The organism is Buttiauxella gaviniae, from assembly GCF_040786275.1.
Taxonomy (GTDB): Bacteria; Pseudomonadota; Gammaproteobacteria; order Enterobacterales; family Enterobacteriaceae; genus Buttiauxella; species Buttiauxella gaviniae_A.
On sequence record NZ_JBFMVT010000002.1, the window covers coordinates 2820100 to 2877640 of the forward strand.

Annotated in this window: 56 protein-coding genes and 1 pseudogene (2 of these 57 running past the window's edge); 38 read left to right on the forward strand and 19 right to left on the reverse strand. The window is 50.0% G+C overall.

Going from position 1 to position 57541, the window contains the following annotated elements; all coding sequences use genetic code 11:
* The 3 genes in view from AB1E22_RS13700 to AB1E22_RS13710 are tightly spaced (at most 10 nt apart) and all read right to left on the reverse strand, a layout consistent with a single transcriptional unit that may run on beyond the window.
* Positions 1-410: the 5' end (the start) of an AtzE family amidohydrolase gene (locus tag AB1E22_RS13700; protein WP_367595799.1), read on the reverse strand. The gene continues 976 nt to the left of window position 1, outside the view; only the first 410 of its 1386 coding nucleotides appear in the window; it begins with the start codon at positions 408-410; its stop codon lies beyond the left edge, outside the window.
* Positions 407-595, reverse strand: coding sequence for an oxalurate catabolism protein HpxX (gene hpxX, locus AB1E22_RS13705; protein ID WP_367595800.1), 189 nt, complete (start codon positions 593-595; stop codon positions 407-409). The genes AB1E22_RS13700 and hpxX overlap by 4 nt, the downstream gene beginning before the upstream one ends.
* A gap of 10 nt (positions 596-605) precedes the next feature.
* Complete coding sequence (locus AB1E22_RS13710) at positions 606-2192, reverse strand: gamma-glutamyltransferase family protein (protein ID WP_367595801.1); 1587 nt, start codon at positions 2190-2192, stop codon at positions 606-608.
* Positions 2193-2307: 115 nt separating this feature from the next.
* Between AB1E22_RS13710 and AB1E22_RS13715 the strand changes: the two genes are divergently transcribed.
* From AB1E22_RS13715 to uraH, 5 genes and pseudogenes are all read left to right on the forward strand, one after another.
* Positions 2308-3147: a MurR/RpiR family transcriptional regulator gene (locus AB1E22_RS13715; protein WP_367595802.1), complete on the forward strand. Its 840-nt coding sequence runs from the start codon at positions 2308-2310 to the stop codon at positions 3145-3147.
* Between the two features lie 189 nt (positions 3148-3336).
* The gene (locus AB1E22_RS13720; RefSeq protein WP_367595803.1) at positions 3337-4578 is read left to right on the forward strand and encodes a pyridoxal-phosphate-dependent aminotransferase family protein; all 1242 of its coding nucleotides are present in this window, start codon (positions 3337-3339) and stop codon (positions 4576-4578) included.
* Positions 4578-5834: pseudogene (gene hpxK / locus AB1E22_RS13725) on the forward strand (allantoate amidohydrolase); the annotation flags it as partial. The gene AB1E22_RS13720 and the pseudogene hpxK, both read left to right, overlap by 1 nt.
* Complete coding sequence (gene uraD, locus AB1E22_RS13730) at positions 5814-6332, forward strand: 2-oxo-4-hydroxy-4-carboxy-5-ureidoimidazoline decarboxylase (protein WP_367597376.1); 519 nt, start codon at positions 5814-5816, stop codon at positions 6330-6332. The pseudogene hpxK and the gene uraD, both read left to right, overlap by 21 nt.
* Positions 6329-6664 (forward strand): hydroxyisourate hydrolase, encoded by a 336-nt coding sequence (gene uraH / locus AB1E22_RS13735; RefSeq protein ID WP_367595804.1) that lies wholly within the window; start codon positions 6329-6331, stop codon positions 6662-6664. The genes uraD and uraH overlap by 4 nt, the downstream gene beginning before the upstream one ends.
* Before the next feature lie 6 nt (positions 6665-6670).
* On the opposite strand, the gene AB1E22_RS13740 is transcribed toward uraH, so the two are convergent.
* Complete coding sequence (locus tag AB1E22_RS13740; protein WP_367595805.1) at positions 6671-7438, reverse strand: amidohydrolase; 768 nt, start codon at positions 7436-7438, stop codon at positions 6671-6673.
* 109 nt (positions 7439-7547) lie between these two features.
* Entirely contained in the window at positions 7548-9992 is a 2445-nt protein-coding gene (gene fadE, locus AB1E22_RS13745; RefSeq protein WP_367595807.1) for an acyl-CoA dehydrogenase FadE, read from the reverse strand.
* Between the two features lie 213 nt (positions 9993-10205).
* Between fadE and lpcA the strand changes: the two genes are divergently transcribed.
* Complete coding sequence (gene lpcA / locus AB1E22_RS13750; RefSeq protein WP_367595808.1) at positions 10206-10787, forward strand: D-sedoheptulose 7-phosphate isomerase; 582 nt, start codon at positions 10206-10208, stop codon at positions 10785-10787.
* A gap of 136 nt (positions 10788-10923) precedes the next feature.
* Positions 10924-11691: a class II glutamine amidotransferase gene (locus AB1E22_RS13755; RefSeq protein ID WP_367595809.1), complete on the forward strand. Its 768-nt coding sequence runs from the start codon at positions 10924-10926 to the stop codon at positions 11689-11691.
* Here AB1E22_RS13755 and dpaA read toward each other — a convergent pair.
* Positions 11662-12399 (reverse strand): peptidoglycan meso-diaminopimelic acid protein amidase, encoded by a 738-nt coding sequence (dpaA, locus tag AB1E22_RS13760; protein ID WP_367595810.1) that lies wholly within the window; start codon positions 12397-12399, stop codon positions 11662-11664. The two genes, AB1E22_RS13755 and dpaA, sit on opposite strands and share 30 nt — an antisense overlap.
* A 489-nt stretch (positions 12400-12888) precedes the next feature.
* On the opposite strand from dpaA, the gene AB1E22_RS13765 reads away from it, so the two are divergent.
* The 8 genes from AB1E22_RS13765 (at position 12889) to dinB (ending at position 20151) form a co-directional block, all read left to right on the forward strand.
* Complete coding sequence (locus AB1E22_RS13765; protein WP_367595811.1) at positions 12889-14232, forward strand: Na(+)-translocating NADH-quinone reductase subunit A; 1344 nt, start codon at positions 12889-12891, stop codon at positions 14230-14232.
* A gap of 3 nt (positions 14233-14235) precedes the next feature.
* Positions 14236-15474 (forward strand): NADH:ubiquinone reductase (Na(+)-transporting) subunit B, encoded by a 1239-nt coding sequence (locus AB1E22_RS13770; protein ID WP_367595812.1) that lies wholly within the window; start codon positions 14236-14238, stop codon positions 15472-15474.
* Positions 15467-16261, forward strand: a complete 795-nt coding sequence (locus tag AB1E22_RS13775) for a Na(+)-translocating NADH-quinone reductase subunit C (RefSeq protein WP_367595813.1) — start codon at positions 15467-15469, stop codon at positions 16259-16261. The genes AB1E22_RS13770 and AB1E22_RS13775 overlap by 8 nt, the downstream gene beginning before the upstream one ends.
* Positions 16254-16892, forward strand: a complete 639-nt coding sequence (locus AB1E22_RS13780; RefSeq protein WP_081908371.1) for an NADH:ubiquinone reductase (Na(+)-transporting) subunit D — start codon at positions 16254-16256, stop codon at positions 16890-16892. The genes AB1E22_RS13775 and AB1E22_RS13780 overlap by 8 nt, the downstream gene beginning before the upstream one ends.
* Before the next feature lie 6 nt (positions 16893-16898).
* Positions 16899-17495, forward strand: a complete 597-nt coding sequence (gene nqrE, locus AB1E22_RS13785) for an NADH:ubiquinone reductase (Na(+)-transporting) subunit E (RefSeq protein WP_367595814.1) — start codon at positions 16899-16901, stop codon at positions 17493-17495.
* A 12-nt stretch (positions 17496-17507) separates the two neighbouring features.
* On the forward strand, positions 17508-18731 hold the full coding sequence (gene nqrF / locus AB1E22_RS13790; protein WP_367595815.1) for an NADH:ubiquinone reductase (Na(+)-transporting) subunit F: 1224 nt from the start codon (positions 17508-17510) through the stop codon (positions 18729-18731).
* 11 nt (positions 18732-18742) lie between these two features.
* Positions 18743-18967 carry a (Na+)-NQR maturation NqrM gene (gene nqrM, locus AB1E22_RS13795; protein ID WP_367595816.1) on the forward strand — a complete coding sequence of 75 codons (225 nt, stop codon included), beginning with the start codon at positions 18743-18745 and terminating at the stop codon, positions 18965-18967.
* A gap of 128 nt (positions 18968-19095) precedes the next feature.
* Complete coding sequence (dinB, locus tag AB1E22_RS13800) at positions 19096-20151, forward strand: DNA polymerase IV (protein WP_367595817.1); 1056 nt, start codon at positions 19096-19098, stop codon at positions 20149-20151.
* A 60-nt stretch (positions 20152-20211) separates the two neighbouring features.
* On the opposite strand, the gene pepD is transcribed toward dinB, so the two are convergent.
* The gene (gene pepD, locus AB1E22_RS13805) at positions 20212-21669 is read right to left on the reverse strand and encodes a cytosol nonspecific dipeptidase (protein ID WP_367595818.1); all 1458 of its coding nucleotides are present in this window, start codon (positions 21667-21669) and stop codon (positions 20212-20214) included.
* Positions 21670-21934: 265 nt separating this feature from the next.
* On the opposite strand from pepD, the gene gpt reads away from it, so the two are divergent.
* The 3 genes from gpt to crl all read left to right on the forward strand — a co-directional run bounded on the left by gpt (position 21935) and on the right by crl (position 24300).
* Positions 21935-22393 (forward strand): xanthine phosphoribosyltransferase, encoded by a 459-nt coding sequence (gene gpt, locus AB1E22_RS13810; RefSeq protein WP_034457839.1) that lies wholly within the window; start codon positions 21935-21937, stop codon positions 22391-22393.
* Between the two features lie 200 nt (positions 22394-22593).
* Positions 22594-23841 (forward strand): esterase FrsA, encoded by a 1248-nt coding sequence (gene frsA, locus AB1E22_RS13815; protein ID WP_367595819.1) that lies wholly within the window; start codon positions 22594-22596, stop codon positions 23839-23841.
* 57 nt (positions 23842-23898) lie between these two features.
* Positions 23899-24300, forward strand: a complete 402-nt coding sequence (gene crl / locus AB1E22_RS13820; RefSeq protein ID WP_367595820.1) for a sigma factor-binding protein Crl — start codon at positions 23899-23901, stop codon at positions 24298-24300.
* 48 nt (positions 24301-24348) lie between these two features.
* Here crl and AB1E22_RS13825 read toward each other — a convergent pair whose 3' ends face one another.
* Positions 24349-25449, reverse strand: coding sequence for a porin (locus AB1E22_RS13825; RefSeq protein ID WP_367595821.1), 1101 nt, complete (start codon positions 25447-25449; stop codon positions 24349-24351).
* A gap of 295 nt (positions 25450-25744) precedes the next feature.
* Between AB1E22_RS13825 and proB the strand changes: the two genes are divergently transcribed.
* The 4 genes from proB (at position 25745) to AB1E22_RS13845 (ending at position 32227) form a co-directional block, all read left to right on the forward strand.
* Positions 25745-26848: a glutamate 5-kinase gene (gene proB, locus AB1E22_RS13830; RefSeq protein WP_367595822.1), complete on the forward strand. Its 1104-nt coding sequence runs from the start codon at positions 25745-25747 to the stop codon at positions 26846-26848.
* Positions 26849-26858: 10 nt separating this feature from the next.
* Complete coding sequence (gene proA / locus AB1E22_RS13835; protein ID WP_367595823.1) at positions 26859-28112, forward strand: glutamate-5-semialdehyde dehydrogenase; 1254 nt, start codon at positions 26859-26861, stop codon at positions 28110-28112.
* 502 nt (positions 28113-28614) lie between these two features.
* On the forward strand, positions 28615-31461 hold the full coding sequence (locus tag AB1E22_RS13840; RefSeq protein ID WP_367595824.1) for an autotransporter outer membrane beta-barrel domain-containing protein: 2847 nt from the start codon (positions 28615-28617) through the stop codon (positions 31459-31461).
* Positions 31462-31606: 145 nt separating this feature from the next.
* Entirely contained in the window at positions 31607-32227 is a 621-nt protein-coding gene (locus AB1E22_RS13845; RefSeq protein ID WP_367595825.1) for a helix-turn-helix domain-containing protein, read from the forward strand.
* Positions 32228-32261: 34 nt separating this feature from the next.
* Here the strand turns inward: AB1E22_RS13845 and ampH are convergent, their stop codons facing one another.
* Complete coding sequence (gene ampH / locus AB1E22_RS13850; RefSeq protein ID WP_367597377.1) at positions 32262-33413, reverse strand: D-alanyl-D-alanine-carboxypeptidase/endopeptidase AmpH; 1152 nt, start codon at positions 33411-33413, stop codon at positions 32262-32264.
* A gap of 177 nt (positions 33414-33590) precedes the next feature.
* Positions 33591-33881: a hypothetical protein gene (locus AB1E22_RS13855; RefSeq protein ID WP_367595826.1), complete on the reverse strand. Its 291-nt coding sequence runs from the start codon at positions 33879-33881 to the stop codon at positions 33591-33593.
* 432 nt (positions 33882-34313) lie between these two features.
* Between AB1E22_RS13855 and lpxP the strand changes: the two genes are divergently transcribed.
* From lpxP to sbmA, 3 genes are all read left to right on the forward strand, one after another.
* A complete protein-coding gene (gene lpxP, locus AB1E22_RS13860; protein WP_367595827.1) occupies positions 34314-35240 on the forward strand; it encodes a kdo(2)-lipid IV(A) palmitoleoyltransferase in 927 nt (308 codons plus the stop codon).
* Between the two features lie 59 nt (positions 35241-35299).
* Complete coding sequence (locus AB1E22_RS13865) at positions 35300-35821, forward strand: isochorismatase family protein (RefSeq protein ID WP_367595828.1); 522 nt, start codon at positions 35300-35302, stop codon at positions 35819-35821.
* Positions 35822-35930: 109 nt separating this feature from the next.
* A complete protein-coding gene (gene sbmA / locus AB1E22_RS13870; RefSeq protein ID WP_367595829.1) occupies positions 35931-37148 on the forward strand; it encodes a peptide antibiotic transporter SbmA in 1218 nt (405 codons plus the stop codon).
* A 36-nt stretch (positions 37149-37184) separates the two neighbouring features.
* On the opposite strand, the gene AB1E22_RS13875 is transcribed toward sbmA, so the two are convergent.
* From AB1E22_RS13875 to AB1E22_RS13885, 3 genes are read right to left on the reverse strand one after another with little or no spacing between them, the layout of a single operon-like run.
* Positions 37185-38720, reverse strand: a complete 1536-nt coding sequence (locus AB1E22_RS13875) for a DHA2 family efflux MFS transporter permease subunit (protein WP_367595830.1) — start codon at positions 38718-38720, stop codon at positions 37185-37187.
* 10 nt (positions 38721-38730) lie between these two features.
* Positions 38731-39909 (reverse strand): efflux RND transporter periplasmic adaptor subunit, encoded by a 1179-nt coding sequence (locus tag AB1E22_RS13880; protein ID WP_367595831.1) that lies wholly within the window; start codon positions 39907-39909, stop codon positions 38731-38733.
* Positions 39910-39929: 20 nt separating this feature from the next.
* Positions 39930-40385 (reverse strand): MarR family transcriptional regulator, encoded by a 456-nt coding sequence (locus tag AB1E22_RS13885; RefSeq protein WP_367595832.1) that lies wholly within the window; start codon positions 40383-40385, stop codon positions 39930-39932.
* A 197-nt stretch (positions 40386-40582) separates the two neighbouring features.
* Here AB1E22_RS13885 and AB1E22_RS13890 point away from each other — a divergent pair, with 197 nt between their 5' ends.
* Entirely contained in the window at positions 40583-41692 is a 1110-nt protein-coding gene (locus AB1E22_RS13890) for a DUF1615 domain-containing protein (protein WP_367595833.1), read from the forward strand.
* A gap of 6 nt (positions 41693-41698) precedes the next feature.
* On the opposite strand, the gene AB1E22_RS13895 is transcribed toward AB1E22_RS13890, so the two are convergent.
* Positions 41699-42022 carry a DUF2755 family protein gene (locus tag AB1E22_RS13895; RefSeq protein WP_367595834.1) on the reverse strand — a complete coding sequence of 108 codons (324 nt, stop codon included), beginning with the start codon at positions 42020-42022 and terminating at the stop codon, positions 41699-41701.
* Positions 42023-42306: 284 nt separating this feature from the next.
* Between AB1E22_RS13895 and AB1E22_RS13900 the strand changes: the two genes are divergently transcribed.
* Positions 42307-42537 carry a DUF2754 family protein gene (locus AB1E22_RS13900; protein WP_367595835.1) on the forward strand — a complete coding sequence of 77 codons (231 nt, stop codon included), beginning with the start codon at positions 42307-42309 and terminating at the stop codon, positions 42535-42537.
* Positions 42538-42541: 4 nt separating this feature from the next.
* Here AB1E22_RS13900 and ddlA read toward each other — a convergent pair whose 3' ends face one another.
* Positions 42542-43642: a D-alanine--D-alanine ligase gene (gene ddlA / locus AB1E22_RS13905; protein ID WP_367595836.1), complete on the reverse strand. Its 1101-nt coding sequence runs from the start codon at positions 43640-43642 to the stop codon at positions 42542-42544.
* Positions 43643-43775: 133 nt separating this feature from the next.
* Here ddlA and AB1E22_RS13910 point away from each other — a divergent pair, with 133 nt between their 5' ends.
* From AB1E22_RS13910 to adrA, 5 genes are all read left to right on the forward strand, one after another.
* On the forward strand, positions 43776-44474 hold the full coding sequence (locus AB1E22_RS13910; protein ID WP_367595837.1) for an extensin-like domain-containing protein: 699 nt from the start codon (positions 43776-43778) through the stop codon (positions 44472-44474).
* A 71-nt stretch (positions 44475-44545) separates the two neighbouring features.
* A complete protein-coding gene (locus AB1E22_RS13915) occupies positions 44546-45766 on the forward strand; it encodes a multidrug efflux MFS transporter (RefSeq protein WP_367595838.1) in 1221 nt (406 codons plus the stop codon).
* Between the two features lie 93 nt (positions 45767-45859).
* The gene (iraP, locus tag AB1E22_RS13920) at positions 45860-46120 is read left to right on the forward strand and encodes an anti-adapter protein IraP (protein WP_367595839.1); all 261 of its coding nucleotides are present in this window, start codon (positions 45860-45862) and stop codon (positions 46118-46120) included.
* Between the two features lie 144 nt (positions 46121-46264).
* Positions 46265-46582 (forward strand): PsiF family protein, encoded by a 318-nt coding sequence (locus tag AB1E22_RS13925; protein WP_367595840.1) that lies wholly within the window; start codon positions 46265-46267, stop codon positions 46580-46582.
* 90 nt (positions 46583-46672) lie between these two features.
* Positions 46673-47800, forward strand: a complete 1128-nt coding sequence (gene adrA, locus AB1E22_RS13930; protein WP_437178417.1) for a diguanylate cyclase AdrA — start codon at positions 46673-46675, stop codon at positions 47798-47800.
* A gap of 31 nt (positions 47801-47831) precedes the next feature.
* Here the strand turns inward: adrA and proC are convergent, their stop codons facing one another.
* On the reverse strand, positions 47832-48641 hold the full coding sequence (gene proC, locus AB1E22_RS13935) for a pyrroline-5-carboxylate reductase (RefSeq protein ID WP_367595842.1): 810 nt from the start codon (positions 48639-48641) through the stop codon (positions 47832-47834).
* A gap of 163 nt (positions 48642-48804) precedes the next feature.
* Between proC and AB1E22_RS13940 the strand changes: the two genes are divergently transcribed.
* The 5 genes from AB1E22_RS13940 (at position 48805) to ppnP (ending at position 51470) form a co-directional block, all read left to right on the forward strand.
* Complete coding sequence (locus AB1E22_RS13940; RefSeq protein ID WP_367595843.1) at positions 48805-49266, forward strand: YaiI/YqxD family protein; 462 nt, start codon at positions 48805-48807, stop codon at positions 49264-49266.
* 111 nt (positions 49267-49377) lie between these two features.
* Complete coding sequence (gene aroL, locus AB1E22_RS13945) at positions 49378-49902, forward strand: shikimate kinase AroL (protein WP_367595844.1); 525 nt, start codon at positions 49378-49380, stop codon at positions 49900-49902.
* 44 nt (positions 49903-49946) lie between these two features.
* On the forward strand, positions 49947-50138 hold the full coding sequence (locus tag AB1E22_RS13950) for a YaiA family protein (RefSeq protein ID WP_367595845.1): 192 nt from the start codon (positions 49947-49949) through the stop codon (positions 50136-50138).
* A gap of 281 nt (positions 50139-50419) precedes the next feature.
* Complete coding sequence (locus AB1E22_RS13955) at positions 50420-51097, forward strand: AroM family protein (protein ID WP_367595846.1); 678 nt, start codon at positions 50420-50422, stop codon at positions 51095-51097.
* Between the two features lie 79 nt (positions 51098-51176).
* The gene (ppnP, locus tag AB1E22_RS13960; protein ID WP_034457894.1) at positions 51177-51470 is read left to right on the forward strand and encodes a pyrimidine/purine nucleoside phosphorylase; all 294 of its coding nucleotides are present in this window, start codon (positions 51177-51179) and stop codon (positions 51468-51470) included.
* 136 nt (positions 51471-51606) lie between these two features.
* On the opposite strand, the gene rdgC is transcribed toward ppnP, so the two are convergent.
* Positions 51607-52518, reverse strand: coding sequence for a recombination-associated protein RdgC (gene rdgC, locus AB1E22_RS13965; RefSeq protein ID WP_367595847.1), 912 nt, complete (start codon positions 52516-52518; stop codon positions 51607-51609).
* Positions 52519-52643: 125 nt separating this feature from the next.
* Between rdgC and mak the strand changes: the two genes are divergently transcribed.
* Positions 52644-53555, forward strand: coding sequence for a fructokinase (gene mak, locus AB1E22_RS13970; RefSeq protein ID WP_367595848.1), 912 nt, complete (start codon positions 52644-52646; stop codon positions 53553-53555).
* Between the two features lie 45 nt (positions 53556-53600).
* Here mak and sbcC read toward each other — a convergent pair whose 3' ends face one another.
* Positions 53601-56756 (reverse strand): exonuclease subunit SbcC, encoded by a 3156-nt coding sequence (gene sbcC / locus AB1E22_RS13975; protein ID WP_367595849.1) that lies wholly within the window; start codon positions 56754-56756, stop codon positions 53601-53603.
* A protein-coding gene (gene sbcD / locus AB1E22_RS13980; RefSeq protein ID WP_367595850.1) for an exonuclease subunit SbcD crosses the window boundary here: on the reverse strand, positions 56753-57541 show its 3' portion. It continues 429 nt past the right edge of the window; the window shows 789 of its 1218 coding nt (coding positions 430-1218); the start codon falls outside the window, past its right edge; its stop codon occupies positions 56753-56755. Before sbcD ends, sbcC begins: the two co-directional genes overlap by 4 nt.

Sequence of the window (57541 nt, forward strand, 5' to 3'; positions counted from 1 at the left end):
TAATAGCTATTTTCCGTGGTAAAGCCGTAGGCGTAGGCATCCATATTCAGCGCACCTGAAAGCATTGCCCCGGCTTTGCTCAGTTGTTTAATAGCGAATGCATCATCGCTCGTGGCCGGCAGTGTGCTAAAAAGTTCCGCGCCCGCAAGCGTTATCACCTCTTTAATATCAAAGATATTCTTCACCGCATATGGCACGCCAGCTAATAAGGGAAGTGTTTCTCCACGTAAGCGCTGTTGGTCAATGGCGGCAGCTTCTTGCATCAGACGTTTCGCGGTGACTTCCGTAAAAGCATTAATCTCAGGGTGCGTTTTTTCTATTTTGGCAAGCGTAAGCCCGGCCAGTTCCTGCGCGGAAAACTCGCCGCTGGCTAATCCCTGCTGAATTTCACGAATGGAAGGCGTGCTCATAATTTATAGACTCCCGCCACTTCCTGGCGTTGTGGCAGGGGAAATTCCATCAGCGGCTCAGCGAGGGCTGCCATGCGAGTCAACTGGACTTCGAGTTCTTTTCGGCGCGAGTCATCCAGGGGAACGTTGAGCAGTTGTTCCATTAGCTGGATATAAACGGGCCAGTCGATAGGTTTTGCGGTCATTGTTTTATCCTCAAAATCCGGCGGCGCTGCCGTTGCTGCGCGGGTCGTATGCCCCTTCAAGCATGCCGTTGGTATGGCGCACAATGGCACCTGCATGGCCGACGGCTTCGCTAAAGTCTGGCAAGGTTTCTACTTCATGCCCCAGGTCACGAAGAGCGGTGAAAGTTTCCGGGCTGAATCTCGCTTCTAATTTCAGGCTGTCAGAGGCTTGCCCCCACGTTCTTCCCAATAGCCAGCGCGGGGCGCTTACCGCCTCTTGCAATGGCATTCCTTGAATGACATGGCGTGTAAAAATAGCCGCCTGAGTTTGCGGTTGCCCGTCCCCCCCCATCGATCCGTAAACCATCGTTCTGCCATCAGCGAGACGCGCTGCGGCTGGATTCAGGGTATGGAACGGCTGTTTGCCTGGCGCAAGGCTTAACAGGCTTTCTGGTTTGAGACTGAACGCCGCCCCTCGGTTTTGCCATAAAACACCCGTTTTGGGCAGCACCACGCCGCTGCCGAACTCATGATAAATGCTCTGGATAAACGAGACCGCTAAACCGCTGCTGTCAATGACGCCCATCCAGACCGTGTCGCCAGGCCCTTTGCCGGTTCCCCAGGCAGCGGCTTTTGTGTCGTCAATTTCTGCGGCAAGTGCGCTGAGCGGCGCAGGATCTAACAGGCTTTGAATCGAGGTGGTGATATGACGCGGATCGGTGATGTATTGATCGCGCAGCGCAAAGGCTTTTTTGGTCGCCTCAACGATGCGATGAACGGTTTGCGTTTCGTTTGCTTGCGCCATATCCAGATTATCGGTGATCCCCAGGATCGCCAGCGAAACCAGCCCCTGAGTCGGCGGCGTCATATTATAAATATCGCCATGCTGGTGGCTAAGATGCAGAGGAATACGGCGTTTTGCGCGCTGGGCTGCAAGATCCTGCCGATTTATAGGGATGCCTGAATCCGCGAGTTCTTCAGCGATTAGCACTGCTAAAGGGCCGCGATAAAAACTCTCCAGCCCTTCGACGGTCAGGCGCGTCAACGTTTCGGCAAGGCGTGGCTGAGTAAAACGGCTCCCGGCTGGTGGAATTTCACCGCGGTCTAAAAAAGTCTCAGCAAAACCGGAAACATTCACCAGCTCGTCATATTTGCTGCAAGTCGCCAGCGCCTGGGACTGTGTGACGGGAATACCATCTGCCGCATAACGAATGGCATCAGCCAGTAAACGAGAGAGGGGTAATTGCCCCCCACCAAGCTGTGCGGCGATTTTGAGGGCTTCGTCCCAGCCGCTTAGAGTACCGGGTACGGTCAACGCGGATTTTGGCCCGCGATGAGGAATGGATTGCTCGCCTGCGTAAAATTCCAGTGTTGCGAGCGAGCCCGCAGAGCCGCTGGCGTCAATCGCAATGGGCTCACCTTCTGGCGGTACAATCAGCCAGAAACCGTCGCCGCCAATGCCATTCATATGGGGATAGACCACGGCGATGGTTGCGGCGGCGGCAACCATCGCTTCAATAGCATCACCTCCGTGACGCAGCACCGATAACGCGGTTTCGCTGGCCAAATGGTGCGGGGTGACGGCCATGCCGGAAGGTGCCATATTGCTTTGCATCATTATTTACTCTCTCAGAACGGAAGCCCGGTGTTATCTCTAAGCAAGAGATGTTCCAGGTTGCGCAGTGAGTTTCACTGTGCCAGGCTCGGGTGAAACAAAAGTTACAGAGGTCGCAATGAAACAATTAGATGAGCGCTTGAGAGCGACATACGAGCAGCTTTCCCCGCAGGAACAAAAGGTTGCCGCATTTATTGTCGACCATTTTGATGACCTGATTAGCTACAACAGCGCAGAACTTGCTCGCCTTTCTGGCGTATCGAAGGCCACGGTAAGCCGTTTGTTTAAACGTCTGGGTTATGAGCGCTACAAAGATATGCGTGAGGAGCTGCGTACCCTGCGCCAGAGCGGAATGCCGCTTACGGAAAACCGCGATGCTGTGCAAGGTAACACGTTATTAGCACGTCACTACAAGCAAGAAATGGCGAATCTGACGCAGTGGGTCAATCTGCTGGATGCGCAGCAATTCGCAGAAGTTGTGGCGGCGATTAATCATTCAAAACGCATTTTTATCATTGGGTTACGGAACTCATGGCCGGTTGCTATGCACTTGCGCCAGCAGTTATTACAGATTCGGAGCGATGTCTGGTTATTGCCTCAACCCGGCCAGACGCTGGCGGAAGAGGTGGTGGATATCAGCGAGCAAGATTGCGTTATTGCCATCGCGTTTCGTCGCCGCCCACGCATTATCAAACCTTTGCTGGCGAATCTGCATAAACGTCAGGTGCCGCTGCTGGTTATGAGCGAAGCGCAGGGCTCAGGCCTTACGCCTTACTGCCGTTGGCATTTTGCCGCTCCACTCGATAGCGTTTCTGCTTTCGACTCCTACAGCAGCGCGATGAGCCTCGTGAATGTGTTAGCGAATGCCGTGCTGCATGAAGCGTTAACTACGGGCCGCCAGCGTATTCATCATATCGCTGAGCTGTATGCAAAATTTGATGAGCTAGAACAGCGTTAGCGCACTTTATTGGTGCATTTGCACACATCATGGGAGCCATTCTGGTTCAGCTTATGATTCCAGAAATCCTTATTTCACAAGAAATAGAGCTTATTGCTTAGTTTGTCATTCATGAATGCGGGTGGCACATTAGTTGCAGAATATTTTCATAAAGAATCTTTTGTTTCGTAACGAATGAAAGGAAATGCCATGTTCGATATTCAGCACTTCACGCAAATTAACCCGCCACACCGTTTGCTTATGGGGCCCGGACCAATCAATGCCGATCCACGCGTCTTGCGGGCAATGGCGAGCCAGTTAATTGGGCAATATGATCCGGTTATGACCGGTTATATGAATGAAGTGATGGTGCTGTATCGCGAGCTTTTCCGTACCCAAAACCGCTGGACAATGCTGGTGGATGGGACTTCCCGCTCCGGAATAGAAGCTATTTTACTCTCGGCTATTCGCCCCGGCGATAAAGTCCTGGTGCCGGTATTTGGGCGCTTCGGCCATCTGCTGTGTGAGATCGCACGTCGCTGCCGCGCAGAAGTTCATACTATCGAAGTGCCGTGGGGGGAAGTTTTCACCCCGGATCAAATCGAAGATGCGATTAAAACCGTTAAACCGCGTTTGCTGTTGACCGTTCAGGGCGACACATCCACCACCATGCTGCAACCGCTGGCTGAACTGGGCGAAATCTGCCGTCGCCATGGCGTGCTGTTTTATACCGATGCCACCGCATCTTTTGGCGGCAACGTGCTGGAAACAGATGCCTGGGGTTTAGACGCCGTTTCTGCGGGGTTGCAGAAATGTCTCGGCGGCCCCTCAGGCAGCTCACCGATTACCCTGAGTGCGCAAATGGAAGAAGTTATCCGCCGCCGTAAATGTGTGGAAGAGGGGATCCGCACCGCCGAGCACCAGGATGGCGATGACGAAATGATCTACTCGAACTACTTCGATCTTGGCATGGTGATGGACTACTGGGGGCCGGAGCGCCTGAACCACCACACCGAAGCCACCAGCATGTTATTCGCTGCCCGCGAATGCGCGCGAATTATTCTGGAAGAGGGGCTGGATGTTGGGATCGCTCGCCATGAGTTGCACGGACGTGCGCTGGTGGCAGGAATTCAGGGCATGGGGCTGGAAACATTCGGCACTCTGCAACACAAAATGAATAACGTTTTGGGCGTGGTGATCCCGTCTGCGGTTCACGGTGAAGAAGTACGCAAAATGCTGCTGGACGATTTCCATATCGAAATCGGTACGTCGTTTGGCCCGCTGCAAGGCAAAATCTGGCGCATCGGTACTATGGGTTACAACGCGCGAAAAGATTGCGTCCTGCAAACATTGACCGCCCTGGAAGCTGTGCTTAATCGCCTTGGTTTCAAAACGACGCAAGGCGCTGCGATGCAGGCCGCGTGGGATGTTTATTCGCAGGAAAATCGCTGATGATAAAACATGTCATGAATCCCGATGAGGCCAGCGCCGCTGCACGCCGCATCATGCAGCGCGCGGATGAACTGGCGCAAATCAGCGAAACGCCAGGCCAGCTCACGCGCGTCTATCTTTCGCCCGAACATCTGCGCGCAAATTATTTAGTCGCGGGCTGGATGGAACAGGCCGGTATGACGACCTGGCAGGATGCGGTTGGCAATATCTGCGGGCGTTATGAAGGCGAGCGAGAAGGGGCTCAGGCCATTTTGTTAGGGTCGCATCTTGATACGGTACGCAATGCCGGGCGCTATGACGGAATGCTGGGCGTGTTAACTGCCCTGGAGGTGGTTGAATATTTGTCTCGTCATAATCTCCAGCTTGCACAGGCGATTGAAATTGTGGGCTTTGGGGATGAAGAAGGCACCCGATTTGGCATCACCTTATTAGGCAGCAGAGGGTTGACCGGAACCTGGCCGGAAAGCTGGCTTGCGTGTGAAGACGCAGCGGGAATCAGCGTCGCACAAGCGTTAGTGAATGCCGGATTTGATCCGTCACGCATTCGCAGTGCTGAGCGCAGCCCGGAAGAGTTCAGCGCCTACCTTGAATTGCATATTGAGCAGGGGCCGGTGTTAGAGGAAGAAAATCTTGCTCTCGGTGTAGTGACCGCCATCAACGGTGCTCGCCGTTTGAAGTGCCGCTTTGTGGGAGAAGCTGGGCATGCGGGCACGGTGCCCATGACTATTCGCAAAGATGCGCTTGCGGCGGCGGCGGCCTGGATGATGTATGTCGAGAGCACAACGCGCGCCTTTAGCCCTGATATCGTTGCCACGGTTGGTTCGCTGCAATGCTTGCCCGGTGCCGCCAATGTGATTCCCGGTGAAGTTCAACTGACGCTGGATATTCGCAGCCCAAGTGATTGTGACCTTGAAGGACTACTCGAGAATTTGTTAAACGAGGCGAATCAGATCGCTGCCCTGCGAGATGTCACTTTCAGCGCTGAAACCTACTATTCGATTCCCGCCACGCCGTGCGATACCCAATTACAACAGCAGTTAAGTCTCGCCGTTGCTGCCGTGCAGGGGCGAAGTTTATCGCTGCCCAGCGGGGCGGGGCATGATGCTATCGCCATTGCCGAACGCTGGCCCGTCGGCATGCTGTTTGTGCGGTGCGATCGCGGAATAAGCCATCATCCGGCTGAATCAGTCATGGAAGAAGATGTGAAACTGGCGGTGCAGGCTTACACGCAAACGGTGATAGCGATCGCGGGAAAAAATCCGCTGGATGAGTTTAACGACGCCCTGGTGAATGATGCGCTTGAGCTTATAGCGCCTTGTGTCGCGATACCTGCCTGGGCCGAAAGTCTGGTTGCTGCGAGGCCTTATCCGACCGTCAATGCGCTACAGCATTATGCTTCGCAACTGACGTTGGATTGGGGACGCGCGGAACTGAACCTGGCGCTGGCAGCGCATCCACGCATTGGCGAAAAACCGCAAGGTTCCGGTAAAGAAGCGCTGCTTTCGAGAGGCGAACAATCCACGGTGGACACGCAAAATCGCGTGTTGAAAGAGGCGCTGGCACAGGGTAATACGGAGTATGAAGCACAGTTTGGTCGTGTATTTTTGATCCGTGCCAAAGGGCGCAGCGGTGAAGAAATGCTGAGCGAACTCCATAGGCGTTTGAATAACTCTCCTGCCGAAGAAGAAGCTGAAGCTCTCGAACAATTACGCCAAATCACCTTGTTACGTCTCGAAGGAGCCTTTGCCCAATGAGCCAACTGAGTACGCATATTCTTGATACCTCACTGGGGAAACCAGCGGTAAATGTGGCGATTCGGCTTGAGCTGCTGGTGGCGGAAAGCTGGAAGACAATTGCCCGGGGCGTAACGGATGTGGATGGGCGACTAAAAGATTTTACTGAGGAACCGCTGGCGGCGGGGCGTTATCGTCTGACGGCTGAAATCGGCGAGTACTTTGCTGCAACGCAGCGGGAAACGCTATATCCCTGCGCGCAAATTGATTTTGTTATCGCGCAAAGCGACGGGCATTATCATCTGCCGTTTCTTATCTCCCCCTGGTCGTGGTCGACGTATCGGGGGAGTTAGTTGAACTTATAAACTAAAAGGATCGGCGTCCTGCCACGCGGGGAATTTTTCGCGATATTCCTGCAACGCAATCAGGGATAAATCGGCATCCAGGCGCATTGCCTGATGGGCTTCGCCATTCGCCAGAATATCGCCCTGCGGACTAATGATTTTACTGTCGCCACGGTAATGATGCCCGTTGCCATCGGTGCCCACACGGTTGCAGCCTGCGACGTACGCCTGGTTTTCAATCGCGCGCGCAACCAGCAAACTTTGCCAGTGCAGAGAGCGTGGGGCGGGCCAGTTCGCAACATACAACGCCAGATCATAATCGTTGCGGTTGCGGGACCATACCGGGAAGCGCAAGTCATAGCAGACCTGCGGCAAAATACGCCAGCCGCGCCATTCCACCACCACGCGCTCTTCACCCGCCTGATAATGATGATGCTCATCCGCCATACGGAATAAATGACGTTTATCATAGAAATGGACTTTGCCGTCGGGCTGCACCAGCAGAAAACGATTCACAGGCCCGCGCTCGGTTTGCAGCGCAGCACTTCCGCCGATCATCGCCTGCGTTTGCTGAGCTTTAAACTGCATCCAGTCAATCACCTCTTCCTCAGCAAGCGATTGTGTTGCGGCTTCCATCGCAAAACCGGTGGTGAACATTTCTGGCAAGATAATTAAATCGCGGCCATGAATACCATCTAATAGCACGTCAAAATGGCGTAAATTTGCCGCGCCATCCATCCAGACCAGCGGTTGTTGCATAACGGTAATTTTCAGACCAGACACAATCGGAAGCCTCATGATAAACAGTGTTTCATTCACTGTAGCATGACTTAACTGGCTTTTGTTGGGTAATAAAAAACCCGCCGGAGCGGGTTTTTAAGCGTCTTGCAGGTTACGCAGCTTCAATTTTGCGATGCTTTTCCGGCACCTTTACCGGCATGGTTGCCAACTCCTCCGGCTCAAATTCGTCGACGTTAATACTGCGCAGGCGGCTTGCTTCGGCTTTGGTGAGAATCGCCGCTTCGTCCGCGTTGATTTTCCCTTCAGCCAGCCACTGTTTCGCTTGCTCATCAAGGCGAGTGAACGGCAGGTTACGCCCGGTTTCTTTGCAGATGCGTAAATGGATTGGCTCGGCGGCCATCACATCCATCAATGCTTCTTCCAACAGACCCGCCGGGTTGAACTCACTTGGCGTCAGATACTGACCGCGACCGATGCGTGAGCGGGTTGCGGATGGGATCTGCATGATCTTCGCGAGTTTATGATCCAGCTTATCTGATGGCGCCTCGTAGCGACGGCCCAGCGGGAAGATCACCACGCGCAGCATGCCAGCCACAAACGCGTTCGGGAAGTTACGCAGCAGATCGTCCATCGCCTGTTCGGCCTGATACAGCGCATCCTGCACGCCCCAGTGAACCAGCGGCAGATCCGCTTCGTTACGGCCTTCATCGTCATAACGTTTTAGCACTGAGGAAGCGAGGTATAGCTGGCTCAGAACATCACCCAGACGAGCTGAGATACGCTCGCGACGCTTGAGGCTACCACCCAGAACCGCCATGGATACATCTGACAGCAAGGCGAGGTTGGCACTCAGTCGGTTCATATATTGGTAGTAGCGTTTGGTGGAATCTTTGGTCGGCGTGGCGCTGGTCAGACCGTTAGTCAGGCCGAGCCACAGGCTGCGCATTTTGTTGCTACCAACGTGGCCGATATGTTTGAACAACAGTTTATCGAACGCGTTGACGTCATTGTTTTGCGCGGCGGTCATCTCTTCAAGCACATAGGGATGGCAACGAATCGCCCCCTGGCCGAAGATAATCATGCTGCGCGTCAGGATATTCGCGCCTTCTACAGTAATGGCGATCGGCGCGCCCTGGTAAGCACGTGCCACAAAGTTGGAGTTACCCAGCATAATGCCTTTCCCGCCGACAATATCCATGGCATCCAAAATGGCGCGCTGGCCGCGATGGGTGCAGTGGTATTTCACGATGGCAGACAGAACCGCAGGTTTTTCGCCGAGCATAATGCCGTAAGTGACCAGAGATGCAGCGGCGTCCATGACATACGCATTCCCCGCAATACGCGCCAGAGGCTCTTCAATTCCTTCCATTTTACCGATGGAGATTCTGAACTGGCGGCGGATGTGGGCATACGCACCCGTTGCCATCGCTACCGATTTCAAACCGCCAGTTGAGTTAGACGGCAGCGTGATGCCGCGACCAACGGACAGGCATTCCACCAGCATACGCCAGCCCTGACCGGCCATTTTCGGGCCGCCAATGATGTAATCGATGGGAACGAAAATATCTTTGCCGCGCGTTGGGCCGTTCTGGAACGGTACGTTGAGCGGGAAGTGGCGCTTACCGATTTCGACACCCGGCGTGTGTGTTGGGATCAACGCGCAGGTAATACCAAGATCTTCTTCGTTGCCCAGTAAACGATCGGGATCTGAGAGTTTGAATGCGAGCCCCAGAACGGTGGCGATTGGCGCAAGCGTAATATAGCGCTTATTCCATGTCAGACGCATACCGAGAACTTGCTGGCCCTGCCATTCGCCCATGCAGACGACACCGGTGTCAGGGATCGCACCTGCATCAGAGCCTGCTTCCGGGCTGGTCAGCGCAAAGCATGGGATCTCTTGCCCGCGAGCCAGGCGCGGCAGGTAGTGATCTTTCTGCTCTGTGGTTCCGTAATGTTGTAGCAATTCACCCGGGCCTAATGAGTTAGGCACGCCAACGGTGATGGCCAGAATACCGGAAACACCTGAGAGTTTTTGCAGCACGCGTGACTGCGCGTAAGCGGAAAATTCCAGACCGCCGTACTCTTTTTTGATGATCATCGCGAAGAAGCGATGCTCTTTTAAATAAGCCCACAGTTCCGGCGGCAAATCAGCCATTTCGTGCGTGATTTGGAAGTCGTTTGCCAGGCGGCAAGCTTCTTCTACCGGGCCGTCGATAAACGCTTGTTCTTCTTCGGTCAGTTTTGGCTGCGGGTAGTTGTGCAATTTTTCCCAGTCTGGCTTACCGCGGAACAGATCGCCTTCCCACCAGGTCGTACCGGCATCGATAGCCTCTTTTTCAGTACGTGACATGGGTGGCATGACTTTACGGAAGCTGCGGAAAACCGGCGCGGAAATCAGAGATTTACGAATCGGCGTAACGATAAGCGGCACCAGAATAATCGCCAGTGGAACCAATACCCAGAAGGACCAGATACCGGCGAAGCCAAGCGCCGCTGTCCACGCCAGTAAGAGAGCGCTACTGAGCAGTAAATTGACCTGGTGATAGAAAAGCACACCGAGGAGAACAACGGTTGCAACAATACTCAAAATCAACATAAAGGAAACTCCCTTGCTTGTAGGAGGTCTGACCACTTGGATGTATTGGTTTTAGTTCATGTGGTTTTTTTTAGCAATATCTTCACAAAATAATTACAACCTTGCTCACATTGTTACCGCACAGAACAGCAAAAGCAGGAGGATATGGCGCTTCTCGCGCTATCCGGTAAACTGCTGGGGTTAATCAATCGAAAAATACTGAAGGACATCCTCATGTACCAGGATCTTATTCGTAACGAGTTGAATGAAGCGGCTGAAACGCTGGCTAACTTCCTGAAAGATGACGCTAACATTCATGCCATTCAGCGCGCGGCAGTATTGCTGGCAGATAGCTTTAAAGCCGGTGGCAAAGTGCTGTCTTGCGGCAACGGTGGTTCACATTGCGATGCGATGCACTTCGCGGAAGAACTGACGGGGCGCTATCGCGAAAACCGTCCGGGCTATCCGGCGATTGCGATTTCTGATGTCAGCCACATCTCTTGTGTGGGGAACGATTTTGGCTATGACCACATCTTCTCTCGTTATGTTGAAGCGGTAGGGCGTGAAGGCGATGTGCTGCTGGGGATCTCCACTTCTGGTAATTCCGGCAACGTCATCAAAGCGATTGAAGCTGCGCGTGCGAAAGGCATGAAAGTCATCACCCTGACCGGGAAAGATGGTGGCAAAATGGCGGGTAGCGCGGATATTGAAATTCGTGTGCCGCACTTTGGTTATGCCGATCGCGTTCAGGAAGTTCATATTAAAGTGATTCATATCCTGATTCAGCTTATCGAAAAAGAGATGGTTAAAGCTTAACGTTAATCCTCTTTGTTTTTTGTAGGGCGCATAAGCCTGGGCCATTCGCCGCCGCCATAATGCAGGTGGTGGATGGCATTCGGTTTATTCACCCTACAAAATAGTGATGAGGAGAATACAGCAGTGGGAGAAGACTATGTGCGAACTGCTCGGGATGAGCGCCAACGTACCAACAGATATTTGCTTTAGTTTTACCGGTCTGGTGCAGCGAGGCGGTGGTACGGGGCCACATAAAGATGGCTGGGGCATTACTTTCTATGAAGGTAAGGGCTGTCGCACGTTCAAAGATCCGCAACCCAGCTTCAATTCGCCTATCGCTAAACTTGTGCAGGAATATCCTATTAAATCCTGTTCCGTTGTCGCACATATTCGCCAGGCGAACCGCGGCAAAGTCGCGCTGGAAAATACCCACCCTTTTACGCGCGAATTATGGGGCCGCAACTGGACCTATGCGCACAATGGGCAGCTCAAAGGTCATCGCTCGCTGGATACCGGCCCGTTCCGCCCGATTGGTGAAACCGACAGTGAACAAGCGTTTTGCTGGCTGCTTCATAAGCTCACTCAACGTTATCCACGCACCCCTGGCAATATGCAGGCTGTGTTCCGCTATATCACTGAACTTGCCGCGCAGTTACGTGAGAAAGGCGTGTTTAATATGCTGTTGTCGGATGGGCGTTACGTGATGGCGTTTTGCTCGACCAATTTATACTGGATAACCCGACGGGCACCGTTCGGTGTGGCAAAGCTGTTGGATCAGGATGTGGAAATCGACTTTCAGGAAGAGACCACACTTAATGATGTGGTCACCGTAATTGCGACTCAGCCCCTGACAGGGAATGAAACCTGGCACAAAATTGCACCAGGCGAATCGGAATTATTTTGCCTCGGGGAGCGCGTAGTTTGATGCCAACTGCGGTTGTGTCGTAGGCGCAACCGGTTTGCTAATCATGTAATTACCGTTGACCACCGAAACCACAGGTGGCTGGTGATTGGCGGTAAAGTAATCATAACCAGGCTTCAGTTGTTTCCAGAAGTTGATGTAATAAGAGTATTTATGGCGCTGCATATTGGCATCCGTCATGCGGAACGGATAGATGCTGACTTGCACATTCGGCTGACCGAAGACCAGTGCTGCCGTAACGAACTGGAAAATCTCATCAATGCCACTGTCAGTCATGGCATAGCAGCCAATTGATACGCAGGCTCCGTGAATCATCAGGTATTGACCCTGATACCCGTGCGAGCGATCAAATTCATTCGGGAAACCGATATTAATGGCTTTATAGAAGCGGCTATCAGGTTTTAGCTGGTTACGCGCTACGTGATAAAAACCTTCAGGACTTTTAAAATCACCCTGACGTTGTTTTGGACCTAATCCACCGGAATAGTTACAGATGCGATAGCTGTCGAGCAGTTGATACTGTTCGCCCATCTTCACATATAACTCTAGCGTGCGCTCTTCCTTAAATATCTGAATATAAACAGGAGAGCCCATAAGTTGTTGCTTGAATTCTTTACTGACTGGCGTAGCTGACGAATTGCTGCTTAATAAGCTTGCAAACGACATGAACGGCATCAGAAGCATCGCAATCATAAGTGCGATCTTACGCATACTGCTTTATTCCTTGATAAAACTTAAACCAAATGCCAGGACGGCAAAAGTGACCCGGAATCAGAATACTCTGGATTAGGAGCGCTCACATTAGCATCGTTCTGAATTTTCGCAAGCCTCAAACGGAACGATTACATACATAAATAGTATTGAGCAAACCATTTATAAAGACTATGAATTAGCTTTTTGCGTAATAGCTCGCATTGCTGCATATCTCTGCGGTGATTTCTGCACCTTCGAGTGCCTAATGATGCTAAAATCCGCCGCGAATGTTGACCTGCGGATAAGAACGGAAACTATCCATAAGTCAGTTGTCCCGGAAAAAGGATATCAGGGCGACTTATACCTCCCTCTCGTCATAGTGAATGGATGCGTTTCCTTATTTATCTGCCTTATATGTCGCATCGGTTGAACCGTGTTTCGACCCATCCGTTGTCGGCTACAGTTTTTTGTCGGTATGTTTAAGCCAATTTTAAACGTGATAACCTTATGATAAAAATCAAAAAAGGTCTGGATTTGCCTATTGCCGGTTTACCGGAACAGCAGATTCATGACGGCCCTGCGATACCTTTCGTGGCTTTACTCGGTGAAGAGTATGTCGGCATGCGTCCTTCCATGCTGGTGCAAGAAGGCGACAAAGTATTGAAAGGCCAGCCCCTCTTCGAAGATAAAAAGAACCCTGGTGTGTTCTTTACCGCTCCGGCGAGTGGAACGGTAACCGCGATTCATCGTGGTGAGCGCCGTGTTCTGCAATCTCTGGTTATTGAGGTTCACGGTGATGAGCAAGTTGTTTTCGAACGTTTTGCGCCAGAAAGCCTTGCCAAACTGCCGCGTGAAACCGTTCAGACTCAATTATTGGCATCTGGCCTGTGGACAGCGCTGCGTACGCGTCCCTTCAGTAAAACGCCGCAGCCTGCCAGCACTCCCGCTGCCATTTTTGTCACTGCGATGGATACCAATCCGTTGGCGGCTGACCCGCAACCCATTATCCGCGTCCATCGTGAAATGTTTGATGCCGGTTTAACGCTGCTGTCCAGGCTGACCGATGGCAAAGTCCATGTCTGTCAGGCTGGTGGCGGTAAGTTGGGTGGTCATCCAGCCGGGCAAGTCACTTTTAATGAATTTGCCGGGCCGCACCCCGCCGGGTTAGTGGGTACGCACATTCACTTCCTGGAGCCGGTAAGCCTGCAAAAAACGGTGTGGCATCTGAACTACCAGGATGTCATTGCTATCGGCAAATTGTTTGTTGAAGGTGAACTGTGGACCGAGCGCGTGATTGCGCTAGCCGGGCCGCAGGTTAAAAAACCGCGCCTGATTCGTACACGCCTTGGCGCTTCACTGGAGGTGCTGACTGCGGGTGAGTTGGCGGAAGGTGAAAACCGCATTGTCTCTGGCTCAGTTTTAAGTGGAACGCAGGCCGTCGGCCCTCGCGCCTGGCTTGGCCGCTTCCACCTACAAGTCACCGCTTTGAAAGAAGGGCGTGAGAAAGAGTTGTTTGGCTGGGTCATGCCGGGTGCGGATAAATATTCTATAACCCGCACCACACTTGGCCACTTCCTGAAGCGTAAATTATTTAACTTCTCAACGGACACTAATGGTGGAGAACGCGCCATGGTGCCAATCGGTAACTATGAGCGTGTTATGCCGTTGGATATTCTGCCAACGATGCTACTGCGCGATTTACTGGCAGGCGACACCGATAGCGCTCAGGCGTTGGGGTGTCTGGAGCTGGATGAAGAAGATTTGGCGCTTTGTACCTATGTTTGCCCTGGGAAATATGAGTATGGCCCGGTGCTACGCGAGGTCTTAACCCGCATCGAGCAGGAAGGATAAGTCATGGGCTTGAAGCATTTATTTGAAAAACTAGAGCCGCACTTCACGCAGGGCGGTAAGCTTGAAAAGTACTACCCACTGTTTGAAGCAACGGCGACGCTATTTTATACGCCAGGGATTGTTACGCCAGGCGCTTCCCACGTCCGGGACGCTATCGACCTGAAACGCATGATGATCCTGGTGTGGTTCGCGGTATTCCCGGCCATGTTCTGGGGAATGTATAACGTCGGGTTACAAACCATTCCTGCACTCAATAAAATGTACGGTGCGGAGCAGCTCCAGCAGGTGATTTCATCTGACTGGCATTATGTTGTGGCGCAGTGGCTCGGGGTGAGTTTTACGCCTGATGCTGGCTGGCTAAGTATGATGACCCTGGGCGCGGTTTTCTTCCTGCCAATTTACATCACCGTATTCTTGGTCGGTGGTTTCTGGGAAGTTTTATTCTCCATCATTCGCAAGCATGAAATTAACGAAGGCTTCTTTGTTACCTCCATTTTGTTTGCGCTGGTGGTGCCACCAACGCTGCCTCTGTGGCAAGCGGCGCTCGGTATTAGTTTTGGCGTCGTAATCGCGAAAGAGATTTTTGGTGGTACCGGGCGTAACTTCCTCAACCCAGCACTGGCGGGGCGCGCGTTCCTGTTCTTCGCTTATCCGGCACAAATTTCCGGTGACTTAGTGTGGACTGCGGCAGATGGTTTCTCCGGCGCAACACCGCTTTCCCAATGGGCCAACGGCGGCAGCGAAGGGCTGGTAAATGTTGCAACAGGCCAACCTGTCACATGGATGGATGCTTTCCTTGGCAATATTCCCGGGTCAATTGGTGAAGTTTCAACGCTGATGATCCTGATTGGCGGGGCGATTATTCTGTTTGGTCGCGTTGCCTCCTGGCGTATTGTTGCAGGCGTTATGCTTGGCATGATAGCGACCGCCACTCTCTTTAACTTCATTGGTTCTGCAACCAATCCTCTGTTCGCTATGCCGTGGTACTGGCACCTGGTGTTAGGTGGTTTTGCCTTTGGCATGATGTTTATGGCAACAGATCCGGTATCTGCCTCGTTTACCAATAAAGGTAAATGGTGGTACGGGGCACTCATTGGTGTGATGTGTGTGCTAATTCGTGTTGCCAATCCGGCCTATCCAGAAGGGATGATGCTGGCGATCCTGTTCGCCAACCTCTTTGCACCGCTGTTTGATTACCTGGTGGTGCAAGCCAATATTAAGCGGAGGAAGTCGCGTGGCTGAAGTAAAAAGTAACGATAGCATCGGCAGAACGCTGCTGGTGGTGCTGGTGCTTTGCCTGGTGTGCTCCGTCGTGGTGGCGGGTTCTGCTGTCGGGCTCAAAGCTCGCCAGCAAGAGCAAAAAGCGCTCGATAAGCAACGAAACATCCTTGATGTTGCGGGCCTGGCGACACCTAAAATGAGCGGTGAAGATGTCAAAGCCATCTACCAATCGCGCATTACGCCGCGTTTGTTAGATTTGAAAAGCGGTGAGTTGTTGGACAAAGACTCGTCTAAGTTTGACCAGGCTGCGGCACTCCGTGACCCAAATCAGAGCATGACGCTCTCTTCAAACGAAGACCGCGCGGGGATAAAACAGCGTAGCAATATTGTTGAAATTTACCTGGTGCGTGATGAGAAAAACAACGTGCAGGAAGTTGTTTTGCCGGTATACGGTAAAGGTTTGTGGTCAATGATGTACGCCTTTGTTTCATTGCAAACCGATGGCCGGACGGTGAAAGGCATCACTTACTACGATCAGGGCGAAACCCCTGGGCTTGGCGGTGAAGTTGAAAATCCAAACTGGCGTGCGCAGTGGATTGGCAAAAAACTCATTGATGAAAATGGGCAGCCTGCAATCCGCCTTGTAAAAGGGGGGGCGCGTCAGGGGGATGAGTACGGGGTCGATGGTTTATCCGGTGCGACTCTGACGGCAAACGGGGTACAACACACTTTTGATTTCTGGATGGGTGAGCTGGGTTTTGGCCCCTTCCTGAAGCAAGTTCGTGAAGGAGCGCTCAACAATGGCTGATATTTCAGACATGAAAGAGGTCAAACGGGTATTGGTTAGTCCACTGGTGGATAACAACCCTATTGCCTTGCAAATACTGGGTGTCTGTTCGGCACTGGCGGTAACGACCAAACTGGAAACCGCGTTTGTAATGACTATCGCGGTAACCGTGGTGACTGCGTTTTCCAGCATGTTCATTTCGATGATCCGCAACCTGATCCCAAACAGTGTACGCATCATCGTGCAGATGGCGATCATTGCCTCGTTAGTTATCGTTGTGGATCAGATTCTGCGTGCTTACGCCTATGAAATCTCCAAGCAATTATCGGTGTTCGTCGGCCTTATCATCACCAACTGTATCGTAATGGGGCGCGCCGAAGCCTACGCTATGAAGTCGCCCCCGCTGGCAAGTTTCATGGATGGGATCGGTAATGGCCTCGGTTACGGCGTGATTTTGCTGCTGGTAGGGTTCCTGCGTGAGCTTATAGGCAGCGGCAAATTATTTGGTATCACGGTGCTCGAAACGGTGCAGAACGGTGGCTGGTATCAGCCAAACGGGATGTTCCTGCTGGCACCGAGTGCGTTCTTTATTATTGGCCTGTTAATTTGGGCTTTGCGTACGCTCAAGCCTGCGCAGCAGGAAAAGGACTAACTGACTATGGAACATATGATTAGTCTGTTTGTGCGCGCTGTGTTTATTGAAAACATGGCGCTCGCGTTCTTCCTCGGCATGTGTACTTTCCTGGCCGTTTCCAAGAAGGTTTCCACTGCGTTTGGCCTGGGTGTTGCGGTGACCGTTGTGTTGGGGATTTCCGTTCCTGCCAATAACCTGGTTTATAACCTGGTATTACGAGACGGTGCATTAGTCGAAGGAGTTGATCTCAGCTTCCTCAACTTCATCACATTCATTGGCGTGATTGCAGCCCTGGTACAAATTCTTGAAATGATCCTCGATCGTTTCTTCCCGTCTCTGTACAACGCGTTGGGTATTTTCCTGCCGCTTATTACCGTTAACTGTGCCATTTTCGGCGGCGTGTCGTTTATGGTGCAACGTGATTATAACTTTGGTGAATCCGTTGTTTACGGCATCGGCTCCGGTGTGGGTTGGATGCTGGCAATAGTGGCGATGGCGGGTATTCGCGAGAAGATGAAATATGCCAATGTGCCCGCAGGATTGCGTGGCTTAGGGATTACCTTTATCACCACCGGATTGATGGCGCTGGGCTTCATGTCATTCTCCGGTGTGCAGCTGTAAGGGCGGAAACGTATGGAAATTATTCTTGGCGTGGTGATGTTCACGCTGATTGTTTTGGCTCTGGCGCTGCTGATTTTGTTCGCCAAGTCAAAACTGGTGAACTCAGGCGATGTGCTGATTGAAATTAACAACGAAGCAGATAAACAGTTTCATGCTCCGGCAGGTGACAAGCTGCTTAATACCCTATCGAACCAGGGTATTTTCATCTCCTCTGCATGCGGTGGCGGTGGGTCGTGCGGTCAGTGTCGTGTGAAAATTAAAGAAGGCGGCGGCGATATTCTTCCTACCGAACTTTCGCACATCACCAAGCGTGAAGCGAAAGAGGGCTGCCGTTTAGCCTGCCAGGTCGCCGTTAAGCAGGATATGAAAATTGAGCTGCCAGAAGAGATTTTTGGCGTTAAAAAATGGGAGTGCGAAGTTATCTCTAACGATAACAAAGCGACGTTCATTAAAGAGCTCAAGCTGCGTATTCCTGATGGTGAAGTGGTGCCGTTCCGGGCAGGTGGCTATATTCAGATTGAGAGCCCGCCTCATGAAGTTAACTACCAGGACTTTGATGTTCCTCAGGAATATCGAGGCGACTGGGATAAGTTTAATCTCTTCCGCTTTAAGTCCGTGGTTAAAGAGCCGTGTGTACGTGCTTACTCCATGGCGAACTATCCGGACGAGAAAGGCATTATCATGCTGAACGTGCGTATCGCAACACCGCCACCGAATGTGCCAGATGCACCGCCGGGGATTATGTCCTCCTACATCTGGTCGTTGAAAGCGGGCGATAAAGTAACGATTTCCGGGCCGTTTGGTGAATTCTTTGCCAAAGACACTGACGCAGAAATGGTATTCATTGGCGGTGGTGCAGGCATGGCGCCCATGCGTTCACACATTTTCGACCAGCTTAAACGCCTACATAGCACGCGCAAAATCAGCTTCTGGTATGGCGCTCGTTCGCTGCGTGAGATGTTCTACGAAGAAGAGTTTGAAAAACTGGCGCAAGAGAACCCGAACTTTACCTTCAATGTGGCACTTTCTGATCCACAGCCGGAAGATAACTGGACGGGCTACACGGGCTTCATCCACAACGTATTGCTGGAAAACTACCTTCGTAGTCACCCGGCACCAGAAGATTGTGAATTCTATATGTGTGGGCCGCCAATGATGAACGCAGCGGTGATCAAAATGCTCAAAGACTTGGGTGTTGAGGATGAAAATATCATGCTCGACGACTTTGGCGGCTGACGGGAACCCTTATGCTGACACTGTTTTTAGCCACTTTTGCTATTTTCCTGCTGGTGATATTTGGTATGTCATTGGGGGTGATTGTGAAGCGTAAAACGCTTCAGGGTAGCTGCGGTGGTATTTCTGCACTTGGCATGGAAAAAGTCTGCAACTGCCCGGAACCCTGCGATGCGCGTAAAAAACGCATCGCGAAGGCTGAGCGTCAGGAAAAACTCCAGCAAAACCGTATTTTGTGATCCCCCAAAACCTCCCGTCTATCGGGAGGTTTTCTAATAGTGACTCCCCCAGCGCTACACATCTTGAAAGATGACGCCCCTTTATTTTGACTGTATACTTATCCAGTAATTAACGGGTGTGAAAACGTATGCGTAAAATCATTCATGTTGATATGGACTGCTTTTTTGCGGCCGTAGAGATGCGTGATAATCCAGCTTTGCGGGATATTCCGCTCGCTATCGGTGGCAGCGCGCAGCGACGCGGGGTTATCAGCACAGCAAATTATCCTGCGCGGAAATTTGGTGTACACAGCGCGATGTCTACCGCCATGGCGCTAAAATTGTGCCCGCACCTGACGCTTTTGCCAGGGCGTTTTGACGCATACAAAGAAGCTTCAAACCATATTCGTGAAATATTTAGCCGCTACACAACGCTTATTGAACCGCTCTCTTTAGATGAGGCTTATCTGGATGTCACGGAGAGCCCGCATTGCCACGGCTCAGCTACATTAATAGCGAAAGAGATCCGCCAGTCTATTTCGGATGAACTTAATCTCACCGCGTCTGCGGGCATCGCTCCGGTAAAATTCCTCGCCAAAATCGCCTCGGATTTGAATAAGCCCAATGGCCAATACGTGATCACACCCGAGGATATTCCTGCTTTTCTGCAAACTTTACCGCTCGGCAAAATTCCTGGCGTGGGGAAAGTTACCGCAGGAAAACTGGAAAGTTTAGGGCTACGCACCTGTGCGGATGTGCAGAACACCGATTTAGGCTCATTACTCAAACGGTTTGGCAAGTTTGGCCGCGTAATTTGGGAGCGAAGCCAGGGAGTCGATGAGCGAGAGATCAACAATGAGCGTCAGCGTAAATCCGTTGGCGTCGAGAAAACCCTGGCTGAAGATATTCATGAATGGCCGGAGTGCGAGGCAATTATTGAACAACTTTATAGTGAGCTGGAGAGGCGTCTAAAGAAGGTCAAACCTGATTTACTCATTGCCCGCCAGGGGATCAAACTGAAGTTCAATGACTTTCAGCAGACCACTCAGGAACATGTTTGGCCGCAGTTAAATAAAGCCGATCTCATCGCCACGGCCAGGAAAACCTGGGACGAGCGCAGGGGAGAGCGGGGCGTAAGGCTTGTGGGGCTGCATGTGACATTGCTGGACCCGCAGATGGAACGGCAATTGGTGCTGGGGCTATAAAAAAAGCCCCCATCCTGGTGTTTCCCTATGATGAGGGCCAGGGTGAGGGCATTTGAGATCTTACTTAGCTGGAATCGCTTTTAGCAATTCAGTCAGCAAGATCCAGTATTGGCCTACGCTTTCGATATGAACTTGTTCATCCGGGGAGTGTGGACCCGTGATGGTTGGCCCAATAGAAACCATATCCATATCCGGGTAAGGTTTTTTGAACAGACCACATTCCAGACCCGCATGGATAACCATGATGTTTGGCGTTTTGTTGAAAAGCTTCTGGTAAGTTTCACGAACCAAATGCATGACCGGTGAGTTTGCATCCGGCTGCCAGCCAGGGTAGCTGCCTTTAGCAACGGTTTGTGCGCCAGCAAGCTGACCCAAAGCGTTGAGCATACCAACCACATAATCTTTGCCGCTATCAATCAACGAACGAATCAGGCAGATGATTTCTGCGCTTTCATCACTCATTGTTACCACGCCTACGTTCAGTGAGGTTTCAACAACACCTTTCACTGCGTCGGAATTGCGGATAACGCCGTTTGGCATGGCATTCAACAGGCCCAGGAAAGTGTCACGGCTTTTTGCCGCTAGCGCTTTCTTGTCAGTTGTTGCAGGCTCAACCAGAACGGTGATGTTTTTCTCAACCGCGGCCAGTTCATTTTTCAGAATTGACAGGAACTCGTCAGCAAAAGATTTCAATTGTGCAGCTTTGTCTGCTGGAACGACCAGCGTTGCAAAGCCTTCACGTGGGATAGCGTTACGCAGCGTACCGCCATTGAAATCAATCAGACGGGCATCCAGGTCTGCTGCATGTGCAAACAAGAAACGCGCCAATAATTTGTTGGCGTTGCCCAGACCCAGATGAATTTCGCCACCAGAGTGACCGCCTTTCAGGCCTTTGATTGTAAGCTTGTAGGTTTCGTAGCCAGCAGGAACCGCTTCGCGTTGCAGCGGCAGCGTGGAGATAAAATCAATCCCGCCTGCACAACCCATGTAGATCTCACCCTCTTCTTCAGAGTCGGTGTTAATCAGAATATCCGCCTGCAGCCAGTCAGCTTGCAGGCCAAACGCGCCGTCCATACCGGCTTCTTCGGTCATGGTCAGCAGCACTTCTAACGGGCCATGAGAGACGGAATCATCAGCCAGCACCGCCAGTGCGGATGCCATACCGATACCGTTATCCGCGCCAAGCGTTGTGCCGCGTGCTTTCACCCATTCACCGTCGATATACGGCTGAATCGGGTCTTTAGTGAAATCATGGACTGTATCGTTATTTTTCTGCGGCACCATATCAAGGTGAGCTTGCAGGACAACCGCTTTGCGATTTTCCATTCCCGCAGTCGCAGGTTTACGGATCAGGATATTACCGACCTGGTCGCGCTCAACATGCAGGCCTTTTTCTTTTGCCCAGGACAGAATATGTTCCGCAAGCTGCTCTTCATGATAAGAAGGGTGCGGAATAGAACAGATTTTGGCAAAAATATCCCACAGCGGTTGCGGAGATAATTGAGACAGTTCAGACACGATAAGTCTCCTTGACATCGACTCTGCTGACAATTTTGTTTCACGCAGAGCTGGATTAATCTTAATGAAATACAACACAAGTAGGCATTGTGTGCTGACTTGAGAATACCACTATAACTAAGCCTGTGACGATCTAAAGCACGTAAAAACCAGAAGGAGAGGCCTGCAACACTGGTTTTTAGTGCGCCAGATCTCTATAATCTCGCGCAACCAAAACCCCTTTGAACATTTTTAAGCCGTTAATAACTGGCTGGGATAACTTCACATGAGCGAAAAATACATCGTCACCTGGGACATGTTGCAGATTCACGCGCGTAAACTGGCAAGCCGTCTGCTTCCTGCTGAACAGTGGAAAGGCATTATTGCTGTTAGCCGTGGTGGCCTGGTACCTGGCGCACTGCTGGCACGTGAACTGGGGATTCGTCATGTTGATACCGTTTGCATCTCCAGCTATGACCACGACAACCAGCGTGAGCTGACCGTGCTGAAACGTGCTGAAGGCGATGGTGAAGGCTTCATCGTTATCGATGACCTGGTAGACACCGGCGGCACCGCTGTTGCTATCCGCGAAATGTACCCGAAAGCCCATTTCGTGACTATTTTCGCGAAGCCTGCTGGTCAACCTTTGGTTGACGACTATGTTATCGATATCCCTCAGGATACCTGGATTGAGCAGCCGTGGGATATGGGCGTCGTATTCGTTCCACCTTTGGCTGGCCGCTAATAACCGTCATCATTTGAGTCACAGCGGCGTTGGTGCTCTTAATCGCTCCATTGCCGCCTTGTTGCAACTCAAATGATTTAGGTTATCTTTAGCCTGAGAATTTGCATTCCTTTACGCCCGGCTTTGCCGGGCGTTTGTGCTATTTCGCCGTCGACAGAGTACAATAGCCGCATTCCTGATGTTTGTATGGAGGCAACGCGATGGTACAGGCCAATCTTAGCGAAACGCTATTTAAACCCCGATTTAAGCATCCCGAGACTTCGACTTTAGTTCGTCGCGCTCAACATCACACTGCCCCAGTTATCCAGTCCGCCCTGGACGGCCAAACTGTTCCTCATTGGTATCGCATGATTAACCGCTTGTTGTGGGTTTGGCGCGGTGTCGACGCACGTGAAATTATCGAAGTTCAGGCGCGAATCGCCGCGTGTTCAGCAGAACGAACTCATGATGACTTATGTGACACGGTTATCGGTTATCGCAGCGGTAACTGGATTTATGAGTGGTCAAAGCAGGCAATGCTGTGGCAGCAGCGGGCCAATCAGGAAACGGATCAAGTTAAAAGCGGCAAATATTGGCTACATGCGGCCAATCTTTACAGCATCGCGGCTTATCCACATCTGAAAGGCGATCAGCTCGCGGAACAGGCTCAAGTCCTCGCCAATCGCGCTTATGAAGAAGCGGCTCCGCGCCTTTCAGGCGGTTTACGCGAACTGGAATTTACGATTCCCGGCGGCGGGGCGATAACGGGATTTCTGCATGTTCCAAAAGAGGGGGAAGGCCCATTCCCGACGGTGCTAATTTGCGGCGGTTTGGATGCCCTCCAAAGCGATTATTACACTTTGTTTGAGAAGTATTTTGCACCTCAGGGTATCGCGATGTTAACCATCGACATGCCATCGGTCGGGTTTTCTTCAAAATGGAAACTAACGCAGGATTCTAGCCTTTTGCACCAACACGTTTTGAAGGCGCTGCCCAATATCCCGTGGATTGACCATACTCGCGTAGCGGCGTTTGGTTTCCGTTTCGGTGCTAACGTCGCAGTGCGTCTGGGTTATATCGAAGCACCTCGTTTGAAAGCGGTAGCCTGTTTAGGTCCGGTTGTTCATAGTTTATTGAGCGATGCATCACGTCAGGCGAAGGTGCCGGAGATGTATATTGATGTACTGGCGAGCCGCCTTGGGATGCATGATGCGTCAGATAACGCATTGCGTGTGGAGTTGAATCGCTACTCGCTAAAAACCCAGGGGCTTTTAGGCCGCCATTGCCCAACACCAATGCTTTCGGGTTACTGGGCAAACGATCCATTTAGTCCGGAAGATGACTCTCGTTTAATCACTTCGTCATCTGCTGATGGTAAGTTATTAGCGATTCCGTTTAACCCGGTGTATCGCAATTTTGACAGAGCGTTGAAAGAAATTACAGAATGGATCAAGCATAGATTACGTTAATGATTTGCTAAATTTCATTGGTTTGGTAAAACAGTTGCTTCACAACAGGAGATCGCAATGACGTTACCGAGTGGACACCCGAAAAGTAGATTGATTAAAAAATTCGCCTCGCTTGGCCCCTATATCCGGGAAGAGCAATGCGAAGATAACCGTTTCTTCTTCGATTGCCTGGCTGTGTGCGTCAATGTGAAGCCTGCACCAGAGAAGCGAGAGTTCTGGGGCTGGTGGATGGAACTGGAAGCGCAGGAAAAGCAATTTACCTACACCTATCAGTTTGGGCTGTTTGATAAAGACGGTAAGTGGACTGCAACGGCGACAAAAGACAAAGAAGTGGATGAAAGACTTGAGCAAACATTACGTGGTTTTCACGAACGTTTACGCGAGTTGTTAAGCACTTTGGGTCTTGATTTGGTACCGGCAGAAAATTTTGCCGGAAAGCCGGTAAAGCTCTCAGCGTAAAAATGAAAATCCCCACCCGTAAAAAGGTGGGGATTTTTTATTGGTGGATTAGAACTGGTAGACCAGACCTAATGCAACCACATCATCGTTGTTCAGATTAAGCGCATTGTCATCGCTCAACTGGCTAATTTTATAATCAACAAACGCTGACATGTTTTTGTTGAAATAATAGGTTGCGCCAACATCAATATATTTCACCAGATCTGCATCACCTACGCCTTCAATATCCTTACCTTTTGACTGGACATAACCTACAGATGGACGCAGGCCAAAATCAAACTGATATTGAGCAATTACTTCGAATGCCTGGTTTTTATTAGCAAAGCCGCTGATGCTTGTGTTCACGCCATTAATTGATGCAGTACCAGAAACGGGTGTCATATTACGCGTTTCGGCATACATCGCCGCTAAGTAAATATTATGATCATCATATTTCAGGCCAGTAGTCCACGCTTCGGCATTATCACCTCTGCCAACAGTCAGGTTTTTCTGCGCCAAAGTACGGTTGGAATTAGCATAACCGGCGCCAACAGTTAGACCCGTGTCGCCAATATCATAAGTCAGGGAAGTACCAACGCCGTCACCGTTTTGCTTGCTGGTTGCGCGTCCGTCATTTTCATTTTTTCCTTGATACTGCAAGGAGAGTTTCAGGCCATCGACCAGGCCAAAGAAGGTGTTGTTGCGGTAGGTTGCAACACCATTGGCGCGGCCTGTCATGAAGTTATCAGTTTTGGTGTAAGAGTCATCGCCAAATTCTGGCATCATATCTGTGAAGGAGGCGACGTTATACAGCACGCCATAGTTACGTCCGTAATCAAATGAGCCGATATCTCCCGCTTTTAGTCCGGCAAAAGCCAGACGAGTTTTCGTCGTACCAGGATCACCCTCTACTTTGTTAGCGGCAACTTGATATTCCCATTGCCCAAAACCGGTCAGTTGATCATTAATTTGGGTTTGGCCTTTAAAGCCCAGGCGAACATAAGACTGGTCACCATCCACAGAGTTATTATCGCTCATATAATGTTCAGCTTTAACTTTTCCGTAAAGGTCTAGCTTATTGCCATCTTTATTATAAATTTCGGCTGCCTGCAAAGAGGTTGATGACGCCAGGAAACCTAATACCATTAATGCCAGAGTGGACTTTTTCATTTACTCATCCCAATAGTGTTATACGCGCTAAATTTAATCGGGAAATATCCCGTTAAAAAACGCTGAGAGTTTTATCGTTCTGAGATGAAAGATTTATGACAAAGTAAGATAAAGTTTAAATAAAAGTAATTAATGTTAATTGTCATAATTATGTCAAAAACTCTCATTACGTTATTCGATCCTTTACGCAAACTTCACCGTTTTCCATGCCACGGCAGTTGGCAAGCCGCGCCAGTCCTGTTACAACGTCATCTGGCATTTTAATTTTCCAATTTCGTTGAAACGGCAGAGAATCATGAGTGATAGCCAGACGCTGGTGGTTAAACTAGGCACGAGCGTATTAACCGGTGGCTCACGCCGCCTGAATCGGGCTCATATTGTTGAGCTGGTGCGTCAGTGCGCACAACTTCATGCCTCAGGGCATCGCATCGTTATCGTGACTTCCGGGGCTATTGCTGCGGGACGTGAGCATTTAGGCTACCCCGAACTCCCCGCAACCATCGCCTCGAAACAATTGCTGGCGGCGGTAGGGCAAAGCAGGCTGATCCAACTTTGGGAGCAGCTGTTTTCTATTTACGGCATTCACGTTGGGCAGATGCTGCTGACGCGTGCTGATATGGAAGATCGCGAACGTTTTCTTAATGCGCGCGATACCTTGCGTGCCCTGCTGGATAACAACATCGTACCTATAATTAATGAAAACGATGCCGTTGCGACAGCAGAAATTAAGGTCGGCGATAATGATAACCTTTCTGCGCTAGCCGCTATTCTGGCGGGGGCGGATAAGCTACTTTTGCTGACCGATCAGCAAGGGCTATTTACTGCAGACCCTCGCAATAATCCAGCCGCTGAATTGATCAAAGAAGTCCACGGCATTGATGATGCGCTGCGCGCAATTGCCGGTGACAGTGTTTCCGGGCTGGGAACCGGCGGTATGGGCACGAAATTGCAGGCTGCCGATGTTGCCTGTCGGGCTGGTATTGATGTTGTGATTGCTGCGGGTAGCAAGCCTGGCGTAATTGGCGATGTGATGGCAGGAACGCCGGTTGGAACGCGCTTCCACGCTCAACAATCACCATTAGAAAATCGTAAGCGCTGGATTTTTGGTGCTCCTCCTGCGGGTGAAATCACCGTTGATGACGGTGCGCTGGCAGCGATCCTTGAGCGCGGTAGTTCTTTATTGCCGAAAGGTATCAAAGACGTAAAAGGTAATTTCTCCCGCGGGGAAGTCATCCGCATCCGTAGTCTGGAAGGGCGTGATATTGCGCACGGAGTTTGCCGCTATAACAGCGATGCTCTGCGTCGAATTGCGGGCCACCACTCTCAACAAATTGATGAAATTCTCGGTTACGAATATGGCCCGGTTGCCGTTCATCGTGACGATATGATTGTTAACTAAGGAGCAGGCAATGCTGGAACAAATGGGCAAAGCAGCCAAGGCCGCCTCTTATCAGATGGCACTGCTCTCCAGCCGCGAAAAAAATCGTGCGCTGGAAAAGATTGCCGATTATTTGGAAGCACAATCCGAAAGTATCTTATCGGCCAACGAGCAGGATTTAGCTGAAGCAAAAACGAATGGCTTGAGCGAGGCCATGCTCGATCGTTTGCAACTGACTCCGGTACGCTTGAAAAGTATTGCTGACGATGTCCGACAAGTCTGCAATCTGGCGGATCCCGTAGGGCAGGTGATTGATGGCGGTTTGCTGGATAGTGGATTGCGTCTTGAACGCCGCCGCGTGCCACTGGGCGTGGTAGGTGTCATTTATGAGGCGCGTCCAAATGTCACCGTTGATGTGGCCTCCCTGTGTCTGAAAACTGGTAATGCGGCAATTTTACGTGGTGGGAAAGAAACCTGGCGTACAAATGCGGCAACGGTAAAAGTTATTCAGCAAGCGTTGACCGAATGCGGCTTGCCGTCTGCTGCTATACAGGCAATTGAAAGTCCAGATCGCGCCCTGGTGTCTGAATTACTGCGCATGGATAAGTATATCGATATGCTGATTCCACGTGGCGGCGCGGGTCTGCATAAACTTTGCCGTGAACAATCCACGATACCTGTTATTACCGGTGGCATCGGTGTCTGCCATATTTTCGTCGATGAAAGCGCTGAATTTACTCCGTCTCTGAATATTATCGTGAATGCCAAAACGCAACGGCCAAGCACTTGCAACACCGTTGAAACGTTATTGGTGCATCAGAAAATAGTCGAAACCTTCTTGCCGGCATTAAGCCAACAAATGGCAAAATCTGGCGTTACGTTGCATGCAGATGAAAAATCGCTGCAGTTGTTGCAAAACGGCCCGGCGGAAGCTATGCCAGTTAAAGCGGAAGATTATGACGATGAGTGGTTGTCACTCCATCTGAATGTGAAAGTTGTCGCTGATATTGATCATGCCATCGATCATATTCGTGAACACGGTACGCAGCATTCGGATGCCATCCTGACTCGCACGTTAAGTCACGCAGATCGTTTTGTTAATGAGGTCGACTCCTCTGCGGTTTATGTCAACGCTTCAACACGCTTTACCGATGGCGGCCAGTTTGGCTTGGGAGCGGAAGTCGCTGTGAGCACGCAGAAACTTCATGCCCGCGGGCCGATGGGGCTTGAAGCCTTAACGACTTACAAATGGATAGGGTTTGGTAACGATACTATTCGTTCGTAAATAATAAACAGGTAACACATACAATTCTGGAAATTATAAAATTGTATGTGTTATCTGTATTTTATAATTACTGATTCCTGCCTGTATTGTCATTAGTGTCCATTCAAATACACTATCAATGAAATTTCTCAATAGCATCTCTATTCATTCCAATAATTATAGGGTGACTGCAAATAATAAAGTTACACTCTTTAATGTTATTGTTGATTAATGTTTTGCATGTGAATGAATAAATGATTTTTTAATAATTATTTATATAATTCATGGCTTTTCTAACGTTCGCCTTGAGATGCGAAGAGTTTTTGTTTTTCGTTTTTCGTTTTTCCACCTGTTTTTTGTTATTTGTCTGTTTCCATACTAATTTAAAAAATTAATTGAACGAATTGCTTTAGGCACATAATAATCTTTTCGCTAATACCCTAACATCTATTAGTGATTACAGCTTACTGCATTGAATATTGATGGACCAACATAAGATTAAATCCCTTAGGAGGGATGACAAATGCATTCTTGGAAAAAGAAACTCGTTGTATCTCAACTAGCATTAGCCTGCACGTTGGCAATTGCTTCTCAGGCAAATGCTACCACTTATAACACTTTCGGTTATCACGATGACTCAAAAACTGCATTTAGTTGGAGTGATTGGGAAAACGCCGATAAACTTAACTACATTTCTTACGATGGTTATATCTATAACAATGCGGCTGATGGCGCTTATGATCAAACCTTCAATAACGATGTTGTAAATGGTGTTATTTCTACATACTACCTTAGTAATGATTATGCTGACGGTGCGGCGAATACGCTGAATATTTCCAATTCAAATATTCATGGCATGATTACCTCTCAGCAAGTTACTGACAATGATGGTCATTCCTGGACAAACAGCGATATTAACGTCGATCACAATTGGGTTGACGGTGATGTATTTACGTTGAATATAGCTAACTCCACAATTGATGACGATTATGAGTATTTCTATTTTACTGACAGCTATTTGAATGCTGATGGTAAAGCTGCTTCAGAAGAGTACCGCACTGCTGACTTAGCCAATTTAGGTACGGCGGTCACGCTGGATGTAGAAAGCAATATCACAATTAGCGATAACTCTCGTGTTGCCGGTATTGCTCTGTCTCAAGGCAACACCAGCAATGAAAAATACACCAGTGAATCTCATACCTGGGATAACAATATTTCTGTTGTTAACTCTACAGTGACTTCTGGTTCGTACACTCCGTTGGAAGGCAATGGTTTCTATGGCAACTCTGCAGAGCCAAGTGACTATTCAGGATCTGGTGGTGGTAACGACGTTGCAATGTCTTTTGCTGATAGCTCAGCATCTGATTATGCGATGAAAAACAATGTAAAACTCGACCATTCAACACTGATGGGTGATGTGAAATTTGAAAGCACCTGGAATGCTAATTTCTATCCCAATGGACATGATTCTAACGACGATGGTGTTCTTAACACCAACGGCGGCTGGGTTGACGATAGCCTGAACGTTGATGAACTCAACATCACCCTGGATAACGGGAGCAAGTGGGTTGGGGCGGCTGAATCCAATTATGAATCTATTAACACGACTCAGATTTACGATGTCGCAGTTAATAGCCTGGAGCCAGCTTCCACTTATGATCATTGGGGTAATACTGTTGATGATCAGAGCTTCCAGAGCGGTCTGTTCAACGTTGCGCTGAATAACGGTTCTGAGTGGAATACTGTTAACGGCTCCAATATTGATACGCTGACTGTGAATAATGCTTCTCAGGTTAACGTAGCTAAAGGCTCATCTCTGTTGGCTGACGCTATTACTCTGACCAACGGTTCGACCATGAATCTGAGTTCAGACGGTGTAGTGGGTACCGATCATCTGACCGTTGACGGTTACAGTAAAGTCGATCTTTATGATGAAACGGCTTACCTGGTTGCAAATACTATTACCGTGTCTAACGGCGGTGAATTCAGTATCGGTGCCGGAGATCTTGATGCTGGCCTGTTTAAAACCGATAAAATGGAACTGACTAATGGTGGTGTCTTCAACATCAATAGTAGTGACTATGTGTTAGATGCAGATTTGGTCAATGGCCATACCAATACCACTAATACTCAAGATGCAACCTATGGTTATGGTGTCATTGCCATGAACTCTGACGGGCATCTGACCGTTAACGGTAATGGCAACACGAACAATCCTGATCAAGAATTTAGTGTAAATGATGCTAATGATGGCACCGTAGCTGCGGCAGGTAATTACAAAGTTCGTATCAATAATTCAACAGGTGCGGGTTCAGTTGCTAATTACAAAGATAAAGAAATTATCTATGTAAATGACCAAAATAGTACGGCAACTTTCTCTGCTGCTAACAAAGCTGATTTGGGTGCTTACACTTATCAGGCTAAGCAGGAAGGAAATACTGTTGTACTGCAGCAAGGTGACCTCACTGATTACGCTAATATGGCGTTGAGCATCCCTTCTGCTAACACCAATATCTGGAACCTGGAACAAGACGCTCTGGCAACTCGCCTGGCTAATGGCCGCCATACTCCAGCGGGTGATACCGGCGGTGCATGGGTAACTTATATCGGTGGTGGTTTCTCCGGCGACAACGGTGTGCTGAACTATGACCAGGATGTTAACGGCATCATGGTGGGTCTGGATAAACAGATCGATGGGAACAGCGCGAAATGGACTGTTGGTGCGGCGGCGGGCTTTGCTAAAGGTGATATCAGCAACAATAGCGGTAGCGTTGATCAGGACAGCCAGTCTGCCCGCATCTACTCTTCAGCTCGTTTCCAGAACAATATCTTCCTGGATTCAACGTTGAGTTATAGCCATTACAGCAATGATTTGACCGCAACGATGAGCAACGGTACAGCGGTTGATGGTGACATTTCTTCCGATGCCTGGGGCTTTGGTATGAAACTGGGCTACGACGTGCAGCTTAACCAGCAAGGTTATGTGACTCCATATGCATCAATTTCTGGTCTGTTCCAGGATGGGGATAATTACCAACTGAGTAACGACATGAAAGTGGGCAGCCAATCTTATGACAGCTTGCGTTATGAGTTAGGGGTGGATGCTGGATATACCATCAACTATGGTGACCAGGCGCTGATTCCCTATTTCAAACTGGCCTACGTTTACGACGATTCCAATGGCAACAGTGCTGATGTCAACGGTGACGACATTGACAATGGTGTAGAAGGCTCCGCTGTACGTGTCGGTCTGGGTAGCCAATTTAGCTTCACCAAGAACTTCGCAGCTTATGCTGACACTAACTACCTTGGCGGTGGTGATGTGGATCAGGATTGGTCAGCGAATGTCGGTGTTAAATACACCTGGTAATTACATAATTAATTGGTTGAATGGTTATAGGATAATTTGCTCTTGTTAATCTTATATCTAATTTAAATCAAATGGTTATAATTAATGCCCGCCTCGAAAAGTGACGGGCATTTTATTAGACTCTTAAGATAAAGGAATATCTATTATGTACACAAAACCATTAACCCAGCTCGAAACCATTCGCAGCAGGTTGGTGGTCGCTGGGGAAAGCTTTTCTTTGCCAGCAGACAATGAATTAAGAATGTTTAACGAAAACAATGAGCCATTAATTTGGTTCTTCGATGAAGGGAGTGTCGTACTACATCGCGAAACCGACGATCTCTTAATGGATCTTGTTTCGGCCCCCACATTGATTGGTTTGGCAAATATAATTCACACCTCTCAAATTAAATATCGCATGATCACTCAAACAAATTGTAAAGGTTTTTTCCTTCCCGCAAACCTTGCTTTTGACATCATTGAAAAAAATAGATTATGGAAGCACGCCTGCCATTGGACGACCTACATCTTGCGCAGCCTTGAGTATCGTGATGCGCGTTTTGTCGGTGCAACAACTTATTCTCAAATTCGAGCTACTTTACTCATCATGGATTCATGGGGAGTTGATTTACGTGCGCGTACGGGCGTTATTAATTTTATACAAAAAAGAACCAAAATATCGCGCTCAGTCATAGCAGAGATATTATCTGCCCTACGCAAAGGGAATTATATTGAGATGGATAAAGGTAAGCTAATAGCGGTGAATCGTCTGCCAAGTAGTTATTAAAAATGGCAGGTCGACGCATCGACCTGCTTTACTATCAGGATGCCGGGCTTGCTTTCGAGGTAAAGCCACTTAATTCTGAGACTAAATCATTCACACCATCACTCATATTCACGAAACGAGTTAATGGCGAACGAGTCACGACAACGAATACACCGACATTACTTTGCGGAACCATTGCCATATAGGTGATAAAGCCTCCGCCACCACCGGTTTTTTGCACAATGCCTGGGCGGCCATTTTTCGGTGCCATATATACCCAACCCAGCCCTAAAGCGTCTGCTTTTCCTGGGACATCCATGCCAATCACTTTAGTGAGCTGCGCACGCTGATAAATTAGCGTCTGCATTCTGTCGGCCTGGGTATTGCGGCGATGGAAATCAGAACTCAGGAATTGCTGCATCCAGCGCATCATATCGTCTGGCGTGGAATAAACGCCACCGCTGCCAATGGCCGCAAGCGTGTTATCACACGGGCTGGCCCCTTTCTCCGCCACCATTAAGCGCTTGCATTGGTCAGGCGATGGGGTAAACGTTGTATCTTTCATACCTAACGGGCGCGTTATTTGTTCTTCAAACAGCGCCGGGTATGGTTTTCCTGCTGCTCGCGCCAGTGCATCAGCGAGCAAATCAAAAGCAAGGTTCGAATAAGAGGCAATACTTCCTGGTGCGCTTTTTAAACTCGCGTTGGCGAGCCAATTCCAGCGTTGGTCACGCGTAGGCCAGGTGAATACCGTTCTGTGGGCTGCACCGCCGGGTTGTTCACGCGGTAAGGCGCTGGTATGCGTTGCCAGATTGACCAGAGTGATGGGTTTACCGTTGTAAGTTGGAACGCGTGCACCGGCAGGCGCATATTTACTTAGCGGGTCATTGAGCTGAACTTTGCCCTGATCCAACATTTTTACCAGCATTTCACTGGTCATGAGCTTGGTCAGCGAGGCAATACGAATGACCGAATCAAGCTGAGGGCGCACATTACTGCCCGGCCGGGTTTCCCCAAAACTTCTGAAAACGCGTTGATTACCATCAATGACTACCATCGCCATACCCGTTGCACCACTGCCGTAATAAATATGATTGGCATAACGGTCAGCTATCTCAGAAGCAAAAACGGGATCGGGAGAGGTTTGTGCAAAGCTTAAAATTGGCAGCGCAGCAATAACAAGCGCAGCAAGGCGCGGGAGACGAATTTTCAACGCGGGTAACCCATAAACGAAGTGGAGCGATATTGATCGTATTTATACTACTCTACGGCACTTCGCAAACGGGGAAAATGAGGAATGTGATGAGAAAAAGCGTAACGCGGCGTTTCAAGGAGATTTTTGTTCAGTAATGCACCACAGTTTGTTGCTGTGGTGCATCCGGAATTAATTCGTTTTTTGTACGTCTTTTTGTGTCACCTCGTCTGAGGTACCACCTTGTTTCAACATTTTGTCGTCGCTTTTATGCTCTTTGCGCAGCTCCTGCCCTGATTCACAGCCTTCTTTTTTAACATCAGTCCCGGCTGCTCGGCAGTCATCAATGATGTGATCAGGATTATTGAGCTGTTCTTTTTCCGCCTGCATACCCGATGTGCTGCTGGCTGGATTTTCGGCAAACGCACCGGTGCTTGCGAAGAGCAGCGTGCTGGAAAGTAAGGCTAGAGTCAGTTTTTTCATTATGTAGGTTCCTGAAGAGTGTAGGGAAATCCCACTAAGTATTAGTGCAAAAATCCTTTTCTGACAGGTTTGTAAGGCTAAAATTTATTCAGTCAACATTAGCGTTATTTTGAGCATCTTGATTGATTCTGGAGTGCTCACGAAGGGGGAGGGTGAATGCTCTGGAAAAGCCAAAATCAGATTTAAATTGTCTGTTTTTTGAGCGCTAAAGTGCGTATAAAGGTTGTTGCTGACTCAATTAAGCAAAATACGCAAAAAAACTGACATCATCTATACATGGCTTGATCAGAAAGTGCGTATCATCAGCATAACTTTTATTACTATGCTGCAACTATTACTGTCGGATAGCGTCCAAGTAATAGCACTACGTTGTACCGCTAATGACTCAGTTCCTTATGCGATACACACTCATTACGCATACAGAAGCAGAGAATGTCTAGTAAACCATCCTTTAGAAAAGAACTTATTCACCCTCGTTACTGGCTCACCTGGTTTGGCCTGGCTATTTTGTGGCTGTGGGTTCAGTTGCCATACCCCGTACTCCTTAAAATGGGCAATTTGATTGGCCGCACATCCATGCGTTTTCTCAAACGCCGTGTTTCCATCGCTCGTCAAAACCTTAAACTTTGTTTCCCGCAATACTCCGATGCGCAGATCGATGCCATTGTTGAGCAGAATTTCGAATCACTCGGCATGGGCCTGATTGAAACCGGTATGGCCTGGTTCTGGTCGGACGAACGTGTGCGCAAGTGGTTCGATGTTCGTGGGCTTGAACATATCACTACTGCCTGTGAGAAAGGGCAGGGCGTCATGGCTATCGGCGTGCACTTTATGTCGTTGGAATTAGGTGGCCGTGTGATGGGGCTTTGCCGTCCGATGATGGCGATGTACCGTCCGCACAACAATAAAGCGATGGAGTTTGTCCAGACGCGCGGGCGTTCGCGCTCCAATAAAGCCATGCTCGATCGTCGTAATCTTAAAGGGATGGTGAAAGCCCTTAAATCAGGCGAGGCCGTGTGGTTTGCGCCGGATCAGGATTACGGCCCTAAAGGCAGTTCGTTTGCACCATTTTTTGCCGTTCAGCAAGCTGCAACAACTAACGGAACGCACACTATTGCCCGTCTGGCCAAACCAGCCATTCTGACTATTGTACTGATCCGCAAGGCAGATGGTACCGGCTATCAATTGGTTATCGAGCCGGAGTTTTGTGACTACCCGCTTGATGATGAGCAGGCCGCCGCAGAATACATGAACCGCAAAATCGAACACGAAATCATGCGTGCTCCAGAGCAGTATCTTTGGCTGCATCGCCGCTTTAAAACCCGGCCAATGGGTAAACCTAAACTTTACACGGTCTAGCGCAAAAACAGGCATGTGTTACGCTCTCTCTTTCCTCGTTTTAGTGAGAGAGCTTAAACATGCCTGCTCAACGTGTATTGATGGTTATTGATATGCAAAATGGGGTTTTTGAAACCCCTCGTATTAATCGAGAATCCTGCACCACGCGTATTAACCAACTGATCAACGCCGCCGATATAGTCATTTTCATTCAGCACACAGAACCAGGGCTTGAGCAGGGAAGTGCGGCGTTCGATCTGTTGCCCGAATTGCTCCGACCTGCTGATGCGCTTTATGTCAGCAAAACAGCCTGCGATGCATTTTATCGCACTGAACTTGAGGATGTTCTCAAGCGCCATCAGATACGCGAATTTGTGGTGTGCGGTTGCGCGACGGATTACTGCGTGGACGCCACGATTAAAAACGGGGCCAGTCGTGGCTATGCCATAACTGTCGCTGCTGATGCTCATACCACAGCTAATCGTCCGGCTGCATTGGCTGAAGTGTTGATCGCCCATCACAATGATGTCTGGCGCAATCTTACGATTCCGGGAAATACCTTGTTGGTAAAACCTACACAAAAAATTCTCGAAGAGTGGTAAATAATCAGCCTTACACCTCTTGATACAACATTCAGTGAGCCTTATTGTGCCGGGATAGTTATAACAACAGAAGTTATAACAAGAAGAGTGTGTTTTCAGGAGTGTTGTAATGTTTAAATCGTTTTTCCCACGCCCGACAGCGTTTTTCCTGTCGGCTTTTATTTGGGCGATGATAGCCGTTATCTTCTGGCAGGCCGGCGGAGGTAATTGGCTTGAGCATTTGGTCGGTGCTACCGGAGAGTTCCCCATAAGTGCTGCTCGCTTCTGGTCGCTAAAATCTCTGGTTTTCTATGCATTTTACGGTTTTTGTGTCGCCATCTTTGCCAGTTTCTGGTTTATCTACAGCCCACATCGTTGGCAAAATTGGTCAATACTCGGTTCCGCACTAATTATATTTGTCACTTGGTTTTTGGTGGAAGTCGGGGTGGCAATTAACGCCTGGTATGCACCATTTTTTGACTTAATTCAGACCGCGTTGAGCTCTCCGCATAAAGTGACAATTCATCAGTTCTACAGGGAAACAGCGGTGTTCCTCGGTATTGCGCTTATTGCTGTCGTCGTGTCAGTACTTAATAGCTTTTTTATCAGCCACTATGTTTTCCGTTGGCGTAATGCGATGAATGATTACTACATGGAAAACTGGCAGATGCTGCGTCATATCGAAGGTGCCGCGCAACGTGTGCAAGAAGACACCATGCGGTTTGCGCAGACGCTCGAAGACATGGGGGTAACCCTGCTACAGTCAGTGATGACCCTCATTGCTTTTCTTCCGATACTGGTTGCTCTTTCTCCACATGTCAAAGAACTGCCTATCGTTGGGCAGATTCCTTACGGTCTGGTGATTGCCGCGATTATTTGGTCGTTGATGGGGACAGGGTTGTTGGCAGCGGTGGGGATCAAACTTCCGGGTCTGCAATTTAATAATCAGAAAGTGGAAGCAGCCTACCGTAAAGAGCTGGTCTATGGTGAAGATGATGCTGCACGTGCCACGCCGCTAACAGTAAAACAATTATTTGATGCTGTGCGTCGCAATTATTTCCGCCTTTATTTTCACTACACCTATTTCAATATTGCCCGTGTTCTTTATCTGCAGATCGATAATATCTTTGGTTTATTCCTGCTTTTCCCATCGATTGCCGCAGGTGTCATTACTCTGGGTTTGATGAACCAAATAACTAACGCATTTAGCCAGGTTCGCGGTTCGTTCCAGTACCTGATTAGCTCATGGACAACGCTTGTTGAACTGATGTCTATCTACAAACGTCTGCGTAGCTTTGAGCGCACATTACAAGATATTCCTGTGGAAGCGGCAGGTGAGTCGGCCTAAAAAGCAAAATCTGGCGGGGCGACCCGCCAGATTGATTTAATGCCCTGCAGCCGGAGCGCCAGGCGCACCTGAACGGACAAACGGCGGGCGAGCAAACCAGATAATCACGATCAATCCCATAAACCCCCACCCCAGAATCCAGAAGTAATCAATGGTCGACATCATATAAGCCTGCTGCTCAATCGTTTTGTCGACAACCGCCAGATGCTGCTGTGTTACGCCTCCCATCTTATCCAGATAGTCTACGGCTGAAGGGTTATAAATCGACACGCTCTCGGTCAGATTGGCATGGTGAAAAACTTCCCGGCGCGACCAAATCCACGTAGTAAGCGATGATGCAAATGAACCGCCCAGCACGCGGAAGAATGTTGCCAAACCTGAGCCTTCCGCCACTTCCGCCCCGTTAAGATTCGACAGAACAATGGTCGTAATTGGCATAAAGAAGAATGCCACGCCAATCCCCATAAACAGCTGTACTTCTGCAATCGTGCGGAAATCCACATCGGTATTAAACTGCGCACGAATGAGACACGAAGAACCCATGGTCAAGAACGACAGCGAGGCCAGAATACGCAGGTCGAACTGAGTGGCGTAACGCCCGATAATCGGCGTCATAACCAGCGGTAACACACCCATTGGCGCCGCGGCAAGCCCGGCCCAAATTGCGGTATAACCCATCTGGGTTTGCAGCCACTGCGGCAAAATGATGTTGATAGCGAAAAATGCCGCGTAGCCCAGCGTAAGTGAGAGTGTGCCAATAGCAAAGTTGCGGTCTTTGAACAGACGCAGATTAACAATCGGATGGCGCTCCCCCAGCTCCCATATCACAAACGATACCAGTGAGATCGCCGAAATGACCGACATAATAATAATATGCGGCGAAGCGAACCAGTCGAGGTCGTTCCCCTTATCCAACACAACTTGCAACAGCCCAACGCCAAGTACTAAGAGCGCAATGCCGATATAGTCGATTGGCGCATGAGTGGTGGTTTCTTCGCGCGCGCGTAACTGCGTCCAGACGACGATCGAGGCAAATATCCCGATCGGCACGTTAATGTAGAAAATCCACGGCCAGGAATAGTTATCGGTAATCCAACCGCCTGTAATCGGCCCGACAATAGGCGCAACCACGGTAACCATCGACAGCAGCGCCAGCGCCATACTTCGCTTACTGGAGGGGAAAATCACCAGCAGCAGCGTCTGGCACATCGGGAACATCGGCCCGGCGAAAAACCCCTGCAGCGCACGGAAGATGATCAGCTCAGTCATACTGTGGGCGAACCCACACAGGAACGAGGTGAGGGTGAACATCATTACCGAGCCAATAAACAGTTTTAGCTGCCCAAAGCGTCGGGTAAACCAGCCGGTAAGCGGGAGGGCAATGGCGTTACACACCGCAAATGAGGTGATAACCCACGTCCCCTGATCCGCGCTGACGCCCAGATTACCGGCGATAGTCGGCAGCGCAACGTTCGCAATGGTGGAATCCAGCACCTGCATAAAAGTCGCCAGCGACAGCGCGAGCACCGCCAGCCACATATTGGGAGGCGTAAATGCGGCTTTATCTTGCATAACGTCTCTCTTAATGGGCGCGGGAAGCTACCGCATTGCTGTTGTCATGAAGAATTTGTGCCACCAGTTTGTCTGCGGCCTCAAGCGAATCCTGATAGACATCGGTCTTAAAGCGAGGTGCGCTAACGGTCTGCTGCGGCAACAAATGCCCATCGGTATTACGAATATCGACACGCGCATTCATAGACAGGCCAATGCGTAGCGGGTGCTTTTGCATATCGTGTGGATCGAGAGTAATGCGCACCGGTAAACGCTGAACAATTTTGATCCAGTTACCGCTGGCATTCTGCGCAGGCAAGAGTGAAAACGCGCTGCCGGTGCCGATACCCAGGCTCTCGATAGTACCGTGATACTCCACATCATCCCCGTAAAGATCGGCATTAAGCGTCACTTTCTGCCCAAGACGCATCGCTTTCAACTGACTTTCTTTGAAGTTTGCATCCACCCAAACTTCATTAAGCGGAACGATCGCCAGCAGCGTCGTACCGGACGTAACGCGCATGCCCAACTGAACCGCGCGTTTAGCCACATACCCACTCACTGGCGCAACAATGGTGGTGCGAGAATTATCAAGATAACGCTGGCGAAGCGTCGCCACGGCGGTTTTGATCTCCGGGTGGCTATCAATCACCGTGTCATCCACCATGGCAAGATTAGTGCGTAATGCTTGTTGAGCTGCGGCCAAATCGCTTTGCGCACTGGTGACCGCATCGCGGTAATGGGAGAGATCTTCAGCGGCAATCGCACCGGTTGAGAAAATTTTCTGGCGGCGAGCATAGTCATTTTGCGCGGTTTGCAGGGCAACCTGTTTTGCGGCGACCTGAGCGCGGTAGTTATCTGCCGTGCTATATAAACCGCGCACCTGGCGTACGGTATTCGCAAGGCTTGCTTCTGCTTGCTGAAGGGCAATTTGCGTATCGCTAGCATCAAGCAGAACCAGCGGCTGGCCTATCTCGACGAAATCCCCTTCGTCCGCCGTTACCTGAGTCACCGTGCCGCTGATTTGCGGCGTAAGCGCGACCTGGTTGCCGTTTACATAGGCGTCATCTGTTGATTCATAATATTGCGCATACAGGAAGTACCAAGCGAGGCAGCCTGCGGCCGCCAGCACAAGAACCAGTATAAAAATAATAAAATTACGTTTGCGCTTACTGGAACGCTGAACGTGTTGTTCTGGAGTGGTTTCCATCTTTTTACCTTTATACGGTGTTATTTATGTGGCGCAGTGAGTTCATCAGGCAGCATTTTGGTGATAAGAGCCACCAACTGCTGAGATTCTTCCTGCGTCAGTCGCTCGGTGAGCGAGCTAATAATTGAGGCCAGCGCTTCATTCTGAAAATGGTCACAAATGACCTGGCCCTTTTCGGTCAGAGCCAGAATCACCTGACGTTTATCTTGTGGATTGGGCTTACGAAGAATCAGCTCACGCTTGACCATACGATCAACCATACGGCTCATGGCCCCTGCGTCCATGGCCAGATTTTTGCTAATCACAACTGGGCTAGTGGTGCCTTTATAAATATTAATCAACACCTTAAATTGTGCTGCGGTAATGTCCATGCCGGAAAAGTAATGGCTGATAAGCTGATCTTTAAACTGGTTTGCGAGATGGATCAGCAAACCGAGATGAAATTTGTTGTCGATATTACCCGGGTTGTTGCTCATGATATTTGCCTGGTCAGTAATTACATTTGAAATTAATGACCAGGCAGTGAATTGTCAAGTTTATGTCAAGATAAGCGCACTATTTGTCAGCGAGCCGCGAGGTGTTCATCTATTTATAAGTCAATCTCTGATAAACGCGGGGCAAGGGAACTGTTATTGTTCTCTAAATCTTATAAAAACAATCACAACGGAACGTTATGACTACAGTGACTTTTAACAGGCAGCACGGATTCTTCGCACTGAGCCTGGCTGCCGTTTTTGTGCTTGCCGGGTGTACGACTAAAACGACGACTACGGCCCCCGAAAAAGCAAAAGCGGTGGATGTCGAAACGGTTGTAAAACAGAAAATCCCAGCCAGCGTGAAAGACAGAAATAGCTGGGCCAAAGATTTAGCGACCACATTTAAGAGCCAGAATATTGCCCCGAGCGAGGAAAATATCTGCTCGGTGCTGGCTGTCGCTCAGCAAGAATCCAACCTGGTTGCCGATCCCGCAGTGCCGAATCTGAACAAAATTGCCTGGAAAGAGATCGACCGACGCGCTGAAAAAATGCACATTCCGGTATTTTTAGTGCATACCGCGCTACTGATTAAATCGCCGAATGGCAAGAGCTACAGCGAGCGCCTGAATAACGTCAAAACCGAAGGGCAACTGAGTGCAATATTTGATGATTTTATTGATATGGTGCCGATGGGGCAGAAACTGTTCGGCAATCTGAACCCGGTCCATACCGGCGGGCCAATGCAGGTGAGCATCGCGTTTGCTGAACAGCATACCGATGGATACCCGTGGAAAATGGAAGGCACCGTACGCCAGGAAGTTTTCACCCGCCGCGGTGGATTGTGGTTTGGGACGTACCATCTGCTGAACTACCCGGCAAATTATACTCAGCCTTTGTATCGTTTTGCCGATTTCAACGCCGGTTGGTATGCCAGCCGCAATGCCGCATTCCAGAATGCGGTCAGCAAGGCAACGGGTGTGAAACTGGCGCTGGATGGCGACCTGGTTTTATATGATACCGATAAAGCGGGCAGCACTGAGTTAGCGGTCAGAAAACTGGCCGATAAACTCGATATGAGCGACAGCCAAATTCATCGGGCTTTGCAAAAGGGTGATAGCATTGATTTTGAGAAAACCGATTTATATCAGCAAGTTTATGCGCTAGCGGAGAAAAAATCGGGTAAGAAGTTGCCGCGAGAAATGTTGCCAGGCATCACGTTAGAAAGCCCGAAAATTACACGTAATCTGACGACCGCATGGTTTGCAAAACGGGTGGATGAGCGACGTGCTGCCTGTATGAAACGTTAGAAAGCGTTAGAAATAGTGGCGATGGTGGAACTTCATCGCCAGACTAATTACGCCTAAAAGCGCACAACCGGCCAGAAATGGCACTACGCCAAATACGGTGCTGACGGCAAAACCCATTTCAATATGCGGCCGCGTGGCATCGTTGCCTTGAGCGAGATGTTCAAGCACACCTGGCGCGTGAACGACCAGGCTCAGAAACTGCGAACCGGCCCAAAAGCAGAATAAAATGAAGGCAGCATACGCCAGATTACTTCGGGTAGATCCCTCTGCTTTTGTTGTTGAAACGGCGTATACAGGCACAACCTGTTTCGACAAACTCACATCAGTCATCACGACCTCCCAGATAACTTTAAAGCGATTTCAGGCCACAGCCTGGTGAACTGACAGACTCCAATGAGGCTGATTCTGGCAGGTCATATTGTTTGTCAATATCAGATTGTTGGTAATTTAGGGTGCAGAATGCTCCTGGTTTGCGAATATATGTTTGCGATCACATATTTGTAACTTAGGTGAAATTTCCGTAACAATATTCTGTTCCGAACGCGTAAACGTGCAGTTTCTCGTCGCGGGCTATGCCACAATAAGTCCTCTTTTTTGTCCTGACGGATTGCACCATGTCTGCGAAAACATTGTCTTCAAAAATGCGCCGTGACTGGCACTATTACGCCGTAGCGATCGGTTTGATCTTTATTTTGAATGGTGTGATTGGCTTGTTGGGTTTTAAAACGGAAGGGTGGCAGAATTATGCTGTCGGCCTGGTGACGTGGGTGATTTGCTTCTGGCTGGCGGGTTTTATCATTCGCCGCCGCCCGGAACCTGAAGCCCCAGAGGCGGCGAAAGAGTAGGTTTTTAAGCCGTAATCGAACTTTTTAGGGCGCTATCTTGCTGGTGGCGCTCAAGAGCCAGTTCAATCAAACGTGTAATCAGCGTCTGGTAATCCAGACCGCTTGCCTGCCAGAGTTTCGGATACATACTGATATTGGTAAAACCAGGCAGTGTGTTGATTTCGTTAATAATAACTTCATTTTCGGCCGTCAGGAATACGTCAACTCGCGCCATTCCGCTGCACCCCAGGGCCTGATAGGCCTGCACGGCAATCTCACGAATTTTATCGTTGATCTCAGCAGACAGTGCTGCGGGTACCACGACCTGCGCGCCTTTATCATCAATGTATTTGGTGTCGTAAGAGTAGAAATCGCTATTCACCACGACTTCGCCGCAGGTACTGGCTTGTGGTTCATCGTTGCCCAACACCGCGCACTCGATTTCACGGCCCACAATTCCGGTTTCCACCACAACTTTGCTATCGAACTCGAAAGCTAAAGCGACAGCCGTTTCGTATTGCTCAGCGGTTTTCACTTTGCTGACGCCAACGGACGACCCCTGGTTCGCAGGCTTAACAAACAGCGGCAGGCCGAGTTTGGCTTCAACGTCGGCAAAGCTAATTTTGTTACGGTTAGCGCGGGTAAGCGTAATAAACGGCGCGATATTCAGGCCTGCATCGCGCAGCAGACGCTTGGTCACGTCTTTATCCATGCTTACGGCAGACCCTAACACGCCGGATCCGACAAATGGCAAATTCGCCATACGCAGCATGCCTTGCAGAGAGCCATCTTCGCCTAATGTTCCGTGAACGATTGGGAAAATAACATCTACCGGCGCTAAAAACTGCGCGGAAGAGGATTCAATCAGCTGGTTTTCTGTTTGACCTGGAACCACGGCAACATTAGTTCCCGAACGATTCAGGGCGATCAATGCCGGGTTTTCTGCGTTTAACAGGTAGTTGGACGCATCGTTGATATGCCACTGGCCTTGTTTATCGATACCCAGTAACACCACTTCAAACTTTGATTTATCAATGGCGTCGACAATATTTTTCGCCGACTGCAACGACACTTCGTGCTCGGCTGATTTGCCTCCAAACACGATACCCACCCGCAGTTTTGCCATGCCCAAACCCATCCTTAAACAGTACAAAGGCGGACAACATACCACGCTCAAAGCGAGGATTCATGTGCTTCCTGCGGCTTAAAACAGCTCAAGTTCTATAATGATTATTCCGTAGACAAAATCGGGTAATGGGATGGCAAAAGGAGTGAAGATAGTGATTGGAATAACCCTCATGGCTGCGGCTGCATTCTGGCTCTATGAGCGCCTGCCCGCGCAGTACAATCCGTTCGCTCCACTTTCTATTAATGATCCGCCGACGCTCGTTACACGCTACAAATTACGCCAGATGGGAAACCATCCGCAGACCTGTCTTGCCCTGTTACAGCAGGCGAAGGCACAAGGGCAATTAACTTTTCGCCGCGTGCCGGACAGCACCGGAAATTGCCCGCTGAACAATGTCGTACGCGTGCAGAGTTTCGGTAACGTAGAGTTAAGCAGCAGCTTTCTGGCAAGCTGCCCGCTGGCGCTAAGTAGCACAATGTTTGTCCATCAACGAGCCGTTCCTCTGGCGCAGAGCATAATCGGGAGCGACCTTAAACGTATCAATCATCTAGGCAGTTTCGCCTGCCGTAATATCTACAATCGCGAAGGGGCGCGACGCAGCGAACATGCTACGGCAGAGGCGCTGGATATTAGTGGATTTGGATTTACGGGGAAGCAACAAGTCAGTGTTTTGAAAGGCTGGAAAGCCGACGGGAAGGGGCGAGAATATCTCCATGCCGTGTTCGAAAACGGCTGCCCATTTTTTGGTAACTCACTGGGGCCGGAATATAACGCGGCGCATGCAGACCACTTTCATCTCGGCATGCGCGGCTACGGGCTTTGTCGATAAAATTAATTTGTATGATAAACTTCACAGAATTCCGCTCATCCTGTTTATCCCACTTATAAAGCGTGCCTGGTATGGAATCCTGGAAGGTCAATATTATCTCGGTGTGGTTCGGTTGCTTTTTTACCGGGTTAGCCATCAGCCAAATTCTACCGTTTTTGCCGCTCTATGTTGAACAGCTTGGCGTCACTTCTCATGAAGCGCTATCCATGTGGTCCGGGCTAACCTTCAGCGTTACGTTTCTGGTTTCCGCAATCGTCTCGCCCATGTGGGGAAGCCTGGCCGATCGTAAAGGCAGAAAATTAATGCTGCTGCGTGCTTCGCTCGGTATGGCCGTTGCTATTTTATTGCAGGCGTTTGCCACGAATGTCTGGCAGCTCTTTATTTTACGCGCCGTGATGGGGCTGACTTCCGGTTATATTCCTAATGCAATGGCATTAGTGGCATCACAAGTGCCGAGAGAACGAAGCGGTTGGGCATTAAGTACGCTCTCCACCGCACAAATTAGTGGCGTGATTGTTGGCCCGCTGTTGGGGGGATATATGGCGGACACTCTCGGGTTACGTATGGTGTTTTACGTGACAGCAGTATTATTGATGGTCAGCTTTTTAGTGACCTTATTTCTGATAAAAGAAAACGCGCGCCCTAAAATGAGCAAAGCCGATCGTTTATCAGGCAAAGCCGTATTTGCCTCGCTGCCTTATCCTAAGCTAATGATTAGCCTGTTTGTCACTACCATGGTCATTCAGCTTTGTAATGGCTCCGTCGGGCCCATTCTCGCGTTATTTATCAAACATCTTTCTCCTGAAAGTAACAACATTGCCTTTATTAGCGGGTTTATTGCCGCCGTACCCGGTATTTCCGCGCTTATTTCCGCGCCACGTTTAGGTAAGCTGGGGGACAGAATTGGTACTGCCCGCGTATTAATGGCAACGCTCATCTTTGCCGTGGGTTTATTTTTTGCGATGTCATGGGTAACATCGCCTATGCAACTGGCGGTATTACGATTTTTACTCGGTTTTGCCGATGGGGCTATGTTACCGGCAGTGCAAACCCTACTGGTCAAATATTCAAGTGACCAGGTCACAGGGCGAATTTTTGGATACAATCAATCGTTTATGTACCTTGGTAATGTCGTTGGGCCTTTAATCGGAGCCGGTGTTTCCGCAATGGCAGGCTATCGCTGGGTATTTATTGCAACCGCCTTCGTCGTATTACTGAACGTCTGGCAATTGGCGGTAATGTTGCGGCGTAAAAAGCAGCAGGATGCTCTGCGAAAACAGATCGCACCATAGGATCTCATCAGATAAAAATAGTCTATTTGCCCTCTAGGCAACATGAAAACAGAATGTTAACTTCATGTTTAAAATCCCTATATGGCAAACGTTATGAAAAATCTCATTGCTGAGTTATTGATTAAACTCGCTGAAAAAGAAGAAGAGTCGAAAGAGTTTGTCGCACAAATCGAAGCCCTGGAAATAGTCGTCACGGCGATGCTTCGTAAAATGGAACAAAGTGACAGAGAAGCCATAATCAGCAACATTCAAGGGGCGTTACATGAAGTGCGACCAGATGAAAGCGTCACTTCTCATGATACCGAACTGCTGGAGCAACATTTAGAAAGATTGCTGACTCATCCTCGAGCTTAAAACTATTTCCATGCCCGTTTTTAATAACGGGCGAAATTAAAAAACAGCAGCGCCTTCGTTATATCTGAAATCCTTTTCCGGAGGTTCGCCTTTTCTTCAACCTGCGACCAAAATTAAAGCACCACAATAAAAAAGGATGGTGCTATGAAAACAGTATTAATGATGGCGTTACTGGCGGGGTTTGTAGGGGCGACTGCGGCGGCAGATAAAGCAATGACCCCGCAGCAGCAACGAATGACAACGTGTAACCAACAAGCGACCTCGCAAACGCTGAAAGGGGACGCCCGTAAAACTTACATGAGCAATTGTCTGAAAAATAGTCAGTCAACGCCTGCGGAAAAAAGCCTGACGCCGCAGCAGCAAAAAATGAAAGAGTGTAATGCCGAAGCCGGGAAACAAACCTTATCCGGTGATGCACGAAAAACTTTCATGAGTAATTGCCTGCAAAAACAAGCCCGATAGCCTAAATGGGTGAGTCGGTTCGCTGGCTCACCCGAAAAATCATACTTTCCCCCTAAGCAAACTTTCTATAATTACGGCAAATATTTCAGAATATTCCGAATTATCATGATTGATGAACGCAGTTCTGGTAGATGGCTTCCTGGGGGAATGATGGATAGCTCAACGTACCTTGATGAAGACCGGCATCACTCCGCGCGGAGATTTGCCCGACGTCTTTATATTCCGCGAATCATAGGCCTGGCGACGGGCTTTTTTTGTGTTTCTTCAGTATTGGTGATGCAGCCCGTAAGCGGATGGTGGTGGCTGTTATTGGTGGCGTACTGTTTTATTTGGCCGCACTTTGCCTGGCAAACCGCCGATCGTGCATCCGACCCTGCGCGCGCGGAAATCCGTAATTTGATGGCTGATTCCATCATGGGCGGAGTATGGATTGCCGTCATGGGGTTAAATGCGCTGCCTTCGGCACTTATCCTGGCAATGCTATGCATGAATAACGTCGGGTGTGGGGGGCTAAAATTGTTCCTCGGCGGCCTGGGTATTATTGTCCTGAGCTGCGTGCTTACGTTGGGTCTGCTTCATATTCCCCTTAACTTACAAACTATGCCCTCGCAAGTTTGGATTTGTCTGCCTTTTTTACTGATTTATCCTGCCTACTTTGGTCTGGTTAGTTACCGAACCGCATTGAAACTTTCTGAACATAAGCGACGGTTGATGCTCATGAGCACGCGTGACGGTATGACGGGCGTCTACAACCGGCGTCATTGGGAGCATTTGCTGCATGGCGAGTATGACAACTGCCAACGCTACCAACGAAGCGCCACGCTGTTACTCATTGATATTGACCACTTCAAGTCCATCAACGATTCATTTGGCCATGATGTTGGCGACGAAGCTATTCTCGCCATCACTGAACATTTGCAGCTCACCTTGCGGATAACCGATGTTATAGGGCGTTTCGGAGGCGATGAATTTGGCGTGATTATGTCTGGCACCTCGCAAGAGAGTGCCATACAGGCAATGGCGCGAGTCCGGGAGTATCTTGAAGAGTTTCGTTTGCCGCATGCACCCCACATTTCGCTGCATATCAGCGTCGGCGTGGCGGAATTTGACCAGAGTATGATGAATTATCGCGAATGGCTAAAAGCGGCTGATGTCGCGTTGTATAAAGCAAAAAATCTCGGGCGCAGCCGCACAGAAGTTTATGATATTGCAGCGTAAAACCCTCCCCGTGCAGGAGAGGGTGTGAAAACTATGATTTCCCGAGCAATTCGGATTTCGCCATACATTTCACCATCGCTTCCATCACGGCCGCTCTGAAGCCTTTTTCTTCCAGAACTTTTACCGCTTCAATGGTGGTACCGCCTGGTGAACACACCATATCTTTCAGCTCGCCCGGATGTTGACCGGTTTCCAGCACCATTTTTGCGGAACCCATTACCGCTTGTGCGGCAAACTGGTACGCCTGTTTGCGCGGCATTCCACCTAATACTGCGGCATCGGCCATCGCTTCAATAAACATAAACACATAGGCTGGCGCCGAGCCGCTGACGCCCACAACCGGGTGGATCAAGGCTTCTGGTACCACTTCGGCAAGCCCGAAGCTGCGGAAAATATTCACCGCATCGGCAATATCTTCCGAACTGACCAGCGCGTTTGGCGTAATGGATGTCATCCCGGCATTCACCAGCGCCGGTGTGTTAGGCATCGCGCGGATAATTTTGCGGTCATGGCCCAGGGCTTTAGCCAGAGAATCCAGCGTCACGCCTGCTGCAATGGAAATAACGACGGTATCTTTATTCAGGCTGGAATTAACTTCACTCAGCACTTTTAGCATGACATTTGGTTTCACCGCACCGAAAACAATATCGGCGATTTGAGCCACTTCCTGCGCGCTTTGTGCCGCGTTGATACCATATTGCGCGCGTAAGGCTTCCACTTTGTCGGGGGACGGCGTATAGACCCAGATATTACCTGGAAGCACTTGTCCACTGGCTATCAGACCACCAAGGATGGCTTTTCCCATGTTGCCGCAACCAATAAATCCAATCTTCTTATCCAAAGTCTCACTCCATCGTCTGAGTTGTGTGGTGAGCATAGCTTAACGCGCTTTCAGGCGCGCTTAAACAAAACAGTCAGTTGCTCTATATCTAAAAGATAAAGTTTGCGATTCTCAAAAAGCACGGCAAGATCGCCTCCATTCCCGTCGACAATCAGGAGTCGTCATGCAAATTTGGGTGGATGCGGATGCGTGTCCGAAAGTGATCAAAGAAGTGCTGTTTCGCGCCGCCGAACGAGCGCAAATAATGGTAACGCTGGTTGCCAACCAGGGGATGAAAACTCCGCCCTCACGCTTTATTCGTAGCCTGCAAGTGGCTAGCGGATTTGATGTGGCCGATAACGAAATTGTGCGCCGCTGTGAAAAAGGGGACTTAGTTGTGACCGCCGATATTCCTTTGGCCGCCGATGTGCTGGAAAAGGGTGCTATCGCCTTGAATCCTCGCGGAGAACTTTACACCCCAGCCACGATTCGCGAACGCCTGACCATGCGTGATTTTATGGATACATTAAGAGCCAGCGGAGTACAGACCGGCGGCCCTGACAGCCTTAGCCAGCGCGACCGTCAGCTCTTTGCCAATGAACTCGAAAAATGGCTGCTCGCCGCCAGTCGCTCAAAAAGCGCTTAATAACGATGTAATTCTATTCCACGTACTAGCTTGCTGGTATTATTCGTTGTGTAACGATGAACGTTATAAATTTTCTTTCCATGTTTGCGAACAGCAAAGGATTAGCCACTGATGACTCAACCCATTTTTTTAGTCGGCGCTCGAGGTTGTGGTAAAACAACCGTAGGTGTTGCGTTAGCGCAGGCATTGGGCTGTAACTTTGTTGATACCGACCACTACCTTTTAACCAGCACGAACATGAGCGTTGCCGATATTGTGGCGCAAGAAGGCTGGGACGGTTTTCGTCGCCGCGAATCTGGCGCACTGCAAAGTGTTACCGCGCCTGGAACGGTTATCGCAACGGGTGGCGGCATGGTTCTGGCTGAAAGTAATCGCCAGTTTATGCGCGAGCATGGCGTGGTTATCTACCTGCGCGCTCCGGCACAAATTCTGGCATCGCGCTTAGAAGCATTCCCGGAAGAGGGCCAGCGCCCAACGCTTACCGGCAGGCCGATTACCGATGAAATTGTTGAAGTGCTCGCCGCGCGTGAAGCCCTCTACAACCAGGCTGCACATCATGTCGTTGATGCCACGCGCCCTCCCGCAGAAATTGTCGAAGCGGTATTAGCGGCGCTGCGTACGGCTCGCGCCAGCTGATTCCTGGCTATACTTAACGCTCATTCATCACCAAAGGAAGAGCGATGGCGAGCAATCCTCCATATCCCCGGGAAGCGCGTATTGTTACCGTTGAAAAGGGTTCAACAGAAAAAACGGTCACCTGGTATCAACTTCGTGCCGACCATCCCCATCCTGATACGCTGATCAGCGAGCACGAAACAGAACAAGAAGCGTTAGATGCGAAGCGGCGTTATGAAGACCCGCAAAAAACGTAAGATCCCGGCAAGGACGCCATCATTTCCGACTCCTCCTTCAAATTAATTCACTGGCATGGCGACAAATCACATCTTTAACGCCATTTGCTTGTTAAATATTAATTATCATGATGTTGTATCGTTGTGATTGACGTTTCGTTTAATATTCCGGCAGATACTCTGCAATTATGCTGCTACGCTTTGTGGTTAATTATTGAGCGACCTTCAGCAGAGTATCCTTCGAGAGGAAAGGTACCAGCGCAGCAATGAAGGGCTGATATGGGACAAAGGCGGAACGAAACATGAAGCAAACATTGGCAATAATTACTATCGGCGTCGTTCCGGTCAGTGAAATACTGCCGCTACTCACGGACCACATTTCTGTAGAACAAATCAAACTACTCAGTTTATTGGGTAACCTTTCGTATGACGAAGTGATGGCGGAATATGCCCCATCACCTGGCGAAGAGCCGCTTCTGACACTTTTATCTGGCGATGCTTTGGCTTACGTGGGCAAAGAGAAAGTCGAGCGTGCGTTGCAGGCGACGATTGAGCTTCTCGATAACCAGGGGTTTGATGTCATTTTGCTGATGAGCACCCACAGCTTCTCCACGCTGACGGCGCGAAAAGGCATTTTGCTGGAACCCGAACGTATTATTCCGCCGCTGGTGGCCTCGATTGTGGATGGGCATCAGGTCGGCATCATTCTTCCCGTTCCTGAAATGATGAAATTCCAACATAAAAAATGGCAGATGCTACAAAGCGAACCGTTGTATGAACTGGCGAATCCGGTTCATGGAACCGAGCAGGATTTAATCGATGCAGGGAAAAAACTGGTTGCTGACGGCGCAGATGTGTTAGTTCTCGACTGCCTGGGGTTCCACCAAAAACACCGCGATTTATTGCAAAAAACATTAGATATCCCGGTATTGTTATCGAACGTTCTGATTGCGCGCCTGGCGTCAGAATTGCTCACTTAACACCGGGCAATAATTTGCGTGACAGGCTCTCGAGTTCCCCTCTATATTGTTTTTTCAACTATTTTAAAAGGGCCTGGTCATGCTTCAAAGTAATGAGTACTTTTCCGGTAAAGTGAAATCTATTGGGTTTACGAGCAGCAGCACTGGCCGCGCAAGTGTTGGGGTAATGGTCGAAGGTGAATACACGTTTGGCACAGCCCAGCCAGAAGAAATGACCGTGATTAGCGGGGCATTGCACGTTCTGCTGCCGGGTGAAACTGAGTGGAAAACTTATGCAGCGGGCACCGTGTTCCATGTTCCAGGGCACAGTGAGTTCCATTTACAGGTAGCCGAGCCGACATCATATCTCTGTCGTTATTTAGCTGATAAATAAATGATTATGGTGGATGGCGCGTTCGCTTATCCACCCTACAATACCGAATTTGTAGGTCGGGTGGCGCATTCGCTTATCCACCCTACAATACCGAATTTGTAGGTCGGGTAAGCGAATGCGCCACCCGACATAAAACTTAGCGCTGTGCTTCGCCGCCTAACGCTTCAACCAGATTCTTAATCAACGCCGCTAACTCGCCGGTCATCAGAATAAAATCGGCATCAAAACGCCCACCGAAATCTTCGCGGTCAATATCATCATTCTGCTCACGCAGCGTGTCGGCAAACTTCAGGCGCTTAATCGAGCCATCATCGGCAACCAAAAACTGAATGCGTTCTTGCCAATCGAGAGCCAGTTTCGTCACCACTTTATCGGCTTCGATATGGGCTGCGATTTCGTCACACACCAGATCCTGTTGCTTACAGCGAATCACGCCGCCGCCTTCAAGAATGGCTTTCAGTTCAGCTTCATCCATCAAGGCAAAGCCCGCAGGCACATCGCCGGAGCGAACCCATTCGGTCAGCGTCAGCTCAATCGGATTTTCCAGCGCTAACGGGACAACCGGCAATGAACCGAGGCTTTTACGCAGCAATGCCAGGGTATCTTCCGCTTTTTTAGCGCTCGCGCAGTCCACCATGATCAAACCATTTACGGTGTCGATCCACATCATTGTTTGATTGAAACGGCTGAATGCACGCGGCAACAAAGAGTGCAGCACTTCATCTTTCAGAGAATCTTTCTCAGTCTTTTTCAGCTTACGAGCCTGTTCGGCTTCGAGGCGGCTGATCTTCGCTTCGAGTTCTTGTTTAATCACCGGAGCCGGGAGAATTTTTTCTTCTTTACGGGCGCAAATCACAATCTGCCCGTTGGCAACATGGGTTAATGCATCGCTGTGCGAGCCCATTGGCGACACCCAGCCGGTCTTGGCCATATCCTGGCTGCCGCATGGGGTGAACGTGAACGCGGCCAACTGTTTTTCCATGTCATCCGCTGAAAGCGTGATGTCACGGCTTAAACGGTAAACCATTAAATTTTTGAACCACAGCATGATTATTTCCCGGACTGTCAGTTAAACGCAGCGGGCATGATAGCGAATCAGCCGCTGGGTTTCATTGCCTTTACGGGGCTTCACTTCTATTCTATTGATAATGTTAATTAAATGAGGGCATCGCTGTGCGCATTGGTATCGACTTAGGTGGAACAAAAACAGAAGTGATCGCTCTGGCGAACGATGGCAAACAACTTTTCCGCCACCGTCTGCCGACACCAAAAAATGATTATCAGCAAACTATCGGCACGATTGTGGAGCTGGTGCGTCTGGCAGAAGAAGCCACGGGTGAAAAAGGCACGGTCGGCATTGGTATTCCTGGTTCGATTTCGCCTTATACCCGCGTGGTAAAAAATGCCAACTCGACCTGGCTTAATGGGCAACCTTTCGATAAAGATCTGTGCGACGCGTTACAGCGTGAAGTCCGGCTGGCAAACGATGCCAATTGCCTGGCCGTTTCAGAAGCCATTGATGGCGCAGCGGCAGGCGCGGGAATAGTCTTTGCGGTGATTATCGGCACGGGGTGTGGATCGGGTATTGCCATTAACGGGCGCAGCCTGATTGGCGGTAATGGCACGGCGGGCGAGTGGGGGCATAACCCATTACCCTGGATGGATGACTCAGAGCTGCAATTTCGTGAAGAAGTGCCGTGCTACTGCGGCAAGCAAGGCTGTATCGAAACCTTTATTTCCGGCACTGGCTTTGCCACGGATTACCATCGTCTAAGTGGTAACCCGCTTAAAGGCAATGAAATCATGAATTTGGTTGAGCAGGGTGATGCTGTAGCGGAACTGGCTATCAATCGCTATGAAATGCGTCTGGCAAAATCGTTGGCCCATATCGTCAATATTCTTGATCCCGATGTGATCGTGCTGGGTGGCGGTATGAGCAACAACGAGCGTTTGTACAAAACGGTGCCGCAACTGGTGAAACCGTGGGTGTTTGGCGGAGAATGCGAAACGCCTATCCGTAAAGCGGTGCACGGTGATTCCAGCGGCGTACGCGGGGCTGCATGGCTGTGGCCGCTGGAGAAATAATTTTCCTGTCACCAAAACCCTCGCCCCTTTGGGGCGCGGGTCGTACTACTCGACCGCAAACTCCTTCTCTAATCGGCTTACGCCCAATCCATTGATCTTCTTCACCTTAATCTGAACCGGAATACGCTCTTTCATCGCCTCAACGTGGCTTATCACGCCGATGGTTTTGCCGCTGGCATTAAGCGTGTCGAGCGCATCCAGCGCCGTATCCAGCGTTTCGGCATCCAGCGTGCCAAAGCCCTCATCCAGGAATAGCGAATCAATACGCGTTTTATGGCTCACCAGGTCGGACAGCGCCAGCGCCAGCGCCAGGCTCACCAGGAAACTTTCGCCGCCGGAAAGTGTGCGCGTGTCACGGACCGCGTCGGCCTGCCACGTATCCACCACTTGCAGCTCTAAAGCCTCGCTATCTTTGCGTTGCAATAAATAGCGCCCGTGTAAGCGATTAAGCTGGTTGTTCGCCAGCCACACCAGATTATCGAGCGTCAGCCCCTGGGCAAATTTCCGGAATTTATCGCCTTCTTTCGAGCCAATTAGGGCGTTGAGATAGCCCCAGTCTTCCACCTGTTGCTGGCACTCAACGATTGCCAGCATGAGTCCTTGTTGGCGCTGGCGGTTTTCCGCATCATGTTGAAGCTGCTGTTGGATTTGCCCTTGCTGAGTCGTGTTCTCGCGCAGTTGCTGATTGCAGCGTGCGAGCTGCTGCTGCAGAGCATCTAATTCAGCATCACTCGCCAGCGATTCTGGACGAGCCACGTGATGCTCGATCAGCGCTTTTTCCGCCTGCTGGCAGAGAACCGTTTGTTGCTGATGCTGTTGCTCAAGTTTTTGTTTTTTCTGCTCAAGCTGTTGGCGTTCGCCCTCATCCAGCAAAGCTGCCTGGAAAGTTTCTATGTTTTCAAACGGGCTTTCGGCCAGCGCTCTGAGGAAATGTTCATGCGCCTGGGTTGCACGTGCCTCTTCCTGCTGGCTCTGCTGTTGCAGCGTCTGCCACTGGCTTTCCAGAGCAATACAATCGCTGTGAAGCTGGTGCCAGGTTTGTAGCGCAGAAACCTGCTCGCTTTCCGATAATGCTGCAGGGGTGGTGCCATCGTCGACCAGGGCGTTGAGCACATTTTCCAGCGTAGCTAACTGCTGCTGCAAACGCGGAAGCTGCTCACTGCGTTGCTGCCAGCTCTGAGATTCCTGCTGACGTTCTGCGATCCAGCTCGTTTCCTCGCCGGAAGCGGGGTGTTGCAAACCCATATTTGTCAGCGATGCGTTCAGCGTATCGCGTTGCCCGGTGACCTCGGCAGCAAGTTTTTCATACTGCAGCCGCGTCTGAGAAAGCTGCTCTTCCAGCACGATGCGCTGGCTGAGTTGATGCAACGCCTGTTCGCGCTGCTCTTCGTTTTCCAGCCACTGCTGGAGATCATCCTCTGGTGCCAGCGCCAGTTGCAGGTGGGCACACAGTTGTTGCCAGCGTAAACGCAGCGCGGTTTCTTCTTCGTCCAGGGCAGTGATTGCGGAAATCAGGTTTTCGCGCTGCTTACGCTGGGTATCAAGCTGACCTTTCATCGCAAAGCCCGTCTCCGCAAGGCTCGCCACTTCACGTTTTAATGCTGCATGCCGCTGCTGGTTCTCTCCCGGCACAATGGCCTGATAATCCGCCACCGCCGGATGCTGCGTGGAGCCGCACAGCGGACAGGGTTGATCGAGCTGCAAATGGGCGCGTTCTGCTTCAAGGCTGACAATCCGCAATTCCAGCTCACACACTTTTTCCAGGTCGCTTTCATGCTGTCGGCGTTCTTTATATTGCTGCCGTTTTAGCGCCAGCTCCGCATCGCCTTCGGTAATCAGCTTATCAAGCGTTGCAATTTCTTGTTGTTGCTGATTTTTTCGCTTGAGAAGCGAAGAGAGCTGCGGCTGTAACGTCGCAAGCTGCTGCCGATGAGGACGTGCGGTCACCATCGCCTGTAAATGAGCACTCACTTCTTCAGCGTTAAGTGACAAAGCGGGCGCGGGCAGTCGTTCCAACTTTTTCTGGCTGGATTCAATATCGCGCTGCAAGGTTTGTAGCTGAGCGGCATCGCGCTGTTGCTGGTTGAACGCCATGCGCCAGCCTGCGAGTTCTGCACCCCACTGGCGATAACGGTCATGTGTTTTTAGCCATTCTTGCAACTGCGTGTTTTCTTGTGCCAGTTTTGCCGTCTGATTTACTGCTGCAATGCGCGTCTGCTGGCGGCGCACCGTTGCCTGATGTAAGCGAGTATTCACTTCTTCGGTTTGAGCATGCGTTTTTTGCAGCGTAGTTTGAAGTTCCTGCAGCCGCTGCCAGTCAGGGCGCAATTTTTCTGCCGGTTGTGCACGCTGGAGTTTAGCCAACTGCGGCGCTGCTTCTTCAATCGCCTGGGCGGCAGTTTTCAGCGCGAGCTCAGCCTGCATGTGGCTTTGGGTGAGTTGGTTAAGTTGGGTTAGCCACTGCTGCTGTTGCTGGAGCGTAACCTGTTCTGCAAGCACGGCTTTTTCTGCTGTAGTCAGTGCTTGCAAACTCTCTGAGAGTTGCTGGCGCTGCTCTTCGCTTAACAGCACGACCCCTGCGGCCTGCGCCTGAAGGTTCTCAAGCTGGCAACGCATATTTTTATGATTTTCGAATACTGCCGCAGAGACCGTGCCGTAAATTTCAGTTCCGGTAAGCTCCTCAAGCAGTGACGCCCGGTCATTGGCATCGGCGTTTAAGAACGCGGCGAATTGCCCCTGGGATAGCATCATTGAGCGGGTAAAACGATCGTAATCCAGGCCGGTCAGTTTGGCGGTGACATCCAGTTTGTCTTTAACTTTATCGGCAATGATTTTTCCGTTCGCCACTTCTGCCAGCTCTACGCGCGGGGCCTGCAGATTGCCATTTACCGCGTTGCGCGCGCGGTTCTGGCTCCAGAAAGCACGGTATGCCACGCCTTTGACTTCAAACTCGACTTCCGCCAGGCATTCGGCGGTGTCACGCGTCATCAGGTCATTTTGCGACTGAGAGACGGTATTGAGCCGTGGGGTTTTGTGATAAAGCGCGAGGCAAATCGCATCCAGCAGTGTGGTTTTCCCCGCACCGGTGGGGCCGGTAATGGCAAACAAACCGTTGCTGGCGAAAGGTTCGCTGGTGAAATCTATTTTCCATTCCCCTTTCAGGGAGTTCAGGTTTTTTAAGCGCAGGCTAAGGATTTTCATGCCTGTTCCTCCGCGTCATGCAGGCTCGCCACCGTTTGAGCAAACAGGGTGCGCAAACGGTGGGCGCGTTCTTCGGTAGTTTCTTCCTGACTCAGGCGGCGTTCAAAAACCTCTTCAACCGTCAGTTCACTCAATGTTTCTTTATGCTGCTGAGCAATAACGCGCTCGCGCTGTTCACGGCTTCGGCGCAGCAAAACGACTTCGACGGGCAGTGTTTCGGTGAGTTGCTGAATATGGCGTTGCATATCATGCAGATATTCATCGGTGGCGATTTCAATATCCAGCCATACTTTGGGTTCTGCGGGAGCATCGCACCACTGTGCAAGCTGCTGTTCTATTTCACTGAGCGAACCTTTGATAACCGCTAAAGGCTGGCTGACAGGAACCGTGAGCGGCATAACGTCATGAAGTTTACCTTCGGCAAACTCAACCAGATATACGCTTTTGGCCTTGCCGGTTTCATCAAAACTTAAAGGAATCGGCGAGCCGCTGTAACGGATATGTTCGGTACCGCCAATGAGTTGCGCCCGATGAATATGGCCCAACGCGATGTAATCCGCCTGCGGGAAATGCTGCGCCGGGAAAGCATCAAGCGTGCCGATATAAATGTCGCGAACCGCATCACTTTTGGTCACGCCGACGGTGGTTAAATGCCCGGTGGCGATAATCGGCAGCTTCGTATCAGCGCGTAATTCGCAGGCTGCGCTGTAACACTGCTGATAATGTTCGCTAATGGCTTCCATTAATGAACGCTGTTTTTCATGGCCGGACAAACCCGCCTGGCT

Coding starts and splice junctions, on each gene's coding strand:
- hpxX (WP_367595800.1), bottom strand. CDS start 595: ATGACCGCAAAACCTATCGACTGGCCCGTTTATATCCAGCTAATGGAA.
- AB1E22_RS13710 (WP_367595801.1), bottom strand. CDS start 2,192: ATGATGCAAAGCAATATGGCACCTTCCGGCATGGCCGTCACCCCGCAC.
- AB1E22_RS13715 (WP_367595802.1), top strand. CDS start 2,308: ATGAAACAATTAGATGAGCGCTTGAGAGCGACATACGAGCAGCTTTCC.
- AB1E22_RS13720 (WP_367595803.1), top strand. CDS start 3,337: ATGTTCGATATTCAGCACTTCACGCAAATTAACCCGCCACACCGTTTG.
- uraH (WP_367595804.1), top strand. CDS start 6,329: ATGAGCCAACTGAGTACGCATATTCTTGATACCTCACTGGGGAAACCA.
- fadE (WP_367595807.1), bottom strand. CDS start 9,992: ATGTTGATTTTGAGTATTGTTGCAACCGTTGTTCTCCTCGGTGTGCTT.
- lpcA (WP_367595808.1), top strand. CDS start 10,206: ATGTACCAGGATCTTATTCGTAACGAGTTGAATGAAGCGGCTGAAACG.
- AB1E22_RS13755 (WP_367595809.1), top strand. CDS start 10,924: ATGTGCGAACTGCTCGGGATGAGCGCCAACGTACCAACAGATATTTGC.
- dpaA (WP_367595810.1), bottom strand. CDS start 12,399: ATGCGTAAGATCGCACTTATGATTGCGATGCTTCTGATGCCGTTCATG.
- AB1E22_RS13765 (WP_367595811.1), top strand. CDS start 12,889: ATGATAAAAATCAAAAAAGGTCTGGATTTGCCTATTGCCGGTTTACCG.
- AB1E22_RS13770 (WP_367595812.1), top strand. CDS start 14,236: ATGGGCTTGAAGCATTTATTTGAAAAACTAGAGCCGCACTTCACGCAG.
- AB1E22_RS13780 (WP_081908371.1), top strand. CDS start 16,254: ATGGCTGATATTTCAGACATGAAAGAGGTCAAACGGGTATTGGTTAGT.
- nqrE (WP_367595814.1), top strand. CDS start 16,899: ATGGAACATATGATTAGTCTGTTTGTGCGCGCTGTGTTTATTGAAAAC.
- nqrF (WP_367595815.1), top strand. CDS start 17,508: ATGGAAATTATTCTTGGCGTGGTGATGTTCACGCTGATTGTTTTGGCT.
- nqrM (WP_367595816.1), top strand. CDS start 18,743: ATGCTGACACTGTTTTTAGCCACTTTTGCTATTTTCCTGCTGGTGATA.
- dinB (WP_367595817.1), top strand. CDS start 19,096: ATGCGTAAAATCATTCATGTTGATATGGACTGCTTTTTTGCGGCCGTA.
- gpt (WP_034457839.1), top strand. CDS start 21,935: ATGAGCGAAAAATACATCGTCACCTGGGACATGTTGCAGATTCACGCG.
- frsA (WP_367595819.1), top strand. CDS start 22,594: ATGGTACAGGCCAATCTTAGCGAAACGCTATTTAAACCCCGATTTAAG.
- crl (WP_367595820.1), top strand. CDS start 23,899: ATGACGTTACCGAGTGGACACCCGAAAAGTAGATTGATTAAAAAATTC.
- AB1E22_RS13825 (WP_367595821.1), bottom strand. CDS start 25,449: ATGAAAAAGTCCACTCTGGCATTAATGGTATTAGGTTTCCTGGCGTCA.
- proB (WP_367595822.1), top strand. CDS start 25,745: ATGAGTGATAGCCAGACGCTGGTGGTTAAACTAGGCACGAGCGTATTA.
- proA (WP_367595823.1), top strand. CDS start 26,859: ATGCTGGAACAAATGGGCAAAGCAGCCAAGGCCGCCTCTTATCAGATG.
- AB1E22_RS13840 (WP_367595824.1), top strand. CDS start 28,615: ATGCATTCTTGGAAAAAGAAACTCGTTGTATCTCAACTAGCATTAGCC.
- AB1E22_RS13845 (WP_367595825.1), top strand. CDS start 31,607: ATGTACACAAAACCATTAACCCAGCTCGAAACCATTCGCAGCAGGTTG.
- AB1E22_RS13855 (WP_367595826.1), bottom strand. CDS start 33,881: ATGAAAAAACTGACTCTAGCCTTACTTTCCAGCACGCTGCTCTTCGCA.
- lpxP (WP_367595827.1), top strand. CDS start 34,314: ATGTCTAGTAAACCATCCTTTAGAAAAGAACTTATTCACCCTCGTTAC.
- AB1E22_RS13865 (WP_367595828.1), top strand. CDS start 35,300: ATGCCTGCTCAACGTGTATTGATGGTTATTGATATGCAAAATGGGGTT.
- sbmA (WP_367595829.1), top strand. CDS start 35,931: ATGTTTAAATCGTTTTTCCCACGCCCGACAGCGTTTTTCCTGTCGGCT.
- AB1E22_RS13875 (WP_367595830.1), bottom strand. CDS start 38,720: ATGCAAGATAAAGCCGCATTTACGCCTCCCAATATGTGGCTGGCGGTG.
- AB1E22_RS13880 (WP_367595831.1), bottom strand. CDS start 39,909: ATGGAAACCACTCCAGAACAACACGTTCAGCGTTCCAGTAAGCGCAAA.
- AB1E22_RS13885 (WP_367595832.1), bottom strand. CDS start 40,385: ATGAGCAACAACCCGGGTAATATCGACAACAAATTTCATCTCGGTTTG.
- AB1E22_RS13890 (WP_367595833.1), top strand. CDS start 40,583: ATGACTACAGTGACTTTTAACAGGCAGCACGGATTCTTCGCACTGAGC.
- AB1E22_RS13895 (WP_367595834.1), bottom strand. CDS start 42,022: ATGACTGATGTGAGTTTGTCGAAACAGGTTGTGCCTGTATACGCCGTT.
- AB1E22_RS13900 (WP_367595835.1), top strand. CDS start 42,307: ATGTCTGCGAAAACATTGTCTTCAAAAATGCGCCGTGACTGGCACTAT.
- ddlA (WP_367595836.1), bottom strand. CDS start 43,642: ATGGCAAAACTGCGGGTGGGTATCGTGTTTGGAGGCAAATCAGCCGAG.
- AB1E22_RS13910 (WP_367595837.1), top strand. CDS start 43,776: ATGGCAAAAGGAGTGAAGATAGTGATTGGAATAACCCTCATGGCTGCG.
- AB1E22_RS13915 (WP_367595838.1), top strand. CDS start 44,546: ATGGAATCCTGGAAGGTCAATATTATCTCGGTGTGGTTCGGTTGCTTT.
- iraP (WP_367595839.1), top strand. CDS start 45,860: ATGAAAAATCTCATTGCTGAGTTATTGATTAAACTCGCTGAAAAAGAA.
- AB1E22_RS13925 (WP_367595840.1), top strand. CDS start 46,265: ATGAAAACAGTATTAATGATGGCGTTACTGGCGGGGTTTGTAGGGGCG.
- AB1E22_RS13940 (WP_367595843.1), top strand. CDS start 48,805: ATGCAAATTTGGGTGGATGCGGATGCGTGTCCGAAAGTGATCAAAGAA.
- aroL (WP_367595844.1), top strand. CDS start 49,378: ATGACTCAACCCATTTTTTTAGTCGGCGCTCGAGGTTGTGGTAAAACA.
- AB1E22_RS13950 (WP_367595845.1), top strand. CDS start 49,947: ATGGCGAGCAATCCTCCATATCCCCGGGAAGCGCGTATTGTTACCGTT.
- AB1E22_RS13955 (WP_367595846.1), top strand. CDS start 50,420: ATGAAGCAAACATTGGCAATAATTACTATCGGCGTCGTTCCGGTCAGT.
- ppnP (WP_034457894.1), top strand. CDS start 51,177: ATGCTTCAAAGTAATGAGTACTTTTCCGGTAAAGTGAAATCTATTGGG.
- rdgC (WP_367595847.1), bottom strand. CDS start 52,518: ATGCTGTGGTTCAAAAATTTAATGGTTTACCGTTTAAGCCGTGACATC.
- sbcC (WP_367595849.1), bottom strand. CDS start 56,756: ATGAAAATCCTTAGCCTGCGCTTAAAAAACCTGAACTCCCTGAAAGGG.